Origin of the sequence: Acetivibrio cellulolyticus CD2 (assembly GCF_000179595.2) — a bacterium.
Taxonomy (GTDB): domain Bacteria; phylum Bacillota; class Clostridia; order Acetivibrionales; family Acetivibrionaceae; genus Acetivibrio; species Acetivibrio cellulolyticus.
Genome location: NZ_JH556658.1, coordinates 1 through 57671, shown reverse-complemented (window position 1 = coordinate 57671; position 57671 = coordinate 1). Strand labels below are relative to the sequence as shown.

At 36.0% G+C, this 57671-nt stretch carries 49 protein-coding genes (1 of these 49 running past the window's edge); 4 read left to right on the top strand and 45 right to left on the bottom strand.

The annotated features are described in order from the left end of the window. From ACECE_RS0216080 to ACECE_RS0215965, 24 genes are all read right to left on the bottom strand, one after another. A protein-coding gene (locus tag ACECE_RS0216080; protein WP_010249108.1) for a flagellar hook protein FlgE crosses the window boundary here: on the bottom strand, nucleotides 1-301 show its 5' portion. Its footprint begins 1019 nt before the window's first position; 301 of the gene's 1320 nt are visible here — the first part of the coding sequence; its start codon is at nucleotides 299-301; its stop codon lies beyond the left edge, outside the window. A gap of 144 nt (nucleotides 302-445) precedes the next feature. Beyond that, nucleotides 446-838 (bottom strand): TIGR02530 family flagellar biosynthesis protein, encoded by a 393-nt coding sequence (locus ACECE_RS0216075; protein WP_010249106.1) that lies wholly within the window; start codon nucleotides 836-838, stop codon nucleotides 446-448. 17 nt (nucleotides 839-855) lie between these two features. After that, nucleotides 856-1749 carry a flagellar hook capping FlgD N-terminal domain-containing protein gene (locus tag ACECE_RS0216070; RefSeq protein ID WP_010249104.1) on the bottom strand — a complete coding sequence of 298 codons (894 nt, stop codon included), beginning with the start codon at nucleotides 1747-1749 and terminating at the stop codon, nucleotides 856-858. 39 nt (nucleotides 1750-1788) lie between these two features. Next, nucleotides 1789-3420, bottom strand: coding sequence for a flagellar hook-length control protein FliK (locus ACECE_RS29505; protein WP_010249102.1), 1632 nt, complete (start codon nucleotides 3418-3420; stop codon nucleotides 1789-1791). Between the two features lie 44 nt (nucleotides 3421-3464). Next, nucleotides 3465-4289: a MotE family protein gene (locus tag ACECE_RS0216060; protein ID WP_010249100.1), complete on the bottom strand. Its 825-nt coding sequence runs from the start codon at nucleotides 4287-4289 to the stop codon at nucleotides 3465-3467. Between the two features lie 35 nt (nucleotides 4290-4324). Next, on the bottom strand, nucleotides 4325-4768 hold the full coding sequence (gene fliJ, locus ACECE_RS0216055; protein WP_010249098.1) for a flagellar export protein FliJ: 444 nt from the start codon (nucleotides 4766-4768) through the stop codon (nucleotides 4325-4327). Between the two features lie 108 nt (nucleotides 4769-4876). Then, on the bottom strand, nucleotides 4877-6193 hold the full coding sequence (gene fliI, locus ACECE_RS0216050) for a flagellar protein export ATPase FliI (RefSeq protein WP_010249095.1): 1317 nt from the start codon (nucleotides 6191-6193) through the stop codon (nucleotides 4877-4879). Nucleotides 6194-6340: 147 nt separating this feature from the next. Further along, nucleotides 6341-7120, bottom strand: a complete 780-nt coding sequence (locus ACECE_RS0216045; protein ID WP_010249094.1) for a FliH/SctL family protein — start codon at nucleotides 7118-7120, stop codon at nucleotides 6341-6343. Next, nucleotides 7113-8138 (bottom strand): flagellar motor switch protein FliG, encoded by a 1026-nt coding sequence (fliG, locus tag ACECE_RS0216040; RefSeq protein ID WP_010249092.1) that lies wholly within the window; start codon nucleotides 8136-8138, stop codon nucleotides 7113-7115. Before fliG ends, ACECE_RS0216045 begins: the two co-directional genes overlap by 8 nt. Nucleotides 8139-8247: 109 nt before the next feature. After that, a complete protein-coding gene (gene fliF, locus ACECE_RS0216035; protein WP_010249091.1) occupies nucleotides 8248-9822 on the bottom strand; it encodes a flagellar basal-body MS-ring/collar protein FliF in 1575 nt (524 codons plus the stop codon). Between the two features lie 93 nt (nucleotides 9823-9915). Beyond that, the gene (gene fliE / locus ACECE_RS0216030; RefSeq protein WP_010249089.1) at nucleotides 9916-10224 is read right to left on the bottom strand and encodes a flagellar hook-basal body complex protein FliE; all 309 of its coding nucleotides are present in this window, start codon (nucleotides 10222-10224) and stop codon (nucleotides 9916-9918) included. Between the two features lie 26 nt (nucleotides 10225-10250). Then, nucleotides 10251-10691, bottom strand: coding sequence for a flagellar basal body rod protein FlgC (gene flgC / locus ACECE_RS0216025; protein ID WP_010249088.1), 441 nt, complete (start codon nucleotides 10689-10691; stop codon nucleotides 10251-10253). Between the two features lie 6 nt (nucleotides 10692-10697). Next, nucleotides 10698-11111 carry a flagellar basal body rod protein FlgB gene (gene flgB, locus ACECE_RS0216020; protein WP_010249086.1) on the bottom strand — a complete coding sequence of 138 codons (414 nt, stop codon included), beginning with the start codon at nucleotides 11109-11111 and terminating at the stop codon, nucleotides 10698-10700. 544 nt (nucleotides 11112-11655) lie between these two features. Further along, complete coding sequence (gene trmFO / locus ACECE_RS0216015; RefSeq protein WP_010249085.1) at nucleotides 11656-12984, bottom strand: methylenetetrahydrofolate--tRNA-(uracil(54)-C(5))-methyltransferase (FADH(2)-oxidizing) TrmFO; 1329 nt, start codon at nucleotides 12982-12984, stop codon at nucleotides 11656-11658. Between the two features lie 26 nt (nucleotides 12985-13010). Beyond that, nucleotides 13011-15116: a type I DNA topoisomerase gene (gene topA / locus ACECE_RS0216010; RefSeq protein ID WP_010249084.1), complete on the bottom strand. Its 2106-nt coding sequence runs from the start codon at nucleotides 15114-15116 to the stop codon at nucleotides 13011-13013. 300 nt (nucleotides 15117-15416) lie between these two features. Next, nucleotides 15417-16526: a DNA-processing protein DprA gene (gene dprA / locus ACECE_RS0216005; protein WP_010249083.1), complete on the bottom strand. Its 1110-nt coding sequence runs from the start codon at nucleotides 16524-16526 to the stop codon at nucleotides 15417-15419. A 198-nt stretch (nucleotides 16527-16724) separates the two neighbouring features. Next, entirely contained in the window at nucleotides 16725-18251 is a 1527-nt protein-coding gene (locus ACECE_RS0216000) for a YifB family Mg chelatase-like AAA ATPase (protein ID WP_010249082.1), read from the bottom strand. Between the two features lie 204 nt (nucleotides 18252-18455). Continuing rightward, nucleotides 18456-19547, bottom strand: a complete 1092-nt coding sequence (locus ACECE_RS0215995; protein WP_010249081.1) for a GerAB/ArcD/ProY family transporter — start codon at nucleotides 19545-19547, stop codon at nucleotides 18456-18458. Nucleotides 19548-19590: 43 nt separating this feature from the next. After that, on the bottom strand, nucleotides 19591-20682 hold the full coding sequence (locus tag ACECE_RS0215990; protein ID WP_010249080.1) for a GerAB/ArcD/ProY family transporter: 1092 nt from the start codon (nucleotides 20680-20682) through the stop codon (nucleotides 19591-19593). A gap of 15 nt (nucleotides 20683-20697) precedes the next feature. Further along, nucleotides 20698-20898 carry a hypothetical protein gene (locus tag ACECE_RS0215985; RefSeq protein WP_010249079.1) on the bottom strand — a complete coding sequence of 67 codons (201 nt, stop codon included), beginning with the start codon at nucleotides 20896-20898 and terminating at the stop codon, nucleotides 20698-20700. Continuing rightward, nucleotides 20895-22076 (bottom strand): Ger(x)C family spore germination protein, encoded by a 1182-nt coding sequence (locus ACECE_RS0215980; protein WP_010249077.1) that lies wholly within the window; start codon nucleotides 22074-22076, stop codon nucleotides 20895-20897. The genes ACECE_RS0215985 and ACECE_RS0215980 overlap by 4 nt, the downstream gene beginning before the upstream one ends. A 12-nt stretch (nucleotides 22077-22088) precedes the next feature. Continuing rightward, entirely contained in the window at nucleotides 22089-23618 is a 1530-nt protein-coding gene (locus ACECE_RS0215975) for a spore germination protein (protein WP_010249076.1), read from the bottom strand. Between the two features lie 220 nt (nucleotides 23619-23838). Then, nucleotides 23839-25518 carry a glycoside hydrolase family 9 protein gene (locus ACECE_RS0215970; RefSeq protein ID WP_010249075.1) on the bottom strand — a complete coding sequence of 560 codons (1680 nt, stop codon included), beginning with the start codon at nucleotides 25516-25518 and terminating at the stop codon, nucleotides 23839-23841. A gap of 147 nt (nucleotides 25519-25665) precedes the next feature. Beyond that, nucleotides 25666-27411, bottom strand: a complete 1746-nt coding sequence (locus ACECE_RS0215965; protein WP_010249074.1) for a tetratricopeptide repeat protein — start codon at nucleotides 27409-27411, stop codon at nucleotides 25666-25668. A gap of 232 nt (nucleotides 27412-27643) precedes the next feature. On the opposite strand from ACECE_RS0215965, the gene cdd reads away from it, so the two are divergent. Continuing rightward, nucleotides 27644-28033, top strand: coding sequence for a cytidine deaminase (gene cdd, locus ACECE_RS0215960; RefSeq protein WP_010249073.1), 390 nt, complete (start codon nucleotides 27644-27646; stop codon nucleotides 28031-28033). Nucleotides 28034-28095: 62 nt separating this feature from the next. On the opposite strand, the gene ACECE_RS0215955 is transcribed toward cdd, so the two are convergent. Next, entirely contained in the window at nucleotides 28096-31962 is a 3867-nt protein-coding gene (locus ACECE_RS0215955; RefSeq protein ID WP_026073870.1) for a carbohydrate-binding protein, read from the bottom strand. A 105-nt stretch (nucleotides 31963-32067) separates the two neighbouring features. Continuing rightward, complete coding sequence (locus ACECE_RS0215950; RefSeq protein WP_010249071.1) at nucleotides 32068-32706, bottom strand: nitroreductase family protein; 639 nt, start codon at nucleotides 32704-32706, stop codon at nucleotides 32068-32070. A 414-nt stretch (nucleotides 32707-33120) separates the two neighbouring features. Here ACECE_RS0215950 and ACECE_RS0215945 point away from each other — a divergent pair, with 414 nt between their 5' ends. Beyond that, nucleotides 33121-33453 carry a hypothetical protein gene (locus ACECE_RS0215945; RefSeq protein WP_010249070.1) on the top strand — a complete coding sequence of 111 codons (333 nt, stop codon included), beginning with the start codon at nucleotides 33121-33123 and terminating at the stop codon, nucleotides 33451-33453. A 111-nt stretch (nucleotides 33454-33564) separates the two neighbouring features. Here the strand turns inward: ACECE_RS0215945 and ACECE_RS0215940 are convergent, their stop codons facing one another. From ACECE_RS0215940 to ACECE_RS0215910, 7 genes are all read right to left on the bottom strand, one after another. After that, entirely contained in the window at nucleotides 33565-34590 is a 1026-nt protein-coding gene (locus ACECE_RS0215940; protein ID WP_010249069.1) for a cohesin domain-containing protein, read from the bottom strand. A 162-nt stretch (nucleotides 34591-34752) separates the two neighbouring features. After that, nucleotides 34753-35460, bottom strand: coding sequence for a thioesterase II family protein (locus tag ACECE_RS0215935; protein ID WP_010249068.1), 708 nt, complete (start codon nucleotides 35458-35460; stop codon nucleotides 34753-34755). A gap of 44 nt (nucleotides 35461-35504) precedes the next feature. Then, the gene (locus ACECE_RS0215930) at nucleotides 35505-35741 is read right to left on the bottom strand and encodes an acyl carrier protein (protein ID WP_010249067.1); all 237 of its coding nucleotides are present in this window, start codon (nucleotides 35739-35741) and stop codon (nucleotides 35505-35507) included. Next, entirely contained in the window at nucleotides 35734-37332 is a 1599-nt protein-coding gene (locus tag ACECE_RS0215925) for a class I adenylate-forming enzyme family protein (protein ID WP_010249065.1), read from the bottom strand. The genes ACECE_RS0215930 and ACECE_RS0215925 overlap by 8 nt, the downstream gene beginning before the upstream one ends. Continuing rightward, nucleotides 37322-38896, bottom strand: coding sequence for a class I adenylate-forming enzyme family protein (locus tag ACECE_RS0215920; protein ID WP_010249062.1), 1575 nt, complete (start codon nucleotides 38894-38896; stop codon nucleotides 37322-37324). Before ACECE_RS0215920 ends, ACECE_RS0215925 begins: the two co-directional genes overlap by 11 nt. Nucleotides 38897-39007: 111 nt before the next feature. Further along, nucleotides 39008-40150, bottom strand: coding sequence for an alpha/beta hydrolase (locus tag ACECE_RS0215915; protein WP_010249060.1), 1143 nt, complete (start codon nucleotides 40148-40150; stop codon nucleotides 39008-39010). A 76-nt stretch (nucleotides 40151-40226) separates the two neighbouring features. After that, on the bottom strand, nucleotides 40227-42161 hold the full coding sequence (locus ACECE_RS0215910) for an LTA synthase family protein (protein ID WP_010249059.1): 1935 nt from the start codon (nucleotides 42159-42161) through the stop codon (nucleotides 40227-40229). Between the two features lie 680 nt (nucleotides 42162-42841). Here ACECE_RS0215910 and ACECE_RS0215905 point away from each other — a divergent pair. After that, entirely contained in the window at nucleotides 42842-44563 is a 1722-nt protein-coding gene (locus tag ACECE_RS0215905) for a cellulase family glycosylhydrolase (protein ID WP_010249057.1), read from the top strand. A gap of 402 nt (nucleotides 44564-44965) precedes the next feature. Further along, nucleotides 44966-47170, top strand: coding sequence for a 4-alpha-glucanotransferase (locus ACECE_RS0215900; RefSeq protein ID WP_010249055.1), 2205 nt, complete (start codon nucleotides 44966-44968; stop codon nucleotides 47168-47170). A gap of 114 nt (nucleotides 47171-47284) precedes the next feature. Here the strand turns inward: ACECE_RS0215900 and ACECE_RS0215895 are convergent, their stop codons facing one another. The 12 genes from ACECE_RS0215895 to ACECE_RS0215845 all read right to left on the bottom strand — a co-directional run. Beyond that, nucleotides 47285-48184 (bottom strand): GNAT family N-acetyltransferase, encoded by a 900-nt coding sequence (locus tag ACECE_RS0215895; protein WP_010249053.1) that lies wholly within the window; start codon nucleotides 48182-48184, stop codon nucleotides 47285-47287. A 64-nt stretch (nucleotides 48185-48248) separates the two neighbouring features. Beyond that, nucleotides 48249-49664 carry a transcription antitermination factor NusB gene (locus ACECE_RS0215890; protein WP_010249052.1) on the bottom strand — a complete coding sequence of 472 codons (1416 nt, stop codon included), beginning with the start codon at nucleotides 49662-49664 and terminating at the stop codon, nucleotides 48249-48251. A 69-nt stretch (nucleotides 49665-49733) separates the two neighbouring features. Next, nucleotides 49734-50342, bottom strand: a complete 609-nt coding sequence (locus ACECE_RS0215885; RefSeq protein WP_010249050.1) for a hypothetical protein — start codon at nucleotides 50340-50342, stop codon at nucleotides 49734-49736. 65 nt (nucleotides 50343-50407) lie between these two features. After that, nucleotides 50408-50941 (bottom strand): metalloprotease family protein, encoded by a 534-nt coding sequence (locus ACECE_RS0215880; RefSeq protein WP_010249047.1) that lies wholly within the window; start codon nucleotides 50939-50941, stop codon nucleotides 50408-50410. A 21-nt stretch (nucleotides 50942-50962) separates the two neighbouring features. Beyond that, nucleotides 50963-52018 carry a tetratricopeptide repeat protein gene (locus ACECE_RS0215875; protein WP_010249046.1) on the bottom strand — a complete coding sequence of 352 codons (1056 nt, stop codon included), beginning with the start codon at nucleotides 52016-52018 and terminating at the stop codon, nucleotides 50963-50965. A 297-nt stretch (nucleotides 52019-52315) separates the two neighbouring features. After that, nucleotides 52316-52690, bottom strand: a complete 375-nt coding sequence (locus tag ACECE_RS0215870; RefSeq protein ID WP_010249044.1) for a VOC family protein — start codon at nucleotides 52688-52690, stop codon at nucleotides 52316-52318. Between the two features lie 104 nt (nucleotides 52691-52794). After that, a complete protein-coding gene (locus tag ACECE_RS0215865; protein ID WP_010249042.1) occupies nucleotides 52795-53229 on the bottom strand; it encodes a GNAT family N-acetyltransferase in 435 nt (144 codons plus the stop codon). An 81-nt stretch (nucleotides 53230-53310) separates the two neighbouring features. Beyond that, entirely contained in the window at nucleotides 53311-53721 is a 411-nt protein-coding gene (locus tag ACECE_RS0215860) for a reverse transcriptase family protein (RefSeq protein WP_010249040.1), read from the bottom strand. 736 nt (nucleotides 53722-54457) lie between these two features. After that, nucleotides 54458-54802, bottom strand: coding sequence for a hypothetical protein (locus ACECE_RS0215855; protein WP_010249038.1), 345 nt, complete (start codon nucleotides 54800-54802; stop codon nucleotides 54458-54460). Nucleotides 54803-54815: 13 nt separating this feature from the next. Continuing rightward, nucleotides 54816-56624: a reverse transcriptase domain-containing protein gene (locus ACECE_RS0215850; RefSeq protein ID WP_010249036.1), complete on the bottom strand. Its 1809-nt coding sequence runs from the start codon at nucleotides 56622-56624 to the stop codon at nucleotides 54816-54818. Next, nucleotides 56614-56787, bottom strand: a complete 174-nt coding sequence (locus tag ACECE_RS31200; protein WP_162862562.1) for a hypothetical protein — start codon at nucleotides 56785-56787, stop codon at nucleotides 56614-56616. The genes ACECE_RS0215850 and ACECE_RS31200 overlap by 11 nt, the downstream gene beginning before the upstream one ends. Before the next feature lie 318 nt (nucleotides 56788-57105). Further along, a partial coding sequence (locus ACECE_RS0215845; protein WP_010249034.1) for an IS66 family transposase occupies nucleotides 57106-57671 on the bottom strand: 566 nt, incomplete at its 5' end.

The window sequence follows — 57671 nt, the reverse complement described above, 5'->3', positions numbered from 1 at the left end:
CGCCTTCAATAGCCAAATCAGTAGGATTGTCGGTTCTTTGCAAGCTACCTCTCGTTGTAATTGTATCAACAGAGCTAACACCAATACCCAAACCTACCTGCATCGGGTTTGTTCCTCCGCGGCCTGTAGCAGTATCGGGTGCACCCGCGCCTTTTATAGTTTGACTGAACACTTCCTGGAAAGTCACTCTTCCAGACTTGTATGCAACAGTATTTACGTTGGCAACGTTGTTACCGATTACGTCCATCTTGGTCTGGTGTGCACGCAAACCAGAAACACCTGAAAACATTGATCTCATCATAAATCTATCGACCTCCTTTGAGTCCCTCTATTCCTTCTGTCAGTCCGGAATAGGTAGCCTCCCGAAAGGGTCCGGCTACAAAACTGCTTTATCATTATTTATATCGGCTTGTTTACTTAATTTGTTTACTCAAACCACAAAGTACTAAGTAAATACAGCACCATCAATATTGGTAAATACATTTTCCTTAAGCTCATTACTATTTACTGCAGTTATTACTGTCCTGTTCTTTACGTTCACTACCAGGGCTATATCATCAACCATTACCAAAGAGTCTTTTACACCCTTCTCCTCAGCTTTGTCCAAAGCTTTTGAGATCTTCTGCTTTTGAGCATCGGAAATCTTGATATTTCTTGTCTCAAGTCTCATCTGAGCATGCTTTGAAAATTTGATATCCGAAGTTTCATTTATCTTTCCCTTTAAAATCTCATCAAAGCTACTTTGAGCATTTTCTTTCGGTTTATTGACTGTGGGATTGTTGAGCCCGCCCCCCGAAACTTTATTCAGGTGATTGTACATGTTGTTATTAATTATCATAGCATCACCGCCTTAATCTATACAGTTTCGCTATTATCTGCATCTCGCGTTTCACTGCTGCTCGTATCATCGCTTTCAGTCTTTGCTGGCTTTATGTTTGTAATACCGTCAACCGAAACATTTAAACCATCAAGTACTGCCTTTATTCTGCCATCAGAGGACACGCTGTAATCATTAAGAACTGCTTTCACGGAAGCCTGTTTTCCTGAATCATCAGATATTATCAATGATACTTCCTGGCCTTTACTATTTTTAAGATATTCTTCTTTGTACTTGGAATTTACAGTAGCAGATCCGCTGTCAACAGCAGCTACATTAACAGTTACTCCATCCATTACAGCATAGTTTTCATATGCACCTTTGTTAATCTCTTTTACAACACCTTTAACTCCGACAATTGATCCGGAATCCGAATCATAAACATAGCCACCGCATTCATACCCAATAAGCCCTGTATACTCTGATAGATTTGTAACATTAAGCTGACTGCCGTCCTTAACCTCCTGCACATTTTCAACAGGTATATCGTTACCGTTTACAATTACGTAAGCTTTACCGCTCTGCATTTTAACGCTGGTAACTTCGCCGGTTATGGTATTTGTCTTACTTGAATCACCATCTTTAAGATTTGCAGTAACAGTTTTTCCAATCATGCCGAAGGCTTGAGTTGCAGAGTAACTGGTATTCAAATTCTGCATCTGTTCAAGCGCACTGAACTGTGCCATTTGCGCGATAAATTGTGTATCATCCTGAGGGTTAAGCGGATCCTGATATTGGAGCTGTGTAACTAAAAGATTTATAAATTCATCTTTTCCAAGCTCACCTGTATTTCGTTCTGAAGCTTTTGTAGCTGAAGTATCATCAATTATTTGCTGAATTGTCTTTTGATTACTTACTGAACTTACACTCAAAATTCTTCAACCTCCATTCTTTAGGATACTTTTACACTCTTACGCAGTTAAGTCAATACTACTGTTGTTTAACATATAAGGGTTCAGTTTTTGCTGATTTTCCTCAATAGCGGAAACCCCGACCATTCCAGTTGCAGCTACCTTCTCACCTTTACCTGCTCTGTTACTGTTTTTTGAAAACTCATAACCTTCAGCAAAACCTTTTTTTGAATCCTGACCAACCGATACACTGAAACCCTGAATTGAGAACCCCTGTTTGGTAAGTGATTCCTTTAGATTGTCCATATTTGATTCAATAGCTGCTTTAACCTGTTCGCTTTCGGCGACAAACTTTGCAACTACTGCACCTCTTTCTGTAACAACCTTAAGTGAAAGTTTCCCAAGATGATCCGGCTTTAAGTCAATTACCATTTCACTCTTTTCATCAGTCAAAATGACTTTCGCCTTTTCGACAATCTGGCTTACTATTTCCTTCTTTGATACAGCAACTTCATTTTGTAATTTGGATACCTCGCTTGCTCCATTCGTTTTTATTTGCTGATTGTTCAAAACATTACCGAATTGAGTATTGTTGGCATCTTCAGTGTTCAACTCAATTGTATTGTCTGTTTCAGCCTTTCTGAGTTCGATTCTTTCTGCTTTCTGGTCACTTGATGTATCTGCTTCCTTTTCTTGAGGTTTACCTGATTCTTCGGAAGTTTTTGCGACTTTATCATCCTTCTTCTCTTCTGAAGGTGTAAAGTTTACATCTTCAACCGTTTTGGTTTCTGTTGTACCTTTAGCTGTTATTGACGTTACATCATTTACAGCAATCTCTTCAACTTTATCTGAAATTCCCTCAAAAAGCTTTTCAGGTTCGTTTTGAAGCTTGTTTTCCAGTTCGTTCAGAACTTTTTTGAGCTTATTGCCCAAGGCCTCAACATCATTAAGCTGTACTTTTTTATCAGTCTCTACCACCTCAACATCAACGCCCTCAAGCTTAACCCAACCCTCCTTATTACTATCTTTAACCTGCTCGTTATCTTGAGTTTTCATTTCATTTACCATGCTTTTTGATTCATTTACAGTAAATTCTGCTATTTTTATAAGGGTTGCTTTTTGATCGCTGCTCAATCCAAAAAGGTCTGATATCTTGCCCGCAATTTCAGCTGTTTTTGACTCATCTACCAACTCTTCTGAACTGATATTAAGTGCACTCATTACTTTTTTAAGTTCTTCAACACTAATATTCAGTATCTGTGCCAAACTTTCTTCAATGACTGTTTGTTCAACTGTCTCAGTTTTTTTCTCACCCTTCTTCGCAACATGTTCATTATTATCAGCAGACTTGCCATCAGAGCTTTTTACTTCCTTTCTTGCTGACACCTGTTCATTTTCTTTTACTGCATCCTTATAACTTTTTATTTTACTGTTACTTTCCGATGCATCTGCTTTTGCATTTACCTCATTTCCTTTGGTACTTCTTTTATCAATTTTTTTATCAGAACTTATGCCAGTATTTCTTTGAACACTTGGATCACTTTTGCTTACAAAATTCTTTTCGACTGTAGAGTTTAGAGTATCAATAAAGTTTGGATAAGAAGCTGAATTTATTGACTCTTTCTTCTTGATTTCCGTTAAAGGACTTGCAGATTTGCCTAGAAAGTCTACAATAAAACTCTTTGTTACCATTACTTTTCACCTCCTTTTTTTGATAGATTGAAACTTATACTTATTTAATTTGAAAGCTTGATTCCATAATCCTTTGCAAGTTTTTCAGTTACTTTGGTTGCAAAATCCTTACTCATTGTTGCTAATATTTCTGCTGCTATATCTTTTTTCATTGTTTTAAGTGTATATGATATTAAGTCTATCTTCGATTCACCAAGCCCTTCAAAAATCTTGGCACAAGATTTGGTATCCATCTTTTCGTAAAGCTGAGCGAATTGCTTTGCTCCTTCATCTACCTTTTGTTCTTCTACTACTTCCTTATATATTTTTTCGGCAGTTTGACTATTAACCTTAACAAAATAATCAGCAAATCCCTGTTTATCACCGTTTGCCACAAGCTCATCAACTTGCTTTTTGTATTCTTCCAATTGAGCCTTCTCTTTTTCTGTTTCTGACTTAATTTGTTCATTTTCTGAAGTCAGCTTATCCGCTCCCGTTTTATATTTTATAAGTTCTTCATTCTGTTTTTTTAGTTCCTCCAACTGCTTTGTAAGCTTTTCATTTTGTGTTTTATACTGTTTGTATAAGCTTAAAAGCTTGCTTTGATCAAAGTTTGCCGGGTCATTAGGATTAGGAGGACTTGGAAGCGCGCGATTTAACAGAGGTACATTTTTTATATTTTCACCATACTTGTCCGCCAACCCGTTAATATTATTATGCATAATAAGATAAAAAGCCCCTCCTACTACAGCGACCATAATAGCCAATGCAGTAATCAACGCAAGTATAGCAAATAATAAACCACCCTTTTTTTTATCCTTTTTCGGTTCATCTTCGCTTCCTTGCGTTTTGGGCTCTTTTAAAACCTCTTCATTTTTAACTTTAGCCATTTTTATGTCTCCTGTCATTCTTAGTTTAATTGCAACTATGGCTGTGACGTGTATTTAAAACTAGCAATTTCATCAATTACCTTTTGTTCCTCCTTCTGCTGCTCCTTCATATACTCCTCATACTTCTTTTCCCTTAACTTTTCCATCATTTTTCTTTCCTGGACAGCAATAATAAGCTGTTCTCTATACTTATCGACAGATTTTTGCGCACGCTTTATATTATTTTTCTGATGCTCTATCCTATCTTTCAAAAGTGATATGTATGAACTGTATTCTTTTAATTTTCCTATAGAAATGCCTGAGCTGGATTTGCTGTTTATCTCTCCAATGTACTCATCTCTCTCAGCTTCAATTTCCTTTAGAATGTTTTTTTGTCTCTCCAACTCCTGCACAGCTTTTCCCAGCTCATTTTTCGCGTTGTTTTCAATCTGCTTTTTCAAGTTGAGAACAGCCTGGAGTTTAAAAACAAATTTACCCACTCCAAATCACCTTCGGCTTTCAAGATTTATTTTCATTAAGAATGCATAAAATATAATTTTGCTATTGCTTAAGACCTTTCTTTTGCCCCATAACGTAAATTTCACCTATTAGTTCTTAAATACGTTATCAAGCAATTCAACAACCTCATCAAAACTATAATTGTCGTGGGTTCCCTGTTCGATAAATTCAAGTATTTTGTCGATATGTGCTATTGCATAGTCAATCTTTTCATTACTTCCCTTTACATAAGCTCCAATATTGATAAGGTCTTCAGCATCCCTGTGAATTGCCATAACTTTCTTCATCTGGTTTGCAATCTTCTTATGCTCACTTGTTACTATATCTGACATAACCCTGCTTACACTTGCCAGCACATCTATCGCAGGGTACTGGTTCCTATTTGCTAATGCCCTTGATAATACAATATGACCATCAAGTATTCCCCTCGCTGTATCTGTTACGGGCTCCGTCAGGTCATCACCATCTACAAGAACAGTATACAGTCCCGTAATTGAACCTGATTGGGAATTACCAGCCCTTTCAAGTAGTTTTGGCATGGATGAAAACACTGAAGGTGTATAACCCCTTGATACCGGAGGCTCACCAACAGCCAAACCAATCTCTCTTTGAGCCATTGCAAACCTTGTCAAAGAATCCATAAGCAAAAGCACATCTTTTCCTTGGTCTCTGAAGTACTCCGCTATAGCTGTAGCTATAAATGCCCCTTTAAGCCTCACTAAGGCAGGTTGATCAGATGTAGCTACAACAACAACTGACCTGCTTAATCCCTCTTCCTTAAGATCTTTCTCGATAAACTCCCTAACTTCCCTTCCTCGCTCTCCAATAAGTGCAATTACATTTATGTCAGCTTTAGTATTTCTTGCTATCATACCTATCAAAGTACTCTTACCAACACCACTGCCTGCAAATATGCCAACTCTCTGACCTTTACCAATCGTAAGCAAACCATCTATTGTCTTAACTCCAAGCGGCAGCGGGTCATTTATACGGTTTCTCATTAACGGATGAGGAGGATCATTATTTACAGGATAAGATGTCTCAACCTTGAGATCACCTTTCCCGTCTATAGGATTGCCAAGTCCATCTATTACCCTGCCAACCATACAATTCCCCACAGCAGCACTTAAGTATTCCCCTGTGGCTACAACTGTGCTCCCAGGTCCTATTCCAGTCATATCCCCAAGTGGCATAAGGATCACTTTATTATCCCTAAACCCAACCACTTCTGACTTAATTCTGGTTTTATCTTTTAAGGCATGGATCTCACAAACCTCGCCCATATTAACTTCGGGGCCATTCGATTCAATTGTCAGCCCTACAATTTTTGACACTTTTCCGTTGTATTCTATAAAATCCGATTTTGCAAGTATTTCTTTATATTTGCTAAAGTCAATGCTTTGCATATTAACCCCCATTAAAAATCTCAAATAAACTTAGCCCGCTCGATTTCAGGACATTTACATTAGGAAACTCCTTAATACAAAAAACGTGGCTAATGCCACAACTGTTTAATATCTAAGAAAGTTCATTTATTTCTGGCATCAAAAAAGTTATTTTCCAACTATCTTTAAAAAAGCTTCTTCGATTTTCCTGATCTTTGTCTGAACTCCAGCATCTATATTTCCATATGATGTTTCGACTAAGCAGTCTCCAGTTTTTAATGCCGGATCTCTTTTTATATCAAGATTCCCCACACCATCTATCATAGAAAGCAGCTTTTCCTTATTCTCTACAAGAAAATCATAATCCTGGGACGAAACTTTTATTGTTAAATCTTCCCTGTTCGAACATTTTTCCAACGCTTGCCTAACCATTGTTAAAAGGATTTCCTTATTTAAGGAAACCTCTGAACCTATTACTTTTTTTGCTACATCCATTATTAATTCTAAGGCATCCTTTTCCATACCTGCCATCACTTCACTGTATTCCATTTTAGCATGTTCTTTAACATACTCTGCCTCAGATAGCAGGTCCTCATACAGCCTTTTTGCTTCTTCATAACCAGCTTCAAAACCTCTCTGCTTCGCCTCATCTTCTATTATCTGCGTCTTTTCAAACGCCTCATTTTCAGCAGCATCAAGAATTCTTTTTGCTTCAAATTCAGCCTCTTTAATTATTATCTCTGCTTCCTCACTTGCTTTTTTTATAATGTCTTCTGAGGTTTTTCTGTTGTATTCTTCAAGGTCTTCCATATCCTTTTCCGGTTCCTCGTTATCTTCTAGCATCTCAGGTTTGTAAGCCATCTTTATTGTCTGAAAACTGATAGGTGCTCTTATCTGGACAGGAATACCTACACTTACCTGGTCGCTCTTAAATATTTTGTTATACAATTATTTCATCTCCCCCACCTCTAGAGATTACTATTTCGCCTGCATCTTCAAGCTTCCTTATTACATTAACCACCTTCTGCTGCGCCTCTTCAACATCCTTAAGTCTAACAGGCCCCATGAAATCGATGTCCTCTTTGATCATTTCCTGCATACGTTTGGACATGTTTGCAAAAATCTTGTTCTGCACTTCCTCAGTACTTCCTTTTAGTGCAACAGACATCTGATTATTGTCAACTTCACGCAGGAACCTTTGTATAGAACGGTTGTCGAGTGAAAGTATATCTTCGAAGACAAACATTCTTTTCTTAATTTCCTCTGCAAGGTCAGTATCCTCGATTTCAAGTGTTTCCATAATATATTTTTCTGTTCCCCTGTCAACACTGTTCAATATATCAACTATAGCCTGTACACCGCCTGCTGCAGTAAAGTCTTCGGTTACAAGAGCAGACAGTTTCTTTTCCAGTACTCTTTCCACTTCTTTTATAACTTCAGGTGAAGTTCGGTCCATCGTTGCAATTCTTCTTGCAACATCTGCCTGCTTTTCCTGAGGAAGAGCAGATAATACGATGGATGATTGCTGGGGTTTCAAATATGCCAATATCAGAGCTATAGTCTGCGGATGCTCGTTCTGTATAAAGTTTAGAAGCTGCGACGGATCCGCTTTTCTTACGAAGTCAAATGGTCTTACCTGCAATGAAACTGTAAGCTTGTTCAAAACATCAAGAGCTTTCTGAGTACCCAATGCCTTTTCAAGTATTTCTTTAGCATAGGAAATACCACCTTCAGCTATATAATCCTGAGCAAGACAAATCTGATAGAATTCCTCAAGAACCTTTTCCTTTTCTTCCGGTGTTACAGTTCTTATATTGGCAATCTCCAAAGTAAGCTGCTCTATTTCTTCGTCTTTAAGATGTTTAAATATTTCGGCAGATCTTTCAGGCCCCAATGCAATAAGCAGCATTGCAGCTTTTTCTTTACCTGTAATATCCGATTTGAATCCGCCTGTGCTTCTACTCACTGCTTACTCCCCCCTTGCTCTTTAGTATTCTTTAGGATTACTTATTGCTCCTCATAACAAAATTCACGCTAATAATTTTCGCATTTTACAGCATACATCATATACCACATCAATCCCAATCATCCGAAAGCCAATTTCTTAGCAGCTGAGCAACTGATTCAGGTTTCTCCTTAACAAACCGCTCTATCTGCTTCTTGACTTCTGATTTTTCCTCATAACTTATTTCAGGCACAGGTTCTTCATCCTCAGGAACAATAAACTGCGGTCCGCTTGCAGTTGCAAGTTCCGGTGAAAGCATTTCTCCCACTGCTGCTGCTTCCTTCTTTTTTCTTGGTATCACTGCAATCAGCAGTCCTATTATCAGCATAAGCATTAATGCAAAATATCCGTAATCTTCTATATACTGTTGAATCTTGTCAGACAAAGGCTCCGTATAAACTTCTTCAGGCGCAAGTTTGTATTTGTTTATGGATATCTTTGAAACAGGTATGTTTGTAGCACCACTTATCACCTGTTGGCATTGAGCCAAGAATTCAGGAGTTATTGCACTATCGTCAGCTACCTTTTGTCCATACCAAAGTGTCACAGCAACTGATGACTGGTCAAAATTTATATCTCCCTGCGCTTTTTCCACTTCTGTCATTGTTTCGTTAAATTGTCTGTTTATATCAGTTGTTGTCTTATTGTAAGTGGAGTTATCACCTGCCTGTATCGGGTATGTAGTAGTTCCGTTTCCAGGATTACTGTCTGTGCCGGGTACCCCACCATTAGCGCCATTTACAAGTTCTTCCTTTTCCGTATGACTGCTCACTACCGCCTCATCAATGTCGTTAGGTTTTCCCACTTCTTTTTTCGTAGTTTTTTGCTTATCAAACTCCAAAACAGGGTTTACTACTACACTTATGTAGTCATAACTACTTGACTTATTTGGATACAATACCTTGATATTTTTCTCAAGCTCTTGCTTAACTTTCAGCTTCATCTTGTATTGCGTAGAGGTATCTCCTATCGCATCTGAAGCATCCGTACTCAATATATTGAAGTTATTATCGACAACAGTTACATCTTTTGGATCAAGGCCATCAATGGATGCTGAAACAACACTTACTATCCCTTTTACCTGTTCAGAAGTAATCTCACCTTTAGGATCAATCCTTACAAAAGCAGTAGCCTTGTCACTTGATGTATCATCAAAAAACAAGGAATCTTTAGGCATAGTAACTTCAATGTCAGCGTCTCTAACATTGTCAAACATCTTAAGTTTAGCAACAAGACTGTTCTTTTTAAAATTCTCCCAAAGTTGTTTTTTATCACTTTCGGTTGAAGTTATACTTACAAGATTCCACGCATCTTCAAAGTTCATTCCTGATGAGGTAAACCCTGATGATGCCAGCGCAAATTCCGCCTTATTTTTTTCCTTTGAGTCGACTAAAATCTTGTTTCCTTCACCAGGCTTGTAATTAATGCCCTTATCCTGCAATACCTTTTCAATTTCAGCTGCATCCTTTGTATCATCAATTGTTACTAGCGGAACATATGTAGTACGTGTCAGCATTACTATGCTTACCGTTATAGCTATAACAAGTATAGCAGATATTACATAGATTCTGCCCTTTTGAGATTTGTCAAGATTCTTCCATAGTTCTGTTATACGCTGTTGAAGTTTTGATAATACCTCGGGCATGTAGCCACACCGCCTTCCATATGTGTATTCTTCTTTAGCTTTTATACCATTGCTCTAGAAAACTTTTTAACACCTTTTACATTTAGATAATTTTTAGACCTGCATATTCATGATTTCCTTATAAGCATCCATAATCTTATTTCTAATCTGCATAGTGAATTGAAGCGCTACATCAGCTTTCTCTGCAGCAATCATCACCTGGTGGATATTATCAGTTTTACCGGCTGCAAAATCTTCCGTCAACGCAGTTGATTCCTTTTCCAAGTTACTGACGTTTGTTAGTGCATCCTTTAGGTAATTTGCAAAGCTACCTTCAACACTATCAGCTTTATCCGTGTTTGAAAGGCCAATTTTTGATAAGGATGGTATAGAATTGAAACCGCTAATACTATTAACAGCCATAACGTCCTCCTATGTATTCCTCATTGTTATCTTCCGATTTCCAAAGCCTTCATCGCCATACTTTTTGTTGTATTTATTGATGTTACATTTGCCTCATATGACCTTGTTGCAGAAATCATATTAACCATTTCAGTTAGTATGTCTACGTTTGGCATTTCGACATATCCATTTTCATCCGCATCAGGATGTCCAGGGTCATATATCTTCTTAAGCGCTGATGTATCTTCAGTAATTCTTGCAACTCTCACACCGCCGCCTACCATTTTCTTGCTGCTTTCATTCAAGTATTCGGAAAAAGGAGTATCAGATGACTTTTCTTCAAATACTACTACTTTTCTTCTGTAAGCAGTGCCGTTTTCAGTTCTTGTAGTATTTGCATTTGCAATATTTTGTGAAATTGTATCCATTCTCAGTCTTTGAGCTGTCAATCCTGATGCGCCGATATCAAGAGAGCTAAAATACCCCATTTATCATCATCGTCCTTCCTTGATTACTGATTTCATTCTGCTAAAACTACCGCTAATCCTCTGAATAAGTACTTCATATCTTATATTGTTCTCAGCCATTTGCGCCATTTCATTTTCGATATCAACATTATTTCCATCCAGTCTCATGTCAAGGGAACTCTTGTCTTCGGATACATTAATTTTCACTTCATCCGCACTGCTCCCACCAATTGCAATATGTCTTGGATCAGTTCTTCTTCCTTTAAAACTGCTGTTCTTGGAAATAGCATCACTCAATTGTTCTTCAAAACTTACAGTCTTTCTTTTATAGCCGGGAGTATCTACATTAGCAATGTTTTGTGCAATTACTTCGTTGCGTGTTGCAGTCGCATCCAGGGATTTTTCCAGAACTTTTGATCCAAATAAAATCCTATCCAGCATTAAAACGCCTCCTATTTTACAACTCTTCCCTGTCACCGTTAAAATGTGTATACAAATAAATATACCCAAAGTATATTTCGACATAACACGGTATTTTCCTTCACTATTTTTTTGATAAAATGTGGTAATATCAACACTTTAAAACATATTACAGGTTCATCTGATACCAAAACAACTAATGTTTTGAAAATAATTACATAAGAAACAACTTCTAAAAGCATTTAAAGCGGTAAACCTTTAAAAGTATATATAAAAGAAAAGTTAATCAAAATGAATAATCTCATGGTATATACATATAATGGCACATTACTTAAGTAGATATTAACATAACTTTTTTTAAAAAACAACTATTAATATAAAAAAAAAATTGTGTGACCTTCGCAAAAAATCAGCAAGCCTAGGCTTGCTGATTTTTTGCCGCGTCTATGGGAAATCCTGTCCCTGAGACGCTAAAAATGCCATCCATGGCATTTTTACTTCAAAATTTTCAAGCTTTCGGCAGCTGATTTTAATTGCTCAGGTCAAACAATTACCTCATTTGACACTAAAACAGGTGAATACCGAAATTTGGTTGATCTTTGATATCTTTGATTATGTTTAGAGCCCTTGTAGCTATCTCGAAGTTTTTCTTCCTTTTATCACGAATTCTAACATTAAGGCCCTCCATCAAACCAAAGTTGACATTCATTGGCTGAAAATCTTTTACATTCTGGTCAGAAATATAATTACTCAATGCACCAATTGCAGTACTTCTAGGAAATAAAACATCTTCCTTTCCAAGAAAATTCATAGCAGCATTAATTCCTGCAACCAATCCTGAAGATGCAGATTCTACATATCCCTCAACTCCGGTCATTTGGCCTGCGAAGTATAGGTTTTGATATTTTCTCATTCTGTAAGAAGCTTCAAGAACTTTTGGTGAGTTTATGAAAGTATTTCTGTGCATTACTCCATATCTAACAAATTCGGCATTTTCTAGTCCTGGAATCAGACCAAAAACCCTCTTTTGTTCCGGCCATTTTAAGCGGGTTTGAAATCCTACGATGTTAAAGAGTGTTCCCTCTGTATTATCCTGTCTCAATTGTACTACAGCATACGCTTCATTTCCGGTCTTTGGATCAACAAGACCTACAGGTTTTAGCGGACCAAACCTAAGAGTATCTACACCTCTTTTTGCCATAGTTTCAACAGGCATACAACCCTCAAACACCACTTCTTTTTCAAAATCCTTAACTTCTGCAAGCTCTGCATTAATAAGCTCATTCCAGAACTTATCATACTCTTCCCTATTCATTGGGCAGTTAATATAGTCCTCTGTACCCCTGTTATATCTGGCAGCCTTATAAGCCTTGTCCATATTAATAGACTCAAAAGAAACAATTGGAGCTGCTGCATCAAAAAAGTGAAGGTATTCCTCTCCGATCAAACTCATTAAGCTCTTTGACAAATCCTCTGAAGTCAACGGCCCTGATGCTACAACTGTAACTCCATTTGTAGGAATATCTTTTACCTCTTCATTGATAATTTCAATGTTCTCATTTTCACGCATCAAGTCAGTAACCATCTGTGAAAATTTACTCCTGTCAACAGCTAATGCTCCACCTGCAGGAACTCTTGTTGCATCGGCACACGTCATAATTATTGAATCAAGGAGTCTCATCTCTTCTTTCAAAAGCCCAACAGCATTTTCAAGCTGGTCAGACCTCAAGGAGTTGCTGCATACAAGCTCAGCATAAGTTTCAAGATGGTGAGCCGGCGAATAGGATTGGGGCTTCATCTCATAAAGCCTTACCTTTATCCCTCTTTTTGCTATCTGCCAGGCAGCTTCACATCCTGCCAGCCCAGCACCTATTACATTTATATAATCAGACATTTTCTATACCTTTCCCTAAAATCACATTATTCCTGTTCTTCGTCTTTCTTACTCTCTTCAACTTTTGTAAAATCACAAGTCTCATTACTGCATTTATAATGGGCTTTCTTAGCTGAGAACTTCTTAAGCAAAAAGTTTCCGCATTGTGGGCACATCTCTTTAGAATGCATATCCCAACTCATAAAACTGCAGGTAGGATTATTCTCGCAACCCAAATACTTTTTACCCTTTTTAGACTTCTTGATATATACCTTTCCACCACATTTGGGACAATTAACTCCAGTCTCCTCAAGAATAGGCCTTGCATTTCTGCATTCCGGAAATCCCGGACATGCCAGAAACTTTCCATACCTACTCATCTTTATGACCATATTTCTTCCGCATTTCTCACATATTTCATCTGTAACTTCATCCGGAACTTCAACATTTCCGATTTGTGCTTCTGCTTCCTGCAAAACAACAGCAAACTGCGGATAGAACCCCTTCATTACATCTACCCATTTTTTGAAACCTTCTTCAACATCATCGAGTTTCTTTTCTAACTGGGCTGTAAATTCTATATCAACTATATCCTGAAAATAATTTTTCATGATGTCGTTAACTATCTTACCCAATTCTGTAGGCAGCAAAGTCTTGGCATCCTTAACAACATAGCCCCTTGCAAGTATAGTTGTAATTGTAGGAGCATAAGTACTCGGCCTGCCTATACCCTTTTCTTCAAGAGTCTTTACCAAACTAGCTTCGGTATATCTTGGAGGCGGCTGAGTAAAATGCTGCTTGGGATCTATTTTTTTCTGCTTTACCTCTTCACCTTCAACAAGGTCAGGTACATTGTTTTCTCCTTCTTCGCCTTCCTCATCCTTGCCTTCTAAGTATAAAACTATGAAACCCTGGAATTTTAAAATTTGCCCATTCGCTCTAAAAGTATAGTCACCTACTGTTATATCGGTATTTATTGTATCATACTCCGCTGAAGACATCTGGCTTGAAACAAATCTGGACCAGATAAGCTTATAGAGTTTATATTGCTCCTTTGTAAGCGAATCCTTAATTGAATCCGGTTCCATTGTAACCTGTGAAGGTCTTATACACTCATGCGCGTCCTGCGAAGCAGATTTATTTTTAAATACACGTTTTTCTTCCGGAACATACTTTTGACCGTACTTTTCCTTTATAAAATTTAAAGCATCCTGCTGTGCTTCAGCAGAAATTCTTGTAGAATCGGTACGGATATAAGTGACAAGACCGATTGCTCCAACTCCTTTTATTTCAACACCTTCATAGAGCTGCTGTGCTACAATCATAGTTTTCTTGGTTGTAAAACCCAGTTTTCTTGCAGCCTCCTGCTGCATAGTGCTGGTAATAAAAGGTGGTGCAGGAGACTTCTTTTTTTCACCCTTTTTAATTTTTTGTACAATAAATGGCTTATCTTTTATATTATCAAGTATCTTTTTTACATCATCTTCATTTTTTAATTCTACCTTTTTGCCGCCAGTTCCGTAAAATTTGGCATCAAAAGAACCTTTTCCACCCTTCTTTTCGAGTTTGGCATCAATAGTCCAATACTCTTCAGGTATAAAGTTCTCTACCTCTTCTTCCCTATCACAAATTAATCTTGTAGCGACTGATTGAACTCTACCTGCACTAAGTCCCTTCTTGACCTTCTTCCATAATATAGGGCTTATCTTATAACCAACTATCCTATCCAAAATTCTTCTGGCCTGCTGGGCATCAACAAGATCGAGGTCAATTTCCCGAGGCTCCTTGATAGCATTTTTAACAGCATTCTTGGTAATTTCATTAAATGTAACTCTGCACTTCTCAGAATTATCTATATTCAATAAATGGGCCAAATGCCATGAAATAGCTTCACCTTCTCTATCAGGGTCGGTCGCCAGATAGATCTTTTTTGCACTTTTGGCTTCCTTCTTCAACTTGGAAATAACGTCTCCCTTTCCTCTGATAGTGATATACTTAGGTTCAAAATCATTCTCAATGTCTATACCAATCTGACTTTTTGGCAAATCCCTCACATGCCCTACAGAAGCTACTATTTTATAATCCTTGCCCAAAAACTTTCCAATTGTGTGCGCTTTTGCAGGTGACTCAACAATAACTAACTTATCAGCCATCTTTTTCCTCCAGTCATGTTTGTCTACATTCTTTGCAAAATTCTTATTCTTTACATCTCCAAATACTTCCGAATAAGGTTTATCTTTATATAAACTGCTCAAATCTAATTTTTAAATTAAAACTTATATACTCAATTACTATATTATAATATTATGTATTGGCATATTACAATAAAAATATCTTAGGCATTAAGGCCAATTAAATTTTGAATTAAATATAACTTCATCTATTGTTTTTGCTTAAGGCTTATTTTATGCCATACAGTCATGCAAAAACGATAAGGAAATATTCGCCATTCCTTACAACTTTAACTTATACACCTTTCCTGGAAGCTGTTCGACAAGCCCTTTTAACTCCAGCATTACAATTACTGAATTTATTACTTTAATATTTAAACCAGTTTTATTGGCTATAATATCAATATGCGTTGGCTCTAATTTCAAACATTCCACAATTTTCACTTCATCTTTATCAAGTCCCTTTAGCAATTTATCATCTTTAAGCTTTTTTGTAAAGGAATCCTTGTTATTATCATTAAAATATGCACCAATTTCTTCTAATATATCTTCTAAGGAAGTAACCATTTTGGCTCCTTCTTTAATCAGTTTATTAGTTCCGGTACTATTAAGGCTGTTTACATTACCAGGCAATGCGAACACTTCGCGTCCCTGTTCTAATGCAAAATTTGCTGTAATAAGCGACCCGCTGCGTTCCCCTGCTTCAATTACTATCACGCCCATAGATATACCGCTGATAATTCTGTTTCTTGCAGGAAAATTACCCGCAACAGGCTGAGTTCCGGGTAAAAACTCTGACAAACAAGCCCCATTTTCAATTATATTTTCCATAAGCTTTTTATTCTCATAAGGATACACTATGTCAAGTCCACAACCTAGAACAGCTACAGTTTTTCCCCCAACACTCAAAGCCCCTTTGTGTGCAAACGTGTCGATTCCTCTTGCCATGCCACTTACAACAGTTATACCGCACCTTGAAAGCTCTCGAGACACAACTTCAGCCATATTTAACCCATATGAGGTAGCTTTTCTTGATCCAACCACTGCAAGATACTTTTCTTGTTTTGTCATATTTCCCTTCATGTACAGTGTAATAGGCGGATCATAAATGTTCTTCAAATATTCCGGGTAATTTTCATCTTTAATTGTTACTATTTTTATATCATTTGCATTAATATTTTCAATATGCTTCTTTACTTTCTCTTTATTGCCTTTATTCACCAAATTTTCAACATCTGTCCGGCTCAAAAATGAAAAAGAAGCAAAATCTAGCTCCTTGGCTGTAAAGACATTATAAGGATCTTCGAAAAAATCAAGCAGCTTTTTACTTTTTACTGCACCGATTCCAGGTATGGAACCAAGCCAAACCCAATATTCCATATTATCGTGCATTTAAAAAACCCCTTGTCAATAAAAGTATATTTCTCGATAACATATCGTCCATTATTTCAGAAATCTTTACAGCGCAAATATAAATATAACAAATTATATAAATTATAACAACGATGAGAATTATTTTTTTTCATTGATTTTAGAATCAGGATAAAATTATAGTCTTTTTGGTGAAAAGCTGGTAGCATAATTGATTCCTTACATTTTTCTATCAAGACTTCTATACTGAATCGCCTCTAGCAAGTGTTCCTGACGGATTTGTTCACTCTCATCCATATCAGCAATAGTCCTTGCCACCTTAAGAATTCTATTATGCGCACGAGCACTTAAACCAAGCCTGTCAAATGCGCTCTTTAATATTTCCTTACACTTATCATCTAATTTACAGTACTTCTTTATTAACATAGGTGTCAGTTCTGCATTAGAATAAATATTCAATCCCTCATATCTTTTCTGCTGGATCCTTCTTGTTCTGTTTACCCTTTCCCTTATAACGCTTGATTTTTCACCCTGCTCCTGACTTTCAAGATCTTTATACTTAACTGAAGCCACTTCTATATGGATGTCTATTCGATCGAGTAAGGGGCCCGATAATTTACCAAGGTACTGCTGTATCTGTTTTGTGGTACATGTGCACTCCTTTGATTCGTCAAGATAATTCCCACACTTGCAAGGGTTTGCAGCACATATCAAAGTCGTCCTCGCAGGGTATGTAAAAGTGGCATTAATCCTCGAAATTGTGACGGCACCATCCTCTAGAGGCTGCCTTAATACCTCCAGTGCATCTTTATCAAATTCAGGAAGTTCATCTAAAAATAATACACCAAAATGTGCAAGGCTTATTTCACCGGGTTTAGGATACTTTCCCCCACCGATGAGGCTGACATTTGATATAGTGTGATGCGGTGCCCTGAATGGTCTTTGAGTAACAAGAGAAGTTTTCTCCGCCAAAGTTCCGGCAATACTGTGTATCTTGGTTACTTCTAGGGCTTCATCGAAAGTCATGGAAGGAAGAATAGTTGGCAATCTCTTTGCAATCATCGTTTTACCGCAGCCAGGGCTTCCAAGCATTAAACAGTTATGCCCCCCTGAGGCTGCAACCTCAAGAGCTCTTTTGGCATTTTCCTGCCCTTTCACATCTGCAAAATCTACATCATAATCTATATATGTTTCAAACAGTGCATTAATATCAATATTATGTATATCTATTCTGCGAACACTATTTAGGTGATTTACTACATCAACAATGTTTTTTGCCGGCAGCACATTGATTCCATTCACAACCGCTGCTTCATCTGCATTTTCAAGAGGAAGAATAATATTTTCTATTCCGCTTTGTTTTGCGCTAATTACCATAGGAAGCACACCCTTAACCGCTTTAATTTCTCCATCTAGTGAGAGCTCCCCCATAAAAGCATAACTTTCGATATTTCTATTACTGATTTGCTCAGTAGCAACCAATATTCCAATTGCAATTGGCAGGTCAAAAGCTGATCCTTCCTTTTTTTTATCTGCGGGAGCAAGATTGACTGTAATTCTTCTGATTGGAAATTCAAGACCTGCATTTTTTATAGCAGCACGGACACGTTCTTTGGACTCCTTTACTGCTGTATCTCCAAGCCCAACCATGTCAAAAGACGGGATACCGTTCGATATATCTGTTTCGACAATAACAACATATCCGTCAATCCCCATGAGACCAAAGCTCTTAACCTTTGATAGCATATGTCACGACCTTCCACATATTCTACATTTTATCGATACATATTAATTATACAAATATATCGGAACAAACAATAATATATATAAGCTGTATTTGGAATTTCCTGATTCATTATAAAGCATTTAATCATAAAAATGGCTACCGCGCTGTGCAAACAGCAGAAAATAGTATTACCGCAGCAAACTATAATATTTATGTATGCCTTACTATATCTTCCGCCTCACCTTACCCACCGAAAAAACTATACCAGGTATTATAAATCCGAAAAGAGTGCTTATCAGGGAAATAATATTGTATCCCAAAAACTGCACCTCAAATACATTCCTACCCGTCATTAATGCCAATAAGAATATAATAACCGAATAAATACCGGCAAGTGGTCTTATATCCGAGAGCTTGAATAATGACTTAAATACATTAAGTGCTGTAAATAATAAAATTGCTGACAATATAAAATCAGCCAATATCCACAAGCCTATTTCCGCCGCCTCTAGTCTCTCCAAAACCTGAAAGACAGATATCTGCTTTACTGCCGTAACATAGGGCACAGGTGATAATTCAAGTATAGATGCTCCAAGTAATCCTATGGCTACAACAAACATTAATATGGTTAATAAAGTCAACGACAGAAGTGTTAGGGTACAGGCCTTTTTGATCTTTTCCTTGTTATTGATATAATTACTAAATAGAAATATTAAAGGTAAATATGACCATACTCCAAGTATTTCAATATTTGCTTTAAATGCAGGGTAAATATCCAAATAACTTATGGGTGTAAGCCTGCTTATATTTATGTCTTTTAATGCCAGAACTAATATAAATAAAAAAATCGAAACCAAAAGCATGAATATAATTTCACTTATTCTAGCTATAACCACAATGCCGCCCTTTCTAGTAATAAAAGCTGCAGTAAAAAGAACTATAGCAATAAATATCATTATATTCTGATTAGGATATACAGTAGCCACAAGTTTATCTGCATTAATATATGAAGTTGTACTAAACAGAAAAGTCAGAAATACAGCATAAAAGACTGTGACAATTTTTCCTGCTGCCGAGCCCAGAATATCTTCCATTACCTCTGTAAATGACTGGTTTTCATGTTTTTTGTAAATGCTGTGCAGCATAAGTACTATAGGAATAACAATAACAAAAGATATTATTGGAGAGATCCAGGCTGCCTGCTTAGCAATTTCTACACCAGAAAAAGCAACAAACCTCATAGTAGGCGAATAAGTTACGCATAATAGAATAATCATTGCCTGTCTGATTGATATTTTCTCCTTTGAAGCCAGCATACCAACATCCTTCCCTAATGTATTTTAGCGACGGCGAACAGCCTTATACCTTCTTTCTGATCATTCCCACCACCAAGACCAAAACAGGCATTATAAACCCGAAAAAAATACTCAACGGCACAATCATACTAAACCCTAAGGCTTGCACTTCAAATGTATTCCTCCCAAACATCATTACCATAAAGAATAAAATTACTGAGTATATGCCGATAAGAGGTTTTGTATCCGAAAGCTTGAATAATGACTTAAGTAAATTTAATACTATAAATATCAATATTGATATCCCTATAAAGTCGGAAAAGAGCCACAAACTTAACACAACAGCTTCTAGTCTCTCTAAAAACCCAAAGGCGGATATCTGCTTTACCATCGTTATATAAGGCACAGGTGATAATTCAATTGTAGATGCTCCAAGTATTCCAATGCCTGTAACTAATAGAAGCACAGTTAAAAATGTTGATAACAAAATTGTTACGCTGCATACCTTTTTAATTTTTTCCTTATTGTTAATATAATTACTAAACAAAAACATATAAATTAATAGCGACCAATTGCTCATTATTATAAGATTTGCTTTAAACGCCGGGAAAATATCCAAATAGCTTATAGGGGTAATATTGCTTATTTTTACATCTTTTAAGCTCAGGATAGCTAAAAACAAAAAAACAAATGCAGTAATCGGTGTTAATATTTCACACATTCTTGCCAGAACGGAAATCCCGCTTTTTCTGCTGATAAAAGCTACAACAAATAACATTACCGCGACAAATACCAATTGGTTAGATTGTGTATATGCAGTAGAAACAAACTTATCAGCATAATTATATATAACTATACCCAATTGAAATGTCTGAAATATAATATAAAGAGCTGTAATAGTTTTTCCTGCTACTGTACCGAAAACATCTTCAATCACCTCCATAAAAGACGCCTCTTTATATTTTTTATAAATTCTGTGTAAGATAAATATTACAGGAATAACAAAAAATAGAGTTATTATTGGAGCCAGCCATGCTGCCTGTTTTGCCTCTTTTGCACCGGCAACAAGGCTAAATCTCAAGGTAGGTGAATAAGCTATGGCAAGAAAAATAACCATTGCCTGTCTGATTGATATTTTATCCTTTGAAGCAAGCATAAACTCTCTCCCTCTTTAGTGCTTTATTCCAAGTATACTTAAAACGCTGTCTGAAATACTGATTCCATAGGGATTTTTGCTGTAAATCCACGCCAGGCTCAAGGCTATTATGTCAAAAGTTATAAACAACACCATCTCTTTTTTTAATTTGCTCTTAATCATTATTCTTATTTCATATATACTTATTGCAGCAATTAATACAACGTAAAATATCACTTTGTTTTTTCCTCCCAATACCGTATAGGCTGTTGAATGTTGTACACCCTGCTTATTTTTGATTCTACCTCAACTTCTATTTTGAGTTCCGGAAATATTTCATTCCAGTTATCCTTTATACGCTCCCATTTGACAGGGTGCTGGTGAAATATTTTATCCCCGAATCCGAAGATATCTACGTTGTTTTCTTTTGCAAAAGTTATAACACTCTCCAGCTCATCTTTAATGATATCGTTCTGCTGCTTTTCCAGCTGCATTAAGGACTGTTTATCAAAAACGTCGACCTGTCCTTCAAGTTCTCCAATATTGCTTTCTACTGAAACCTTGACTTTAATAGATGGAATATCGTCTTTTATGCTTGTTTTGATATTTACATCCTGTCCAATAACTTCAAGGGAAATATTATTTTCTTTCTTGTCCTTTACAACAATTATGGTGCTTTTTACATCGCCATTTATCCAATTCAGTCCTCTGGCTTCTTTATCTGTTATAAAATCCAAAAGTTTTTTTCCCTTGAAAATAGCAAATCCATCAAGAGACAAATGATCTTCACTTTCATGACTTCCAATTTCTTCTGTATTTTTTATAAGGCTGATACATGGAAGATATGCTGAAGAATACTTGCTGTTTAATCTCTCAATGAATTCCGAAAGCAGAATTTCTCTTGATACAGAAAGTTTTCCGGCATTGTCGAATAAACTGGCTATTTTTTTATGAGTAACACCTGTGCCAGTTAATTCCAATAAATTGCTCGCACTTTGATTACGGGCAACAGCAACAGTTGTGTTTAACCTGTTTTCATGATTTCTTATAAAAAAATCAAGATACTTTAAAACATCCTCCTTAGCTGCCTTTTCACCAAGTAAAATATATTTAGCATGTCCCCAGAAAATATCTCTCTCTGCATAGAGTGAAAAGTTCCTGTCCGCATCAAATATAGTTTTACCCTCGGCATGTAATTTCAAGGCTTTTTTCTGAGTTTCTCCCTTTCCTGTAGTTGGTAAACTGCTTTCAGATTCAACTGTAATTTTTACCCCGCTTTCAGTATCTGGCTTATCCAATGCAACAGCCCTTACAAATATTAATTTGTCTATCTCAGTTTGCTGTATACATGATGTAAACATCATGGGAAAAACGCATATTAAAATTATTAACAAACTAATCTTTTTTTTGTCCATAAAATATTCACCCTACTTTTGACGCCTTTCATTAGGTATTCTTAAGATGTATGGCCTCTTTTTCAATAATCTTAAGGGGATTCTTATTATACTGTCTCCAAGATCCCTGCCTTCACTTGCCACATAAGGCGAGAGATAAGGTACTCCAAATGTCTCTATAGATGCGAGATGGTATATTAAAAATACCGCCCCTATGCTTATTCCGAAAATGCCCATCATACTGCTTGTGATAGCCATAACAAATCTCCACAACCTGAGCGCATTGGAAAAGTCCTGATTTGGCATTGTAAAACTGGAAATTGCCGTAATTGCTATTACAACTACAACTGCCGGTGAAATGAGCTTGGCATTAACCGCTGCTTCTCCAACCACCAATGCGCCCACTATTGAAACAGCCTGACCAATAGTTTTGGGAAGTCTTAGTCCTGCTTCCAGTAAAATTTCAAAAGCTATGAGCATCAGAAATACCTCAATAAAAGAAGGGTACGGAACGCCCTCTTTAGACGATGCTATAGTTTGGGCTAACTCAGAAGGTATCATTTCCTGATGGAAGGTTGTAACAGCGATATAGAAGCCGGGTAAGAAAACAGTAAGAAGCATGGTTAAATATCTCAAAAGTCTTAAAGCTGAAACAACAAAATAGTTCTGGGAGTAATCATCCATAGTCCTTAATAACTGTTGTACTGTTACCGGAGCAATATATGCAGTTGGTAATCCGTCAATAATGATGCCGACCCTTCCCTCCAATATAGCAGTACAGAATCTGTCCGGTCTTTCTGTAGCACCAACTAAGGGAAAGGCAGTATATTTGTTATCAATGATATATTCCTCTACAAATCCTGCTTCAATAACTCCATCTATTTCAATATTGTCAATCCTGCGTTTTACCTCATCAACAAGATGACTGTTTGCTATTCCATCTATATATATAATACCTATTTGAGTTTCTGTCTGCCTTCCAACTTTTGTTTGTTCTACAACCAATTTCTGAGTTTTTATTTTCCTTCTTACAGTTGCGGTATTAATTCTTAATGCTTCTACAAAAGCATCCTTTGCACCCTTAACTATATTCTCACTAGTAGGTTCAGTAATACCTCTCTTCTCAAAGCCTTTAACAGCAAATGTCAATGCAGTTTTCTCACTATCGAAAATTAAAGCGCAGCCGGCATTTAACATGTCATTCAAAGTGTCATTGATGTTGTCCCTGACCTTCATATCAGGGAAATATACAGCACCGTGTTTAATCAGGTCTATTGTATCCTTGTTGTTTTTTGCTTCACACAATTTACTGTTTTCTATCAAAGGCCTGAGAATATCATCGGCTATACCTTTACTATCAACCAGACCATCAATAAATACCAGTGTTACAGGACGCTTATTATCGCCGCAAATAAAAACATCCCTGAATATTGCATCAGAGTTCTTTTTTAAGATTGACTTTATATTAGCACCGATCAATTCCATGTCTTTGTTGTGGGGTATTTCGGAATAAATGACCTCATTATTTTTTGCAGATTTTTTCCGGAATATTTTTCTTAACACATTATCACCTCGCTCCTATTATTTCCTTTTTGGTAAATAATATGTATATAATGTTTATCTCCATGGCTTACTGACAGAGATAGTTCAAAACTTTATACGGAAGTAAATGGTTACTAACGTTGTTTTGTATAGAAAGCTCTCTTTAAAACTTTACATACAAAAAACAGCCATAAAGGAATACATATCCCTTCATGGCTGTTAAACTTAGTTATTGCTCTAATTATTCCACAGGAAACTTTGGAATTATTGCAAGAAGCCTTTGTCTCATAAGTCCAAAGTCAATGGAGTTTACTTTATTATCACCATTAACATCTCCAGCTTCACGATTAAACCCTGCATCTGGTAAACCACTAATGCAAAGCAAATCCATTCTCATGAGTCCAAAATCTATAGAATTAAAACTGCCATCAGAATTCACATCACCAACTACGTATGAAGATGCTGTAGGTGTTGGTGTAGGATCAATAGTAGGTGTTTTTGTTGCTGTAGGAATTGAAAGATTTCCATAATGCTTGGCTACACCTGCCAAAGCTCCTACAAATCCTGCATTATAGTCAAGAGCGACCTCAGTGTACTGATATTCAACTACACTATCAAGGAAATTGTCACTATCATCAGGACCACCTATCAAAGCTCCAAGTAAAACATACTTTGCAGGTGTTGTATTCGCATTATTGGCATAACCCTGTCCACCTTGAGCTGCCCTATGATGAGGGTGTTGTGACCATTTGCTTCCCATTCCTACTACGTAGGACATATTTGCAGGGTTATCTCCTAAAATGTAATCAATCTGAGATTTTGCAAGATCAAGATATTTCTGATCAGGGTTCTGCTTATAATAGATAGTTGCAACCATTGAAGCAGCTGCAGCATACCTCAAACATCCCCAATAATGAAGGAATTTCAGCCCGCCTGGAGTTGTTGCCAGAGTATTCATCCAGTAATTCAAATTGAATTCTACTGCACCCTTATATGTTGAATCCCCTGTAAGCTCTGAAAGCTTAACAAACACAGGAATGTACATATCATCCCAACACATGGTCCATTTATGCGCAAGAGGGTTATCTCCATTTTCATTCCTATTTTTGATAAATGTCTTTGCATCATCGAGATAAGAGCTTTGACCTGTTGCGATATTCAACCAGACGGCTCCCCATGCCAAATCATCATAAATACTGATTGACCTGTAGAAATACTGTCCGTCTCCAGCTCCTTTATTTGATGTGCCCATTGAATAGAGTTCTTTTGCCACTTTAAGACACTCATTTGCATATGTAGAGTCTACATCTTTGTAATTGAGATACATAAGTGCAAGAGCAGCTGCAGTTTCTCCTAATATATCACTTGCAGCTTTGCTTGAGTTTGCTACACACTTAGCAGGTCTGGAACCCGTCTGAAGTTCCGGGGATCCCCAATACTGATGGTCAAGTTCTCCATCTCCTACCTGATAGTAAAATGTATTTGCATCAGTGTGACTCTTTAAAAAGTAATCGGTAAAATACTTCAACTGCTGAAGCATTTTGGTTTTGTTGCCTGATGCGTCGAATACATCCTCAAACTCGTATAAAGACCATCCAAGCACTGAAGCTGAATATGCCTGAGGTAAACCGAATTTTACATGATCTCCAGCATCATGGTAACCACCGGTCAAATCTGCACCCACATCGCTTCCATCCGATGTATGGCATGCACTCCTCCAGGAAAAAACATTGTTTGTTGCAACATCTTTACCACATTTATTGGCGTCGTAGAAACCGATTGCATTCTTAAGCCCCGTCGAGTAGTCATATCCTGCTGCCGAAACACTTCCAACAGATGTAGTAATAATAGATGTTGTTAACATTGCAATACAAGAAAACAGAGTAACAACTTTCTTGATATTTTTATTTACAGTACCCATACTCTTCCCCTTTCTAAAACAAAGAAATTTTGTTTATATTACAAAAGCTAAATCACCCTTTCTACTTGCCCCCAATCTATTCCCCCCTCTGTTTAATTTGGGTGAAATCTGCTTTCATTAAATCTATTCTATAAAAAGTTTATATGTTTAAAAGTCTATACCTTTATAGATGTCTTCAAGCCGTCTTGGCTTTTTCTTCTTTTTTGTAATGACTATCGTTGTAATTACTGCAATTAGCGCTAAAAGCACGAATATAGCAAAGATGATTCCAACTCTTCTGGTATTAATTTTCATTGAAACCCTCGATCTATTTTCTGTTTCTGTTTTGTCGTTAGGCTTTAACTCCAAACTCTTATCAAAAGCCAGTAATGCCTCATCGAGTCTACCTGTATTTTCCAGTGCCAGACCTTTATTAGAATATATCCTGAAATCCGCAACTTTTAATTCAATAGCTTTATTGCAGCACTCAATAGCCTCATTATACTTTAAAAGACCTAAGAGAGCACCGCTTTTATTAATGTATGACTCATAATGCGCAGGATCAATTTCAATTGCTTTTTCACTGTATTCGAGCGACTCAGTAAATTTTTTCAATCCAATCAATGCACATGCCTTATTTGTATATATGGCAGACAAAGTATCTGGATCTTTTGGATCAAACTCAAATGCCTTTTCAAGATTCTTAAGCGCCTCTTCATACTTCCTTTTTCCATTTAGTGCCAAACCCATGTTTGAATATGCCTGCGCACAAAGCTTATCGTCTTTAGGGCAAATCTCTATTGCCTTTTTGCATGCCTCTATTGCTTCATCATACCTTTCAAGCTTGCCCAATGAGTAGGATTTTGGAATAAAAGCAGCACCAGCCTGAGAATCAATTTGAATAGCTTTATCGCATGCTGTTATGGACTCCTCATACTTACCTAATTGACCTAACGCATTGCCTTTATTTAAATACGCATTAGCGGCTTGAGGATTAAACTCAATTGCTTTTTCTGCTGTTAAAATAGCCTCTTCATATTTTTTAAGAGCACATAGCGCACCTGATTTATTTGTAAAAATACCGGACTGGTTATTAGGATTTTTAGGAACATCTAATTGCTCTGCTTTATTACAACACTCAATTGATTCTTCATATTTTTCATCATTTAATAGAAAATAAGCTTTATTTATATATGCTTGAACAGAGTTAAGGTTGATCTCAATGATTTTATCGCACATTTTAACCGCTTCTGCATAATTCTTATCGTAATTATACGCAAAACTCATAGCTATATATGCATCTGTATTGGTACCATCGAGTTCTAGCGCTTTATTGCTTGCAGTAAAGGCTTCTGCAATTCTGCCAAGGTAAGCAAACGCATTCCCCTTATTTGAGTATGCCAAAGAAAGGATCTTCTTATCTCTAATCTTCATGACAATCAGCTTATCAGATATATCAACCACTTCATCATAACGTTTCAAATTTAACAAAATATAACCCTTTAGAATATAAGCTTCTGAATCTTTTCGATATCGCTCTATATATTTGCTGACAGTATCAAGGGCATCAGCAAGTTTATGAGCTTCCACTAAACATGCCCCTTTATTGAAATATGCCTCTTTAAAATCAGAATCCAAATCAATTACACGATCATATAGCTCTATTGCTTCATTATATTTTCCCAAATTAGAAAGACATACCGCCTTATTGTAGTAAAATTCCGGAACATCATCATCAATCTTAATAGCTCTATCATAGTTTTTTATTGCTTCATCATATTTTCCAGAATTCAAAAGAAAATTTCCTTCCTGAAAATAATCCCTGGATGAAACTGCAAACGATACAAAAGATAGAGTAGAAATTGAAATAAAAACAAAACACATCGATATAAATACTCTAAGTGTACTTTTCATTCTTTTAGCTCCTTAAAACCTAATTGTACTATCAAAGTTAATTATACCATAAGCCGAAATTAATAATCAACCAATAACACGGACCTTCGAATTTACACTATATTTTATCTCTTTGGATAAATAAGCATATTGATTTTTTTGGAATGTGGTATAATAAAAGCTATCCTTTGTTAAATTAAGGTTAAGGAAAAGCACTAAGTAAGTATACACTTTTTCAGGAGGATTAATTACTATGGATTATGAAAATTTGGTTAAGCTAGCAAACGATATCAAAAAAAATGCATACGCTCCATATTCCAACTTTCATGTCGGAGCCGCACTAATAGGTAATTCGGGCAAAGTGTACACTGGTGTAAATATCGAGAACTCCTCCTACGGAGCAACTATCTGCGCCGAGCGAACCGCCATCTGCAAAGCCATTTCTGAAGGCGAAAAAAGCATAAAAGCTATTGCAATTGCAAGCGATTCCGAAGACTATACTTTTCCTTGCGGTATATGCAGACAGGTTATATTGGAATTTGCCGATAAAGACCTTGTGATACTTTGCAGCAATAACAATGGTAAATATAAAGTATTCAGTCTTAATGATTTCTTACCGAACGCATTTGTTTTTGAGAAGTAAAATAACATTCAAAAAGGAGCGTCGCTCTACATTAGCGACACTCCTTTTTAGTATTATAAACTCTACTTTCTAAGAACCGACTCATTTGAGAATGCAAGTCTTTGAAGCGAAATCGGATCGTATACCTCCGTCTTGCCTATCACTTCCATACCGCCCTGAGTATTAGCGTTCTTAAGCATAACACTCAGCTTGATTTTCTGATTTGCATCGGTAAAGACTACATTATCCATTTTTATCTTTAAATATAATACATCCTTTGCATCAGAAACATAGTTCTGTGAAACAACCACCAATCCTGGAGTATTAACTGATGTATCAAGCACAACACCGTTAAATACCGACTCTGGATCAATGTAACTGCCATTTCTCTTAAATTTAAGGTTCAATTCGTAAGTTTCCGGTCTTAAGTCATTATCGATTTCTTCAGGTGCATTTAGCACTATATCAAATGTGCTATTGTTATTCTGGTTCCTGACGTTCGACATAACAGGTTTTGGAACTCTCAGGTTATTTAACCTGTATGTAGTTTCAACAGAATCACGAGGATTTAATACTCCATACTCTGAAGCTTTTAAAGTAAACTCATAGTATCTTATGTCTGCAGTCTTTATGTTAAACTTATAAGTTATTACTTCAGTCTGGTTCGGCTTCAACACTATTTTATTCGGATACCCTTTTGCATCAATGCTCTTTATCCATGGATACTGTTCCTTATATTTTGAGAAATCCGTTGTGCTTGTAAGGTCCCAAAGTTTTGCATCACAAGCTGACTTAAGTTCATATGTCTGAGTTTTTGCTCCGTAATTTGTGACAGTAGCCTCAACAGCATACGCATTGCTTCCATCCCATGAATTAGCAGTAGTCTCGTCAAAGCTGACACCTATCTTAGACATCCATCCAATCAGGTTGTAACAGAATTTATAATCTTCTACTGCCTTACCGCCACCACGGTTCACAAACTTTGAAATTCCGCACCCAATATCACTTGTTGTGATTACAATTCTTCCTTCAGGTCCATTCTCGTTTTTTACAGTTCTTGTAACAATATTCGGGCGCTTCAGTCCTGTTTGCGGATCTTCTATATTCAATAAAACAGTATCAGTCGGCAATATGCCTGAAAGGTAACGATTATCATCATTTAACCACTCTTCACCATCACCCAGCATTGATATCTCACTGTTTTTATTGATAAGGCCCGGAGCATAAACACGAGTTGTTTTTTCACGGTCTATTGTATAAATATTGTCAAACAGAGGATGCATTTCTCCATTCTCATCAAGCACTGGTACTTGAGGATACTTATAGTTATTGCCTGGATTTAACGAGACAAAACCCACCTCATCGGTAAAACCGTCTCCAGCCTTAATCTCTAAACCGCGGCAATTTTCCCACCATAGCTGGCCACCTGCATTTAAAAAAGCTTTTACCTTATCCTGTACATCTGTTGGATAAGTAATACTACCATGAGAAGTCTGGAATAAAACGTCATAGTCCTTTGCAATTTTTTCAGGAGTAAGGCTATCATCATTTATAGATACCTCCCAATATTTATAGAACTTGGACTTCTTCATATTTTCCTTATCGCCAACAACTCCGGTACCTGTCATGTCAGCTTCAAGATCAGTCTGAGCTTTTGCAACACTTCTCAAATCCTTGAAATAGTTGCAGAAATCACTGTAGCTCTTATTGTCTATTCCCTTTATTTCTGATGAACTGTACTGCATGACATCTTTAAATTCACTTTTATTAAATACTGGAGGATGAGGGTTTACAAGTACCCAATCCATAGGTTTGTTTATATTCCTGTCTAAAAGCTCCATTATGGAGAAGTCAGGATTCGGATCATTAACATCAATGTTGTTTATAGTATCCCTTGCCGGTGCCGGAAGAATCAGTATACCAACATTGACATTTCTTTTCTTAGCAGTTATTCTCGGTACTGCCAAAACTTCATCGTCCTGAGGTTTTATGAAGTTATTTTTATCAAGTTTTAATGCGTTATAGATAAAGGCAGCTGCCTCTCCTCTTGTAACAGGGTTCTTAGGACTGAGGTTTCCATATTGGTCGCCTTTCATCAAGTTATTTTCCAGAGCAAGCTCTATAAAATATCTGAAACTATCAGTAACCTTGGAAGCATCAGTTTTCTTGTAGTTATTTAATTTTGCTGATGATTCGAGTTCCGGATCCAGGGCAAATACTTTTCCATCTTCGTTATAATCCAGCCTTCTTGTGCCGATTATAGCCATTGCAAATTCTTCACGTCTCACCTTCTTGCTCTCTTCATACTGTTTAGCACTATATGCAGCTTTTGTATTAACATCATACCTTAACATCTTTTCTTTATAGAAATAATTGTAATAGGCACTCATATAGTGATAAGCCCAATAATCAGGTGCTATATCCGATAGTTTTCTATATCTTTCAGGAATAAAGTCGCTGTCATTCTCAGCTATAGACCTCTTCATAACACCAAAAAGCATATATGCCGCATGTTCCCCGATAATGTGGTCACCAGGCTTATATTGGTCGGTTCCCTTACCGAAAATAACTCCCTGACTTGCAAGTTCCATTACAGGTATATAAAACCAATCCTTAATTTTTACATCATTAAAAGCCTTTGAATATGTAACTTTATTTATCTCAATTCCAGCAACCGTGGCAATACCGCTTTTTGCTTTACACTCAATAGATAGCTTGCCATCAGTGAGAACTTTTACAAGATATGGACCGCTCTTAGCCCAATCTTTGTCTGACTTTTCCATATCAATTGTATCCATAGTTGCTCCATTTGCAACCAGATCAAATACTTGCTTATTCTGTTTTTGATACTCTGCCGTATATAGATAAACCTCATACAGGCTATTTTTATCCAGTGAAAAGTTCAAATTAACACTATACCCTCTTAAATTGGAAGAAAGGAGTGTTCCCAAATCCTGGTCAACAGCTCCCAAACTCTGTTGCTCTGAATCAAATGCAAACCAATCAACTTTTGATACCAATGATCCGCTTATGTACAAGTCATGGATACCAGTCACGCTACCTCTAACCGAGTCCTCATAAATTGCATCAGTACCATCTGTAGTAATTGAAGCAATAGTGTCACCTGCTGGACTGTCAAGTCTAACATCTATCGTTCCACTAGCGCCTTTTAAAACGTGCGCTTTAAACTTGTCCAAACTATCAGACTCTCCAAAATGCACTTGTTTGTATAAATAATAATCACTGCTTGCTTCATCATAGCTTTTTGCTTTAATTGGATCAAAAGGGCCCTTTAAGAAGCGGAACCAATTGATATTATACATTCCGGTTCTTTCCCCAACACATCCCAAATACAAACGGTGTAAGCCTTCCACACTTTTTTCAAGTTCGCAGAAAACGTCCTGGTAAACCTGCCACCCACCTGTTCTCTCGACTTTAACCTTTCCTATAACTTCACCTGATGGTGAGTCAAGCCTGAACTCAATATATCCACCTTCAGTGTCGCTTGATACTCTAGCCATAAAACCTCTGGTTCCTCTGGCAAAGTAAACATTTTCATAAGCTGCATAGTCCCCATTATCAATATAGGCCAAATTTTCGGTTCCATTTGTATCAGGACAACTCTCAATCACCAATCCATGGTTTTCCACCAAAGATTCAGCTTCAATTTTTGACAATGCCTTTACTGCTGAACTTGGAATCACTTCTGACGATGGACCTCCAACAGATGTTAAAAGGTTCTTCACGGCATTTTGACTTTTGAAATTCACCCCATCAACAGTTATATCCTGTGCCCCCCCCAAGTTCACAGAAACAACCGGCGATACTTTCTTTGTACAATACGATTGAACCGTTTCAGTAAGAGCAAAGGATTCTGTTGTGTAGCTCATAACCAAAAACGCTGATGCTGAAATTAAAGCTGTTACTCTCCTAAAATTTAATCTCTTCATACTATCTCCTCCCTTGATAATAAATTTCATTTCTTAACCCCCATATATCTTTTCTTGCATTAACAGAATTTTGATGACCTCTAACCAAAACTTCGCTATATATAATTATATTATCGTAAAAACCTCTTCCAAGCTTTTGAGCTTTTTTTCCCTTGGTGTATAAGCGGGTACACCAATTGGTATAAGACTTATAAATTTATTTTCTAAAGGAACACCCAGAATATTGTTTATATCTTCTGCCGCAATAGCCGGTTCATTCATCCAACATGCTCCATAACCCTTTTCGTGCACCGCAAGTAAAAGGTTTTGTATTGCTGCACCTATAGAGAGCAAATCATAGTTTGCAAAGAGTTTCATAATATCTTCGCTGTTAAGCCCATGTCCTTTGAGGGCAGAGATCAAAATCTGATCATAATATTGTGCTTCTGTCATAAACACTGCTATAACTAAGGGTGCCTTTTCAAAGAAAGTTACCATTTTCCTTTTTGAAGTCAGATAAGAGTCTGTCACATCATCTCTTTTTTCTTCCAATATGTCTTCTAGTTTTTTGATTACTGCATCTTTAATTTTACTAATCACAGCCCTGTTTCTAACCGCCGCAAACCTCCAGCATTGACTATCACAGCCGCTTGGAGCATTTACTGCAGCACTTATAAAATATCTTATATCCTCATCTGGTATTCCTTGTTCAGAATATTTTCTTATACTCCTTCTTCCAGAAGCTAGATCTAAAAAACTATTCATAGATTCACCTTCATATTTTATTTAGATTATAAAACTAAGATCATTTTTTACAATTTCCGACCGAGTGATGAATACAGCTGTAACTTCATATTCATATAGAGCTTTTCCCAAATTATCCTATCACAAATTATAAATCTCAACAACTTTTTTATGCTATTTTATTATAAATAAAAGTTTTCAAGAATATATAGTTCCTCAACTCCAGGCATCTTTACTAAACATTTCCAACTACAAATACGAATTTTTTATTTTCGAAGTAACAATTTTCGAACTACCAGAATATTATTAAGTGTGTGCAAATTATGTAAACCAAGCAGTCGTGTAATGACAAAAACACCTGCAACTATGTGAATTATAAAGCTTCTATTAAAAATATACATACAACTATATCTACATTCTGAAAGGAGAAAAAAAATGTCTAATAACCTTTTTAAAAGAAGTGTTGAAGAGGTTTTCAGTGAATTTAACAAAAATGACCTCCCCTCCAAACTTAATACACTCATTTTCATTCTTAAGAAAGGAAATATTGATGAACTTACAGAAATAATGGATTCTGTCGATAAAGACCTGATTGTAAATAAAATTCTTGAAATTGATAAAGAAACTTTAAAAAATAAAAGTATTAATATTAATATATCCGAACTTAGAAGAAGACTAACTGAATCTGATCTTGATAAAATACGGCAAATCAGCGGTCCAAGAGGAGATGCTGTAGTAAGCAAACTGAAACAGTTATTAAGCTGGTAGTTTGGTCAAATTATTAAAGGCTGCATGGTAAGTTACCATGCAGCCTTACTTGAATACTGAAAACAAATTCACTCTAATTAAAATGCTATGTACTTAAGGCATCTTTTGATTTTATTCTACTACTTTTACTGTTCCTGCTTTATATTCTACTTTCATTGCTGCTAGCTGAGTATCTCCAAATGTTGAATCTCCAGATATTGCTATAGAATTTTCACCCACTTTGGCAGTATCCTTAACTTTAAATTTAATTTTTGTGAAAACACCGTTAGAATTTATTGATTCTGCACCAGTCATAGTATAATCTAAAAACAAGAACTTTATACTACCATCTTCACTCTTATTACTTCCATAATTTACGCCTGCATTCTTTACGATATCTCCAGCTGGTGCTTCAATAAACTCCAAATTAGCAGCATTATATGTAACTGTAAAATCAATAGTTGCAATTCCTATTTTAGATATATTGGAAAAAGTAATTGGAATTTCGACAACATCCCCTGCTTTAGCCTCCACAGTAGCCATTTCAACAGTAATAGTATCTGCAGCTGAAACTGCTGATGTTCGTTTTGGAGTTGCTCCTGAAGCTGGAGTTGTTGATGGAGTTACTACTGGAACTATAGTTGCTGATGGAGTCACGTCTCCAACTTGAGCCTGCCTTAATGATTCGTTCCACTCTACCCTTACCCCCAAAGCATCGCCAAGTGCTCTTAACGGTAAATATGTCCTTCCCTCAACAACAATAGGTGGATTCTCGGAAATAAACTCTTCTCCACGAACCATTACTTTGAATGATGCCTTTGTCGCTATCCAACTAGTCTTACCTTTATCAGCATCTCCTGTATTAGTCTTCGCAGAACCACTATTAGTAGTTTGTGTTTTAGTTGCCATTCCTACTTCAGCCTGCCTTAATTGATCATTCCACTCAACATTTACTCCCAAAGCATCACCCATAGCCCTCAAAGGCAAATATGTTCTTCCTTCTACGACTATTGCCGGATTCTCTGATATAAATTCTTCTCCACGTACCATCACTTTGAATGATGCCTTTGTTGCTGTCCAACTTGTTGCAGCAGCATAAACAAACATGCAGCTTCCTAGTATACCACCAATAACCAAACCACTGATTAATTTTTTCATAATTGAACACACTCCATTTGGTTAAAATAATGACTAACATTTCAATTATAACACAAATATTACAAGCTTGTCATCATTCAAGCTTATATTTTGTTAAAAGAGGGGGCATTTTTTCCTTATTCCCCCTCTTTTCGTGAAAAGTTAAATTAAGTCACAAAAGATTCAAGAATCCAACAATGTTTTATTAATAACAGCTATAACACCTTCCTTACACTTATTGATAAAGAAATGTCCGTCGTCAAACTCATAAAACTTGCAGTTCTTATTTGTACACTCCTGCCATCGTTCTACACTCTTTCCTTCAACGTAATCATCATACTTCCCGCTTAATACCGATATATCACAGTTTAGTTTTAGAATACTGCCATTGTGTTTATATGTTTCAACAAGCTTGTAATCCGCTCTCAATACCGGAAGAAAGAGGTCAAGAAGTTCTTTGTTTTCCAATACTTCTTGATTTGTACCTCCTAGACTACTGATTTTAGCCATAAATTCCCGGTCAGGAAGCATATATACGTTTTCATCTTCTACCTCAGCAAACGGAGGATAACGCCCTGAGAAAAATACATGTAAAGGTTCTTGCCCATTTTTACCGATTATAGCGCGGATTAATTCATATGTAAGTATAGTACCCATGCTGTGGCCATATATCGCATACGCGGTTCCATCCAATTCTCCGGAAATTCTATTGTATATATCATCTACGGCATCTTTGGCATCTCCATACAAAGGCTCAACAAAGCGTTTCCCCCTGCCTGAGAGTTCTATAGGTTTTAATTCAATTCTTTTATCCAGATACCTTTTCCAGCTCATATAACTCATTGCAGATCCACCTGCATAAGGCAGGCAGAAGAGTTTTATCTTTTCCAAATCCAATTCCTCCCAAATTTTCTCATGCCAGTAAATTTCTAAAATTATTGTTCGTTCATTAATTTGTATATATCTCCAACAGCTTCTATAGTTGCTACTGACGATAAGGGAATTTTTATACCATACTCTTTTATCAGAAACATTCCAAGGCTGAATAGCCCCAAAGAATCCATACCAAGGTCACTGTAAATGTTTGTACCTTCATTTATTTCACTTACTTCTATCCCAGTATATTCCGATACCTTTTGTACAAAATCAGACCATTCAATTTTATTATTCATGGCTGCCTCCTGTTATATTTAATAATTCATTATTTGCAATTTCTTTAAGCTTTTCGTAATTAACCTTTCCTACACCGGAATTTTTAGGAATTTCTTCAATAAAAGACATCTGATCCGGTACCATATAATTAACCAGCCCGCTTCGACAGTGTTTCATTATATCCTTTATCTCCAAATCGCAGCCTTCCTTTTTCACTATAAATGCCCATGTCATTTCCCCATACAGCTGGTGAGGCACACCGACTACTGCTGATTCTTTAACGCCTGGAAGACTATTTATATAATCTTGAACAACAATCGGAGATATCTGTTTTCCACCCCGTTTTATAAGATATTTTTTTCTGCCCAGCAGTGTAATTGAATTATTGCCCTCATACCTAACTATATCACCTGTTTTAAACCATCCGTCATTAAAACTTTTTTGAGTTTCTTCGGGATTTCCTACGTAGCCTTTTACCACATTTGGACCTTTTACATAAAGCTCCCCTTCACTTCCAACAGGCACGCAGTTACCTTCTTCATCACGAACCTCTATAGCATTTCCAATGTTTTCAGCCAGTTTCATAAGAGTTGTAGAGGTTGGATTTTCTTCACCAATTGATTTGCAGATCATAAATACATTGCTGGTTTCAGTTAAACCATAGCCGTTTGCAAATCCATTAAGGCCTGTAAACTTAGCCTTAAGTCTACTCCAAAGAGATGGAGAAAAGAAATCCATACCGGTCATTACTCTCTTTATAGATGATAAATCTAAGTTATCCAATGTAGGCAAAGTTAAAATTGCTTCATAAAATGCCGGTGGAGCAGACATTGTGTCAGCTTTCCAATATGCCAGCAATTGAACAAACTTAACCGGTGAAATTTCTGTCATAAAAATAGCACATACACCTTCAAACAATGCACCGAGACATGTTAAAATACCAGCCGTAGAAAGAGGGAAAGCCATTATTGAAGAAAATCCATCTGGTCCATTAATATTAAACGGAGAAACCAATTCATAAGACGCATGAATTTCAGAAGCAAAGTTTGATTGTGTCATTATTACAGACTTAGGAATCCCTGTAGTACCAGAACTTGATGCCATAAGAATAGGTAAATCCGGATCGGTTTGTGCAAGAATATAATCTTTTATTTCTATTTCAGGACATATAGGCATTGTGAAATTGTAAAAAGCATTACTTTCATCAATGGTTGCAATTTTATATTGGGCACCCATCTTGTCGGAAGACTCCTTCAAATTAGCAAACTGCTGCGATTTTGTTATCACAAATTGCACCTTGCATTTCTTAAAGATATCTACCTTTGCCATATCAGGCAGCATATGAAATAATGGAACAGCACAGCCTCCAAGTCTTGAAATAGCTATAAAGAGATAGAAAATCTCCTGACAGTTTGGCATTGTATAACCTACAACAGTGCCTGTCTGCACCCCTAATTTAATTAGGTGTTTTGTAAACAAATCAACATTTCTTTGAAATTCTTCAAGCGTAATAGATTTTTCATCAATGCACATAATAGTATCTTGCGGCTTGCCTGTTTTTATAAATTCCTCATAAATGTCATTAACGTTTTTCAAACTCTTACTTATCATCTTGTCCCTCCTGCTCTTTTATATATTTAAATTGTATTTTGCCTATATCATGCGGCAGCTCATCTGTAATTACTACCTTGTCCGGCATTTTGTATGCTGCCAGTTTGCCCTGACAGAATTTTATCAGGTCAGCACGGGTAAATTTACAGTCTTTCTTGGGCTGAATATAGGCTACCACCATCTCACCCATCAGTTCATGCTTCTCACCGATAACAGCAACTGCTTCTACATTAGGATGAGTTAATATGAAAGCTTCACTTTCCTCAGGGTAAATCAAGTTGGAGCCACGTTTTATAATCCTCTTGACCCTTCCTATAAACCGAACCCTGCCATCTTGCCTTTTCTCACCAAGATCACCCGTATCAAACCACTTAATTCCATCAAGCCACCTTATCTTTAAGGACGTTTCCTGCTCGTTTTTATAGTACTCATTTATTAGTGCATCAGTATGAATAAATATCGTTCCAACTTCACCTTCCGATACATCATTGTTCTGTGAACCCATCACTTTCATTTTTGTAAAAGGCAGTGTCCGGTAATCATTTGGGTCGAGTTCCCTGTCATATTCAGAATCCCATACTACCATAGTGGCCGTTTCTGACGAACCTATTACATTTACAACCCTTATATTCAGCCTTTCAAAAAAAATACGTGCGACTTCCATTGGGAGAACTTCTCCCGCAAAATAACACATCCTGAGGCTTGATAAATCATATTTATCAAAGTCTGGAACTGATAGTATAATTTTAGCCAGTGTTGTTGTAAGTTGGGCTACAGTTACTTTCTTTTGCTCAATTGTACTCAAAAACTTCTCCGGGTCAAAAGTCGGCTGATATAGAACTGAACCTCCTTTTAAAATCATCTGAAGGCCCATTCCAAAACCACCTTGATGGTAAAGCGGCATTCCGAGAAGCATAACGTCAGAACTGCCAAATCCTAAATATTCACCCATATCACACTGCGATTTATAAAACCCTATATGTGGAACAGCAATAATTTTAGGATTTCCAGTACTGCCAGATGTACATGCAAGCATTAAATTATCAGCCTCTTCCGGCTTATATACTTGTCCCTCATAATCACAGCCACAAGCCTTTTCTTTAAAACTTCTAAATGATAATACAAAATCTGTATCCTTTTCAGGTTCTGTAGCAATTATGTTCTTTAAAGTTGGAATATTCCCGGCGGCTTTCAATATGTTATCCAGGATATTATTTGCCCTGTACCTGGAAGCAACAAAACAAATTTCAATATCTGCAAGAGATATAACCCGTTCCATTTCCCACTGACCGATTTGAGGATCCAGCGGAACAGGTATGGCACCCATCTTTACAATTGCCCAGAAAATCTTATACCAAATTGCAGAATTAGGTATAATAATTCCGACTTTTTTATTTGGGGTTATTCCCATAAAGGCAAGAGCATTAGATATAATGTCCACATCCGTAATAAAACTGCTGTAGCTTACTTCCTCATCCTCAACTGCAATAAGAATTTTATCACCATATGTAGAAGCATAGTTTTTTATAACCGAATAAATATTCCTATAAGATGAATCACTCATTTTTGCCCCCTGCCAAAACATTTTATCTATAAGCACAAATAAAAATTAATTGCGCTTTTTTGCGGGACACACATGCGAAGCATACGTCCTGTATCAAAATTATAGCAAAAGTTATTTTTTCATCATGCCAAAGTGCGCTGCTGCCCAATCGGCTGCAACTTGTCTTACCCAATGAAGCTGCTCGCCTACAGGCATAGTATGGGTTACTACCTGCTGATTGGAATAGACAGGCTCTTGTTCAATAATTATTTTTTCTTTCTCACCTTGAGCTTTATCAAATAACTTCATAGCCAATTCGATAGTCATCCAATTGTCATATTTGCCATGTATAAATAAGTATGGGCATTTAAAAGAACCCTCTTCAAGAGCCTGCATTTCATTCATAAAGTCCTCGGTAGCCACTCCACCAGTTTGATAATTATACCATTCACCCTGCTTCATCCATTGTGGAGTTGTCTTAGTATCAACTTGAGTTATAAACAGAGGAAAAAATGTAACACAAAATGCATATCTAGGATCCACACATGCAGCTCTATAAGCGTATCCCCCTCCCATACAAAGACCATAAACTCCAAAGGCACCCTTTTTAATATCCTCTCTTTTTTCAAGAAAATCAGGAATCTTGGTAAATGCTGAATTCAAGTTATGAACACGGCACTTGGTATCGTGCACAAATAAGGATTCACCATTTCCAGGCATGTCCGGGATAAAGACAGCTATACCCCTGTCAGCAAGAGGCCTTGCAAGAGTATTCATTTCTTCCTTGCAGCTTCCTAAACCTGAATATATTATTACACATGGACTTTCAGCTTGAATCTTGCTCACCGGATGGTGTAAATAACCCGAAATAGTATTTTCACCATCAATCGGTATCTCCATATATTCAACTTTAGCCGGGTAGTATTCAGTACTCTTCCTGTATAAAGAAGCATATTCCATATACACTCTCTTTTTAGGCTCAATTCCTGATAAATTAATTAAAAAAACTGCATAATAACATTGTGCAGCATAAAAATAAAACTCACGTGCGGATATTGTATTATTATTCTTCTCACACTCTTGTGCCATGGTTTTGTATCTTAAAGCTTTCTTTTCCCATTCTTCCAACCATGACTTTTCCAACGAACGAGAATTTATATGGTTCTTATTTTCTACAGCAGATACAACATACTCTACATCGATAGGATTAACACCATAAATAAGAAGCCTGGTTATTACCGGATTTAATAGGCTTCTAATAGACCATTCCATCATAAAAAAGCTCACCCCTGCTTTCTAAATAAATAATCATCTTTTTAATTATATCATAAACCAATATACACAAATAACATTATTTAACTTTTTTGTCGAACAACATATAATATTGCAAGTTACGATATTCGGATACAGTTTTCTTATCTTTATCAGACAAGTTTTCAGTAAATTTACCATCACATGTTTTATAGAACCTATTAGTAATTACAGGTAATGAAGACTTTTTTTCATTGAGATAATCGAAATACCCGCAGTCTTTCATGCCAATATAATTAAGTAGTTCAGTATTTAGATAATTTGAGCTTATTAACGGCGCCTCGCCTACAGGTACATCCTTGCCCTGTTGCCTCAGCAAGTCTTTTGCAGATTTATTACTCCAAATAAAATAAGGGGTTTCGTAGGTATTCAAATATTCTTCAATACTTCCCGAGGTTCCGACATTATAGTTCATTGCCTTATACCCTGCAAAGTCATTTCCCAGAAATGGCAGGTGATCTCCAAAATACACCAATACTACCGGTTCACCGGATTTCTCCAATTGTTCAACCAAATATCCCAAAGCTTCATCATTTTGCCTGAGACCTCCAACATAATTATTTACCAGTTGATAATACTCCTCATTGATCGAACTATTATGCTTCAATATCTCAGGATAGCCAATTGGTTCATTTGCATATGGACCATGGTTTTCAATAGTTACTGTAAAATTAAAATATGGACTATCAGGATTTTTCTCCAAATGATTTTTAAAATCACTCAGCAAAAATTTATAAGTATCCATATCTGAAACATACCCGGTAAGTGACTTAGTACTCCTCTCAGTCACGTTATCAGCAAAAAAACGATTGTCAAATCCAAAGTACTCATATACATTAAACCTGTTGTAAAACCACGGATAACCCGGATGCAATGCCGTTGTCTTGTAGCCTTTGCTTTCTAATAATCTTGTTAGCGAAAAAGTATCCTTACGAATATACGCAGAATACGTATCTGCGGTCCAGTTCGCTAAACTTAGCGAAGTACCTGTCAAGAATGCAAATTCGGTGCATGAAGTACCTCCACCAAAAACAGATGTAACAATTTTACCATGGTAGGATTCTTCGCAAATCCTATTAAAATTCTTTAGGGGATTATTTAACTCATCAAACTTAATGCCTGGAATTCTATCAATATCAAAGAAAGCTTCACTCATTATTGCAATAACATGAGGCTCTTCTTTATCTGCATTTACATTGCTCGAAACTTGTACTGCTTCTTCAGTTTCGTAATTTCCAATCACCTTTTCAGCTTCTTCAACTGAGTATTCTTCCGGTGATGTCAGTTTTAATGAATTTGACTTAATCAGAAACGAATAAATAAATCCCCTTGATCTAACTATATCTACTGAGGAGTAGATAGTTCCATGCACTTTAAAATTATCATATATTTTTTCATTTTTATAACAAGTATTATACAAAACAACGGATAGCATGACAGAAAGCGTAACTCCAATTACCTTATATAACCATCCAACCGGCTTCGATTTTAAGAATAAAAACAAGCCCAAACCAACAATCAAAAATAGAACGAGCAGAAAAATCAATCCGCCATTTATCGGTAACTCGTTGATCTTTACTACATTTGTTGATTCATTTCCAAGCAATATGTCTGCTGGCACAAAAGGCTCCTGTCGGAGACTAATTTTAAAATAATTGACTACTTGAACAACAAAATAAAAACTTCCCGTCACAATGTATGAAATCCATATCCTTGAAGTCAGAAAATAAATACAAAGCATAACCAGCGTCAAAGGCAGCATGTTTAATAAAAACAACACCGGTTGAGTTAAATAGAGCATTAATACATCCAAAGAAAAAGCAGACGAAATAAGGGCTCCAATAACTGATAAACATAGTGACAAACCAATAACTATTAAGATATTTTTAATATCACTTTTAACATACATTTTTGGTATATTGAACAAAGTATTTTCAGACGATGTCTTTAACCTCTTAAAATTCACTGTTTCCACCGTATATCATCCCATCCTTCCCAAGTATTTGCACTGTACATAACAGGATATAAGTCTCTTCAGAAAAATAAACCTCCTGCGAAAGAGATTTACTATCATATGTCAATATAAACTGTGTTTTATTAAATATTCACAACAATTCTAACATACCATTCATTAAAGTCAAATAATTCTCCCACAAAATGTACTAAAAAGCACCAAAACCAATCAAACCCTATGCTTTATTCAATTCTGGTACCATTATACTTAATACTCCTCCCTTTATCACAGTTAATTTAATCCACCAATGCAAGTTCAAAAACAATTTGCCCGTTTTTTTACAAAACAACAAAAGTCCTTAAGGCATGTTTATCCTTTAGAAATCTATTGGTTTATTGTATTTATGCAAATTATGTGATATTATAAAGGAAAATATGTTAATAGCAAGTTCATATAATTTTATAAAACTATAAATTTTAGAATCTTGTTAAACAAATTTCTGGGGGTGACTGTTACACTTACATAAAAATTATATATATCGGGCAATATGTTTATCGCTTTGCATTCTTTACGAAATTATTCTTGATTTATTTCTATTATTATCTAAGTACTAAATTCCATTCATTTTATAAACCCCATATATAAAAATTCTAATTGTATATTATTTTTATTTTAAATAATTAATTTGGGAGGAGAAGGAAATGAAAAAACCTATTATTTTTTCTACAATATTAGTAACGCTTGCAACGTTATTAATAACACCTGGCACACAAATATCCGCAGAAACTACTGCCGTTGCTGAACCAAATGATGACTGGCTGCATGTTGAAGGCAACAATATTGTTGATAAGTACGGCAATAAAGTATGGATTACTGGTGCCAACTGGTTTGGCTTTAACTGCAGGGAAATGATGTTTTTAGACTCTTATCATAGTGATATATTAGCAGATATAAAGATTGTAGCGGATAAGGGCATAAATGTAGTCAGAATACCAATCGCAACAGATCTGTTATATTCATGGAGTAAAGGTCAATATCCTATGTCAACAGATACAAGCTTTAATAATGAAGCTTTAGAAGGATTAAATAGCTTTGAACTTTTCAATTTTATGCTGGAAAACTTCAAAAAAGTTGGAATCAAAGTTATACTCGATGTGCACGGTGCAACAACAGATAATCAGGGACATATATACCCACTTTGGTATAATGGAACCATAACAGAAGAAATATTTAAATCTGCTTGGGTTTGGGTAGCTAACTATTACAAAAATGATGATACAATTATAGGTTTTGACCTTAAAAACGAACCTCACACAAACACCGGTAATGTCAAAATGAAGGCTTCATGCGCTATATGGGATGATTCTAATGATCCAAACAACTGGAAAAGAGCAGCTCAAGAAACTGCATTAGCAATAATGAAGGTACATCCAAATGCCTTAATATTTGTTGAAGGCGTAGAAATGTATCCTAAAGACGGTAAATGGGATGATGCAACATTCGATACAAGTCCATGGACAGGAAATAACGATTACTATGGCAACTGGTGGGGCGGAAACCTGCGTGGTGTAAAAGATTATCCTATTGATCTTGGAGAACATCAGGATCAGCTTGTTTATTCACCACATGATTATGGTCCATTAGTTTATGAGCAATCTTGGTTTACAGGCAACTTTGTTACTGCTGATGATGAAACAGCACAAGAAATACTATATGATCAATGTTGGAGAGACAACTGGGCGTATCTCATGGAAAATGGGACATCTCCATTACTGATTGGTGAATGGGGCGGTATTACAGAAGGTGGCGATAAACTTCTTAGTACCAATCTTAAATATTTAAGATGTATGAGAAACTATATCTCACAAAACAAATATAAAATGCATCATACGTTATGGTGCATAAATATTGATTCCGCTGATACCGGCGGATTATTTACCCGTGGCGAAGGAACCCCATTTGAAGGTGGAAGAGACCTTAAATGGAATGACAATAAGTATGACAATTATTTATTGCCTGTTCTATGGAAAAATGAAGACGGTAAATTCCAAGGTTTGGATCATAAAGTGCCATTGGGTTGTAATGGTGTAACATTACCAGAAGGTGGTTCAACAACCCCAACAAAAACTCCTGCTACACCTACTAAATCAATAACACCTACTTCTATTGTAACACCTACTGCCATTGTAACACCTACACCAACAGCTTCAGATGTAAAGCCAGGCGATGTTGATGGTAATGGATCAATTAACTCAATTGACTTTGCTTTAATGAGAAATTATCTATTGGGAAATCTAAAAGACTTCCCTGCTGAGGATGATATAAAAGCTGGAGATTTGAATGGAGACAAATCTATTAATTCACTTGACTTTGCAATTATGAGAATGTATCTTCTAGGAATGATTACCAAGTTCAGTGTTTAACCATATTCCCAGATGAGTTGGAAAGGAGCCATTTCACAAGATGGTTCCTTTCTTTTATTGTTTGATTCTAAAAAGCTTGCTCAAAGTGCATAATCTGAAAACTCCAATAATAATAACTGCAAATATATCATAGAGATTAATATTTAGAGTTTTGCATATACAATTGAAAAGAATTACCTTGGACTATATAATGCGTATCATGATATTATAAAATACATATATCACTTATATAATCAAGGCATAAAATAAAGTATAGTATTAAATAATCATGTTAATTTGAATTTGAGTATTGTAAACATAATGAACAACTATAATGATTATGCAGATAAATTACGATATATAATAATGACTATTAATATTGAATGGCTATTAGCAATATAAATATGCCTCTGGGGGTAGCAAATGGAAAAAGCATCTCTATCTTTATATAAGAAAAGATCAAAAGTAATAGTCCCGGTATTTGCAGCCAATTCATCTTCAAGTTTTACTAGGTTTAATGATGTGATTAAGATTCTGATGGCGATATTCCCGGACTCAATCTGTCTAGAGCCTGATACTGGAGAAACGGTTTTAAAAAATATAAACCTTGATCCAAATCTTAAGCTGGCTGCCATAAAAACCGCCTTAGCCTTTTTAACTAAGCGGGATTATGCAGGTAATCTTGAAGATTTGACCTATATCATGCATTTTTTAAGTGACATTGGTGTAACTGATATTGCAGAACTTCCCTTTACTCAGAAACACCAAAGTACTACAAGTCCTTTTTCTTCTTCTTCATTTGGACTGGAACTGGATTATCTGGTTTTAGAGCTAGTTCCCGAAGTGCAGGAAGATCCCGAGTTACTGTCCATGATTCCTAAAAGGTCTGTCACCTATGAAAAAGACTTGTGTTGTGATTTCGATATACACCGTGAAGCACGAAAAGTAATTCTTAGCAAAGCTTCTAAGAAGTTTTTGAACCATGTTCGTTTGGATCCTCATTCTGAACGGGCTGAGGCTTATCAAAAATATGTTGATCAATACAAAGTTCAGTTAAGAAGAAATGCCGTTTTCTCTATTGTCCAATCAAAGGTCTTAAATACCTATGTGGACGCAGAGCCTGATTTCAGAACCTGGCCTAAGGAATACCAAAATCCAGAGAGTGAAGCTGTCAAAAGGCTGGCAGAACTTTATACTGACGAGATTGAAGCTTATCAATACAGCCAGTTCTGCATCCATGAGCAGCAGCTTTTGATAAAGGATTTATATAGGGAGTTAGGATTAAAACGTGAAGTTAATATTGCATTTGGGATCGATCCGTCTGCCAGCGGCGATGTTTGGGGTCTTCAGGGCAAGGCGTTTAATATTGAATATGAAATCGGAACCGATAACGGGCAAAATTGGCATATTCCACCCTATATTACAGAGGGGGAAGCTTATTATGAACTGATGAATGATCGAATCAAATATCTTTCGCAGTATATAGATATTTTGTTTCTAGATCATATGTGTGGTTATGCAACCCAGTATATCATGAGACGTGGAGATCATAACGATCATGGCAGATATGAAATTGATCCCTCTGACCGAATTCATAAAGTTAAAAATGTTGAAAAAATCATTCAGATTGCTTTAAAGCATGGACTTGAGGTTGGAGGAGAAACCTTGGGGGATATACCAAGGCAGAGTGCTGTTGAGGAAGCCATCCGAAGGATGAAAAAAAATGGTCATCCAATTCCTGAGATGTATGTTGCTCCTCATAAAAACATATGCGGTCAATATCAAAATCATCAAACACTTCCCGAAAATACGGAGTTGTTCTTATCAACTCATGACCTCCCTACCATTATCCAGATCCTTTGCGGACAGAGGGGGAATGTTTATTTAAATGATTTTAGATACCCGGAGCACAAAATAGCAAACTTTTTAAGCCAGCAGTTTGGAATTCTTACAACCCCTAATCAAACACCCTTAAACCCACAAGACATTACTCCTCAAATGGGTATTGCCATGCTGGAAGTTTTTATGACCTCTTCTGCAGAAACTGTTACTATACCTCTTCAGGACATTTTTGCCCTCTTGTTTCCGCAAGAAGTAGGGGTTAATGAGGATTTCAATCTCAATATTGCCGGATCTACATCTGGAGTTGGAAATGAGAATAAAAATTTCAGTAGAATTTTGCCGCCCATTCACAAACTTGAGCCATATAAAAATCAGCTCCAAAAGATTTTTACCAGGGCTGATCAACCTTTTGATTATCCTGAAAGATTGGTTGAACACGGTAACTTCTTTACATGGATTGCACACATAACACCTGGCCGAAAACTCCTATATCAAAATCCTGTAAATAAGAAATGGGAATTATTTCGACATCACGGAAAGGATGTACCTGTACTGGAAATGGTAATTTCCAATCTTACCGGGGACAAGCAAATTGGTACAATTGAACTTCCAACAGAATTTAGGCATGTGATAAAACATAATAAGAAGTATAAGCTTGTGGACATTGCGTCATCAAATGCTGATATGCAATTATACTATCGAACAGGTGAAGAAATGCTGTGGCATATTTATGTAGAGCTGCCCCAAAAGACTGATCATCATTTTATAGTATATGAATTGCCCTAATATAAGAAATGGGAAATGAGAAAGAATTGCTTCTGTAACAAAAGAATATGCTAAAAAGTATGCTATTTATGACTTTTATGAAAATAGCATACTTTTTAGCATATTCTACATCTACTATGCGTGTGATAAAACAGGAAACATGATTTTTTTGTTATCAAATATGCCCCATTTATCGTCAAGTATAAATAGGGTTGTGTCTTCTTGTTTTAATAATGTTTCATCAAATGACACTGTATCTTTAGGTGTAAATCCTAAAACCACTTTTTTTATTTCCTTATTTACCATCGATGCAATTATATCATTTAGTTGAACTTCTTTTTCACAAAAAATGTCATTTATATACAGTATATTATCATTGAATTCTGCAATAACAATGGCATCAAACGCTTTAATATAGTAAACATTTTGGTCCATAAATGACGTACAATAAAACATTACAAGGCCAGGATTATCATTCATTGACAACTGTGAAAAATGTAATGATTGGTTGACTTTGTTAAAAAGAAATCCTTTATTTTTTTCATCTGACATGTTCATTTTTATATAATCAGATGTAACACTTTCTGAGTATATTTCTTTTGAGTATTGATACTCTTGCGCAGAATCAAAACCAAATTTAGGGTAAAAATCAAGAACACTATCATTGGCAAAAAGATATATTAGATCGCATCTACCTCTCCATTCCTCTAATACCTTTTCCATAAGAAATCTGCTCAATCCTTGGTTTCTATATTCTTTATCCGTCATAACAGTACCTATTTGTAAATATGTCCTTTTTTCTCCCATTACAAAAAAATCAATGACATTTAAAGATAAATTTGAAACTATATTGTTGCCATCCGCTATTGAATAAGGAATATATCTATCACTCCAATACCCATTTTGATACCAGTCTTCAAAATCAAATTCATATGTTTTTCTTGCCAGGCTATTAAAACTGTTCCTTAGTTCATCATTGTTTTTATAATTAACAACATATTCGTATGATTTGCCATTTATTTTTATATTCTCCATAACACAGCTCCTTAAATAAGATAGATTATTTACTTCTTCACTTCATATATTACCAAATATCTCACTAGCTCTTTCTTCTCATTTTAGCTATAAAACACCCATCCATAAGACATGCATTAGGAAATATCTGCAAAAATCCTTGTTGGGGAGGCTGATCAAATTTTCTAGTATCCACTTCAACTATTTCATCTAAAACGAAATCTTTATTATTTTCCAAGAAACAATTTATGCTTAGTAAATTTTCTTCAACTTCAAAAGTGTTGGTATAATAGACTAAGACACCACCACATTTTAAATAATTTGACGAATTTCTAAGCAGGTTGCTTTGAATATCTACTAATTTTGAAAGATTATAATAATCCGAAGAATACTTTTTTTCTGGATTTCTCCTAATTATTCCATACTCATAACTCGGAGCAGATACTAAAACCTTATCAAATACATTATTCCAATCCTTATTGTACACAAGGCAATCATACTCCATTAAATCTACTATTGTTGCACCAAACCTACAACAGTTTTGTCTGGTTAAACAAAGCTTTTGAGGGTTTATATCGACAGTTAAAATTTTACCGATATTGTTCATAAGTTGAGCACAATGTGTAGTTTTATCACCTTGTGTACCAACACAAACCTCTAGTACATTTTCTCCAGATCTTGGATTTAGAATCTTAGAAACCAATATAGAACTTTCATCCTGAACTTGATAATAGCCTTTTTTAAAGCTTTCTAAAGTATCTAAAGGTTGCGTACTGTTAATTAATAACGCTTCATCAGTTATAAATCCTTCCTCAAAGTCAATTTCCTCATTTATTAAAACATCCATTAGTTCATTTTTAGAAATTTTTAAGCTGTTTGGTCTAATACATAATTTTGCAGGCGTATTAAGCTTTTTTAAAAGGTCTTCAGTAAAATCCGATCCATAATTATTTAACCATTTATCTACTAAATGTATAGGGAAAGAATATTTAGATGATAACAATTCTGCTTCAAACGAACGATCATTAAAATACTGCCAAAGCAAACCGCAAAGTCTGCTTAAAACTGCCTCAACTACAAGAGCCCCTGAGCGTTGTCCGCATTTTTCAGCTATCCTTACATATTCATTAATATACTTACATTTAGGTTTCTCAATCCTATATGGTTCATTACCAGTATATGAAGTAAAGCTTTCATCAGGGTTAGGAATGACATCCCCATAAAAATGCTCATAAACACCCAGTCTTAAAATATTCATGATACAAGGAGAAATTTTTTTAGCAATCTTTTTTGGCACTTCTATAGCATACTGTATACTAACTTTCAATCTCAACGTACCTAGTACAAGTGATGTAATAAATATTTCATCATTTATATCTAATGTGTACTTGTTAAAATAATTGGATAAAACCAAGTTAGAATTCGAACCATTCTCAGTAATATCATTTAGTATTTCCAATGCAATTTCCCTAATCCTTAATTCTTTTTTGCTTGTACCCATATGGTTTCTCCACAATAATATTTCAACTTCTGCATGCTTTGCCCTTTACACAAATGGCCTTAAATTTACTTAATCTTCGCCAATTCTTTCAACCTTAATTTCCATATTCCTTTTAAGTAACTCCTTGTTCAAATCCAGCTCAACCAGCATACCCCATCTATCTACTCCGAATTTAGTTTGAGGATAAACTGGAACTTGCTTATTTATCCGTTTCAATTTGACATTTAACACATTACCTTCAATAGTCAACGAAGACACCTCATATACAGCAAACTTTGGTGTATTGTTCATATCCCTAAGAAACAATTTAGGTTTATCTCTATTGCTATCTTCTAATGTAATTTTCTCTGGGACAAAATATTCATTAATAAAATTTTCATATTCTTCATTATCCCTCATAAAATAATAATTTTCAAACTTTAACTTGTATCGTTCGGTTTCACTAGTATCGTAATGTATAAATGCATTGAACAAATACTTATACTTTATTTTTTCTCCACTTATCGCTAGGGTATTGATCTCCTTGTTCAATTTTTCTTGATTATTCGCATTTACTTCATTTACTGTTGAAAACTGATTATCAGCTCCATTTTCAAAAATACAAGTTCTTATAAAAACCAAGCATAATATTACAATAACTATTATTATCAAAAAAATCAATTTCGAATTAATCTTCATTTTGTACCCCTTGCATGTTTTCTCCAAAGTCAATTTCAGAAAATTGCCCTATTATACAAGAAATTTTAGGCAATAATTTTCACTAGAAGATTTGGAATAAGCATTGCAACACCAATACCATAAATTAGATCTAACCAGGCAACTGATCCTATGGAGCATATATAAATAAGTCCAACTATAGGAGTACCAAGGATTTTAGCCCAAATAGGTGTTTCTTTTCTTTTTAACGTGCTCCATATACTTTGAGCATCTCCTGTACTTGGAAAGGAGTGCATCGCAATGGATACTCCCAACCATATCAATAAATAATCAAAAATATCGGAATTTTCAAATCTGAAAATAGGTATTGCTGCAGCTGATGCAATAAGAGCACCAACTATAGTATTAAGAAAAAACGGACCGATACCTATAAGAAGATTTTGCCAGGACTTTTTTGGTATTTCATGCACTACATAACCATTAGGGTTTTCAACTCTGAAGTAGCAGACATCCAGAACAGCTACCCTCGAAAAACGACAAAACAACTGATGAGCCATTTCATGCACAATGACTCCTGGAAAAGTAATAATTGATATAATAATACCAGGTATAAAAAACATAAATTTATCCTCCCTCTATGATCATCTCCACTTTAATTCTCCACTAAATACTGAGCTCAAAAAATTCAAAGTATACTCGTCAACATTTTTGCTTGCTTTGAATTCATTGAACATTTCATCTCTTTTATCCAGCTTATTATTATAATGATAAGCAAGTGCCATATTTGAAATCGAAAACGCATCGTTTTTGTCCAACTCATAGGATTTGGTAGCTGTCTCTAGCCCTTTAGCAACATCACCCAATTTTAGTTCAAGCCTTACAAGCGCTCCTAAAGCGAGTTTATTTTGTGTATTAACCGATAGAACATCCTTACATAATTCTTCAGCTTTTTGATAGTTTCCTTTTTCGCGGTATGTTGCAGCCAGCAAAAGCTTTCCATCCCAAAAGTCACTATTTGAAGAAATTACTTTCTGCATAATTGATTCAACTTCATCGTATTTTTCCAGATCGAATTTCATATTTCCTAAAACTAAAGCTGCAACAACATCATCGGGGTGTTCCTTTAAGTATTCATCCAAATTTTTTTCAAGAGATGCATTATCATTCTGGTTTGCTTCCATTAATGACGATAAGTCTTTTGAAGGATAATAATATTTTTCAATTTTATCTACAATTTCATTTACATTATTAACGAGTGTAGTATTTGATTCTTCTCTTCCTGCAATTATTTCAAATGTGTTTATAGCTTCCTCAAAATCCATATTATAATATTGAGCAATAAATAGTTTGGCTAGGACAAGAGTAGAATCTGAATACCTGTCAGCAGCTTTTTTATATTCTAGAGCAGCTGTTATATAATTTCTTTGGTCTGCTGCCTTTTCTCCTCTATCAAAAGCTACACCACCGGATACAGCAGAAGGTAGTCTTATAAGAGAGAATACAAGCAGGCCTAATACAATAACAGAGAATAATTTTACCCAAACAGGAAATGGCCGTTTTGAAAGCATATTTCTGCAACTTTCACACAGGTCAACATTATATCCTTCTTCAATATTAGGACTTGAGCAAATCTTACATCCGGTTGTAGAGTCTTGAGTTTCGGCATCACAGAACTGGTTTTCAATATTGTTTTCCATACAACACCCCTTAAAATACAAATTTAGTTACCCTCACTTATAAGCTACTCAGCAGTCCAGTTTACAGGTTGTAAAGAATTCTATAAAAATCCTTATGACCCACAAAGATATTATAGATGATCTACATGTAATAAACTTCTACGCATTATTTATGATTTGGAAAAGTAAGCAACCTTTTGTAAATAACCATTAACTACATATATTTTAGCATTAATATACTATAAATCAAACCATTAACAGTATAAAAAACAGCGTAACCACTAAATTATACATTAGGCTCATAATTCTTAAAATCAATTATACAAAAAGACACCATCTAACACCAAACTTATCAATGAAGTCTGTCATCAATGGGCTAAAATCGCATGGACCTAAAGGAAAAAGGATTTCGCTACCATCTTTAAGTATCTCATAAGCCTTTTTAACCATATCCTCATTTCCTTCACCATAATGAAAGCAAAACTGCATTGTGTTGCCTGTAATCCTTTTATTCATTCCATCATTGGCCTCAGCTACTGCTAAGATATGACCAAAAATATCAATTTCTGCATGGTAAAATGAGTCATCAGAACCTTTTACATTAAATCCCAAGCTGCCATTAAAAGCTTTTAAATACAACTTTACAGCTTCCCCACTCCCTATTACATAAATTTGCATCATTGACCTTTTCATAATGTGCCTCCTTTGAGGTCTATGTTAGTGTAAAGTTTCGCCAAAGGAATGTGATACTTTTTATACTTTTTATACTTTTAGCAATATATAAATTCAAATTAGAATTAGTCATACCATTCTAATTCAACAAGAGCTTTGTTTTTATATCGCAGGAAGTCACGATCCCTAAACCCCATTCGTTCCCAGAAACGGTTACCATCATCATTGTTGATGTATACAGCAAGTGTGATATCGGATATTCCTTCAGCTTTCAGAGCTTCAAATACCTTTTCAACAAGCCTCGTGCCGATTTTTTTATTTTGATATTCACGGGAAACGCAGGCGTGGTAAATATAGCCGCTTCGCCCGTCATTACCGCAAAGAATTGATCCGACAATTTTCCCATCAATCTCCACAACAAAAGATGTATTTGGATTTCGACGCAAGAATCGTTCCATTCCATCGCGACTGTCGTCAACATTATTCAGCCCCATCCGTTCTGTTTGCCACAATTCGTAAACCTTGTCGTAGTCGGTAATTTTAAGTGTGTGTATTTTCATTTTCCCTTATTAACCCCCTTAATATGCTATATAAGCATCGTCTTTATATCTGAATCCAAAGATAAAATCATCCGCTGACCTTCAATAATATGCCTCCGCTTCACACTTTGGCTTTATACCTTTCTCAAACCACAGGTCTAGTACATAGTGTAGATATATATTCGCTGCTGCTCTTTGTATTATTTTATCACGTAAAACAGGTAATCCCAATGGCCTTTTTCCATCTTTTCCTTTTGGTATGAAAACTCTTTTAACTAACCTTGCTTTATATTTCTTAGTTTTCAGCTCTTCTAGCATTTCCTCAAGATTAGTTTCTATGTTCTTCTTGAACTCTTTTGCCCTTTCCCTATCAACTCCAGATGCTGCACCTTTGTTTATCTGTCTCCATGCTTGCAATAATGCATATTTATCTATGAGCTCATACAAGTTCCCAAATTTGTATTTCTTATTCTGTTTTGCTTTCTGCGCTATTCCCAGCAGTGAGGTTTGCATTGTTTACCCGATCCTCCTGTCCGGACAATGTTTCCTTTGCCGGCTGCGTGTAATTGTTAACCCCTTCCCCATGTAAGTGGCTCTCCCACTCTCAGAGTACTATGAGTTAATCCGAATTCCTTTCAGCATTAGCATTCCTCTTTTTCGATTGGATATGCCTACCTGTCTTTCTCGACAGGAGCCTTAGGACCTCCCAAGTTCCTGACATCTCTCTCCATACATGCCACGTGCTCTGACTCCGGCAGACCCTCGGGAATCTCGCCATTTATGATTCCTCTGTGTTGGCTTCCATGACGTTAAACATGTCGCCATCTGCATTTTTGGCGTTTACGGAGCTGAATATTCTTCAGGGAGTGCGGTCTTCCTTTTGGCCTATATGGTTCTCTGTGTACGCTTCATCTAACTGTTACCAGTTTCGATGCAACACTCGATATGGGTAACTGGCTAGGTCTTCCCAACAGGGACTTCCACCCTGCAAGCTGATGCCAAGTTTTGCTTGGCGCACTAACGTCTCGCCATTTGCGTCGTCGAAGGATCGGACTTACAGAGCCCTTCTACGTAGGCGGTGCTTGCACCCGATTATTTGATGAGGGCAGGATGACCGCATGCTCCTACTCCAATGAACATTCTCCATGCTTTGCCCTTTACGCAAATGGACTTGTTAGTCGAAGTACACCGACCCCTTGTTCAGAGAGACACAAGGACGTGTCTCCCTTAAACACACCTTAGTTTTTTATTATGATTCATTTATATCAAACAACAAAAAATAAGCATTAGATGAAACGTTAGCAACAATTTTTCTAACTCCATCCTTTTCATATATAAACAATGCTCCTGCACGTTCTCCTTCTAGCTGTTTCCAGCCTTTGCTTTCCATATATTTATCAAAAACCTCATATCCATTATTAACATCATCTTTATTTATGTAGTAATACTTATCAATAATAAAATTTACCTCTCTTACATTTTGTTCAACAGGGAATAAATTAGCATAAACTTTAAATACCTGATATTTATTGAGCCAGAGTATCAAACCAATACATAAAAAAGTAACTAAAAACAATAAAAACTTCTTTTTCATAACACCCCTCCAATCAATATAAAATAAAACAAATAAAATTCAGACAATTATAACAAAACCACGCTAAATTTGGAACCTTGTTTATTTTATCAAGGGGTAATGTTCCGTCAATTCTTTGACAGTGCCTATAGTTGCTTCTCAGAGTTTCTCCGCAAATTTTGCATCTCCCCCTATCTCTGTTGTAGGCGTATTCTCTGTTCATGTAATACTCAAAATTATTTAAACTCTTTTCATCGCATTTGAACAGTTCTACATCCTCATAAATTGGAGGGCGGGCGAGTGGTGACTGCTTTGTTCCATTCTTCTCTATTATATAAAGTTTTCTTCCTTCTTCACAATACGGTGTCATTTTCTGGTTGTAATTGTATTTATCCCATTGACTATGCGTTATGTATGCTTTGGTTATTCCTATCCATTTTTCATCATACCTTACTGCAAATGTTTTATCTTTCCTTTTTTCATGTCTATGTGGTCTATTGTTTAGTTCTGCGAGTTCAACAAGGTGTTCTTTGCATTTCTTTCCGTATATCTTCCGGAAGGTTCTATATGCTGTCTGCATTATTCTATGATCCATAAATTTGTATGTATTACTGCATATAGCTACTTTATAATATTCCGCTGCTCCTGTAATAATTGAGTTTATTCTCTCTATTTGCGCTGCCATCATCTTATCATCCCTCATTGATTTCAATTTCAGAATTTCTTTGCAGATGTTATCAACCTTTGCTATAACTTTCTTTTTGTTGGGATAAAATTTCCCAACCAGTCCCTTATAGCCTTTATTATCCGGTCTTGCCCTTGGTGGGGCTGCCAGCAGTTCATATCCGAGAAATTTAACTCTGTTTTCTTCAAGGCTTGTTATCAATGTCTTTTCTTTGGAAAGGTTTAATTTTAACCGATATTTGTAGTACTTTTGTAGGTATTTCAAAATTCGGGTCGCTTCATTTATCATCGTGGTCATTATTAACCAATCATCACAATAACGTATCAAATACTTTGGAACTACACCTTTTCTTTTAAGGCTTGTTCTGGCATAGCACTCATTCTTATGTTTTGATTTTGGATGATGATACATCCGTCCAATTGTCCAATCAAAATCATTCAGATATACATTTGCAAGCAATGGGGATATGCCTCCACCTTGGACCGTTCCTTTTTCTGTTTGGAACTTCTCTTTATCATATACATAACCGGCAATTAGCATTTTCTTAATTATTACGATGATTCTTTTATCCTTTACACCTATCCTGTATAGCTTTCTTAGAAGTATCCTGTGATTTATGTTGTCAAAGTAACCTTCTATGTCTCCTTCTATAGCTATTATCGGCTTTTGAGGTGTATTGAGATTTATGAGTGTTTTTGCAAACGTCATTGCATGATTTGTTGATCTGTATGGTCTGAATCCAAAATTTTGAGGATAGAATTTTGCTTCGCATATTGGCTCGATTATTATTCTTATACACTCTTGAATTATCTTGTCTATTACCGTTGTAATTCCTAAAGGTCTTAGTTTTCCATTTGCCTTCTTTATGTACGTTCTTCTGACAGGCTTCGGTTTGTAGTCCTTTATTGATTTTTGTATCAATCCTATCAGCTTGTTCTTGTCCATTTGCAGGTACTTATCCATCCTGCTGCCATCTATACCTGGAGTGTTTGCTCCTTTGTTGTTTTTTATATTGTGTATTGCTGTAATTATTGTTACTTCGTTAAATGCAGCTTCTAGTATTCCATTGAAACCTTTTCCTGTTTTGCTTTTCTCATAAATGAAATCAAGTGTATCTTTTAATTCCTGTTCGCTCGTGAAGCTGTGCTTAATGTACATAGTCTTTTCTATGGCTCACAACCCATATTTCAGGGAGTACGGCTTCACATCGTTTTAAATCTGTAATCAGCTTGTCTGGTACCCTTCGCCATGTAAACGGCTTTCCCGTTCTCAGACTACTACGATACCTGTGTACAACAATTACCTTCTTTGCAACTGCCATGCTCCAGTTATTGTTGCATCCCTTGTTCCATTTCGTCTATCCTTATCATTGAGAGGTTTAGGCTGGTCGTTCCGCTGCGCTGCACTGCTCGCCTATGCAACCTAGGTCCTGCTGTGCTCCGGAAGGTTCTTTATATTGTTTGAGTTACAGTTACACAATTAAGTTTGCAGTCATTTCAGGCTGCAACGAGCAATACTACCCTGGCATAAGGATTGCCCGACCTTCAAACTTCCGACTTTCATCGGCCGCCTCCTGACGAAGCTTTACGACACATGTTCAGTTTCAATGTAAGCGTAAAATACAACCCGTCTACAATTACTACTCCTTCTGTTGTAAAATCTTATTATTAAGTCTGCAGGATTCAGGCAAATCATCCGACCAAGGCATTAAGGAATCCAGCACACTCTGATCTTTGACATCTACATTTGGAAGCGTTTCCAGCAAATAAGTCAGATATTCAAAAGGCTTAAGATTATTTGCTCTGGAAGTTTCAATAATACTGTAAATCATTGCACTTGAGGTAGCTCCGCTTGGAGTATTGCAAAACAGGAAGTTTTTACGTGATATAACAAATCCTTTTATACTCCGTTCCGAAATGTTATTATCGCAATAAAGTCTACCATCAAGTAAGTAATTATTAAGCTTATCCCATTGGTTCAAACAATAATTAACAGCTTTACCAGTGGCACTCTTAGGTGTAATTCGAGGTCTTTGCTGCTTGAGCCATTTGTAAAACTCATCCAATATAGGCTTGCTTTTTTTGAGTCTGCCTTCATATCTTTCGTCTGGGCTCGCATCTTCAAGCTCATGCTCAATACTATAAAGTCTGTTGCAAAATTGAAGTCCTTCTTTTGCAACACACGGTTTATCTTTAACCTCTTTTG

What these genes read in the sequence shown, in the direction of transcription:
- ACECE_RS0215915 (WP_010249060.1), bottom strand. Translation starts at nt 40,150, where the DNA reads ATGATGGAATGGTCTATTAGAAGCCTATTAAATCCGGTAATAACCAGG.
- ACECE_RS0215895 (WP_010249053.1), bottom strand. Translation starts at nt 48,184, where the DNA reads ATGGAGAATATAAAAATAAATGGCAAATCATACGAATATGTTGTTAAT.
- trmFO (WP_010249085.1), bottom strand. Translation starts at nt 12,984, where the DNA reads ATGTCTGATTATATAAATGTAATAGGTGCTGGGCTGGCAGGATGTGAA.
- ACECE_RS0215920 (WP_010249062.1), bottom strand. Translation starts at nt 38,896, where the DNA reads ATGAGTGATTCATCTTATAGGAATATTTATTCGGTTATAAAAAACTAT.
- ACECE_RS29505 (WP_010249102.1), bottom strand. Translation starts at nt 3,420, where the DNA reads ATGGTAACAAAGAGTTTTATTGTAGACTTTCTAGGCAAATCTGCAAGT.
- fliE (WP_010249089.1), bottom strand. Translation starts at nt 10,224, where the DNA reads ATGGCTGTTAATAGTATTAGCGGTTTCAATTCTATACCATCCTTATCA.
- fliI (WP_010249095.1), bottom strand. Translation starts at nt 6,193, where the DNA reads ATGCAAAGCATTGACTTTAGCAAATATAAAGAAATACTTGCAAAATCG.
- ACECE_RS0216060 (WP_010249100.1), bottom strand. Translation starts at nt 4,289, where the DNA reads ATGGCTAAAGTTAAAAATGAAGAGGTTTTAAAAGAGCCCAAAACGCAA.
- ACECE_RS0215995 (WP_010249081.1), bottom strand. Translation starts at nt 19,547, where the DNA reads ATGCTGGCTTCAAAGGAGAAAATATCAATCAGACAGGCAATGATTATT.
- ACECE_RS0216000 (WP_010249082.1), bottom strand. Translation starts at nt 18,251, where the DNA reads ATGCTATCAAAGGTTAAGAGCTTTGGTCTCATGGGGATTGACGGATAT.
- ACECE_RS0215900 (WP_010249055.1), top strand. Translation starts at nt 44,966, where the DNA reads ATGGAAAAAGCATCTCTATCTTTATATAAGAAAAGATCAAAAGTAATA.
- ACECE_RS0215885 (WP_010249050.1), bottom strand. Translation starts at nt 50,342, where the DNA reads ATGAAGATTAATTCGAAATTGATTTTTTTGATAATAATAGTTATTGTA.
- ACECE_RS0215865 (WP_010249042.1), bottom strand. Translation starts at nt 53,229, where the DNA reads ATGAAAATACACACACTTAAAATTACCGACTACGACAAGGTTTACGAA.
- ACECE_RS0215850 (WP_010249036.1), bottom strand. Translation starts at nt 56,624, where the DNA reads ATGTACATTAAGCACAGCTTCACGAGCGAACAGGAATTAAAAGATACA.
- ACECE_RS0215855 (WP_010249038.1), bottom strand. Translation starts at nt 54,802, where the DNA reads ATGAAAAAGAAGTTTTTATTGTTTTTAGTTACTTTTTTATGTATTGGT.
- flgB (WP_010249086.1), bottom strand. Translation starts at nt 11,111, where the DNA reads ATGCTGGATAGGATTTTATTTGGATCAAAAGTTCTGGAAAAATCCCTG.
- ACECE_RS0215940 (WP_010249069.1), bottom strand. Translation starts at nt 34,590, where the DNA reads ATGAAAAAATTAATCAGTGGTTTGGTTATTGGTGGTATACTAGGAAGC.
- dprA (WP_010249083.1), bottom strand. Translation starts at nt 16,526, where the DNA reads ATGCACGATAATATGGAATATTGGGTTTGGCTTGGTTCCATACCTGGA.
- ACECE_RS0216075 (WP_010249106.1), bottom strand. Translation starts at nt 838, where the DNA reads ATGATAATTAATAACAACATGTACAATCACCTGAATAAAGTTTCGGGG.
- ACECE_RS0215875 (WP_010249046.1), bottom strand. Translation starts at nt 52,018, where the DNA reads ATGGAAAACAATATTGAAAACCAGTTCTGTGATGCCGAAACTCAAGAC.
- flgC (WP_010249088.1), bottom strand. Translation starts at nt 10,691, where the DNA reads ATGGGGTATTTTAGCTCTCTTGATATCGGCGCATCAGGATTGACAGCT.
- ACECE_RS0215965 (WP_010249074.1), bottom strand. Translation starts at nt 27,411, where the DNA reads ATGAAAAGTACACTTAGAGTATTTATATCGATGTGTTTTGTTTTTATT.
- cdd (WP_010249073.1), top strand. Translation starts at nt 27,644, where the DNA reads ATGGATTATGAAAATTTGGTTAAGCTAGCAAACGATATCAAAAAAAAT.
- ACECE_RS0215970 (WP_010249075.1), bottom strand. Translation starts at nt 25,518, where the DNA reads ATGGGTACTGTAAATAAAAATATCAAGAAAGTTGTTACTCTGTTTTCT.
- ACECE_RS0215905 (WP_010249057.1), top strand. Translation starts at nt 42,842, where the DNA reads ATGAAAAAACCTATTATTTTTTCTACAATATTAGTAACGCTTGCAACG.
- ACECE_RS0215870 (WP_010249044.1), bottom strand. Translation starts at nt 52,690, where the DNA reads ATGAAAAGGTCAATGATGCAAATTTATGTAATAGGGAGTGGGGAAGCT.
- ACECE_RS0215890 (WP_010249052.1), bottom strand. Translation starts at nt 49,664, where the DNA reads ATGGGTACAAGCAAAAAAGAATTAAGGATTAGGGAAATTGCATTGGAA.
- topA (WP_010249084.1), bottom strand. Translation starts at nt 15,116, where the DNA reads ATGGCTGATAAGTTAGTTATTGTTGAGTCACCTGCAAAAGCGCACACA.
- ACECE_RS31200 (WP_162862562.1), bottom strand. Translation starts at nt 56,787, where the DNA reads ATGGCAGTTGCAAAGAAGGTAATTGTTGTACACAGGTATCGTAGTAGT.
- ACECE_RS0215880 (WP_010249047.1), bottom strand. Translation starts at nt 50,941, where the DNA reads ATGTTTTTTATACCTGGTATTATTATATCAATTATTACTTTTCCAGGA.
- ACECE_RS0215930 (WP_010249067.1), bottom strand. Translation starts at nt 35,741, where the DNA reads ATGAATAATAAAATTGAATGGTCTGATTTTGTACAAAAGGTATCGGAA.
- ACECE_RS0215925 (WP_010249065.1), bottom strand. Translation starts at nt 37,332, where the DNA reads ATGATAAGTAAGAGTTTGAAAAACGTTAATGACATTTATGAGGAATTT.
- ACECE_RS0215990 (WP_010249080.1), bottom strand. Translation starts at nt 20,682, where the DNA reads ATGCTTGCTTCAAAGGATAAAATATCAATCAGACAGGCAATGGTTATT.
- ACECE_RS0215980 (WP_010249077.1), bottom strand. Translation starts at nt 22,076, where the DNA reads ATGGACAAAAAAAAGATTAGTTTGTTAATAATTTTAATATGCGTTTTT.
- ACECE_RS0215860 (WP_010249040.1), bottom strand. Translation starts at nt 53,721, where the DNA reads ATGCAAACCTCACTGCTGGGAATAGCGCAGAAAGCAAAACAGAATAAG.
- ACECE_RS0215950 (WP_010249071.1), bottom strand. Translation starts at nt 32,706, where the DNA reads ATGAATAGTTTTTTAGATCTAGCTTCTGGAAGAAGGAGTATAAGAAAA.
- ACECE_RS0215955 (WP_026073870.1), bottom strand. Translation starts at nt 31,962, where the DNA reads ATGAAGAGATTAAATTTTAGGAGAGTAACAGCTTTAATTTCAGCATCA.
- ACECE_RS0215945 (WP_010249070.1), top strand. Translation starts at nt 33,121, where the DNA reads ATGTCTAATAACCTTTTTAAAAGAAGTGTTGAAGAGGTTTTCAGTGAA.
- fliF (WP_010249091.1), bottom strand. Translation starts at nt 9,822, where the DNA reads ATGCCCGAGGTATTATCAAAACTTCAACAGCGTATAACAGAACTATGG.